Origin of the sequence: Sphingomonas sp. AX6 (assembly GCF_902506605.1) — a bacterium.
In the GTDB taxonomy this organism is placed as follows: Bacteria; Pseudomonadota; Alphaproteobacteria; order Sphingomonadales; family Sphingomonadaceae; genus Sphingomonas.
Genome location: NZ_LR733979.1, coordinates 508,658 through 565,293 on the forward strand (window position 1 = coordinate 508,658; position 56,636 = coordinate 565,293).

The 56,636-nt window shown below is 65.0% G+C and carries 54 protein-coding genes, 1 tRNA gene and 2 pseudogenes (2 of these 57 running past the window's edge); 36 read left to right on the forward strand and 21 right to left on the reverse strand.

Translation table 11 applies throughout. The annotated features are described in order from the left end of the window. The 16 genes and pseudogenes from ENHY17A_RS02510 to ENHY17A_RS02585 all read left to right on the forward strand — a co-directional run. Positions 1–39 carry the 3' end of a SulP family inorganic anion transporter gene (locus ENHY17A_RS02510; protein WP_159709767.1) on the forward strand. Its footprint begins 1,458 nt before the window's first position, so 39 of the gene's 1,497 nt are visible here — the last part of the coding sequence; its start codon lies off the left edge, out of view; its stop codon occupies positions 37–39. Between the two features lie 197 nt (positions 40–236). Then, positions 237–755, forward strand: a complete 519-nt coding sequence (locus ENHY17A_RS02515) for a hypothetical protein (RefSeq protein ID WP_159709769.1) — start codon at positions 237–239, stop codon at positions 753–755. 52 nt (positions 756–807) lie between these two features. Next, positions 808–2,139 (forward strand): DNA-packaging protein, encoded by a 1,332-nt coding sequence (locus ENHY17A_RS02520; protein WP_201296422.1) that lies wholly within the window; start codon positions 808–810, stop codon positions 2,137–2,139. Continuing rightward, positions 2,136–2,393 (forward strand): ribbon-helix-helix domain-containing protein, encoded by a 258-nt coding sequence (locus tag ENHY17A_RS02525; RefSeq protein ID WP_328799124.1) that lies wholly within the window; start codon positions 2,136–2,138, stop codon positions 2,391–2,393. Before ENHY17A_RS02520 ends, ENHY17A_RS02525 begins: the two co-directional genes overlap by 4 nt. Continuing rightward, on the forward strand, positions 2,380–2,685 hold the full coding sequence (locus ENHY17A_RS02530; RefSeq protein WP_236547705.1) for a type II toxin-antitoxin system RelE/ParE family toxin: 306 nt from the start codon (positions 2,380–2,382) through the stop codon (positions 2,683–2,685). The genes ENHY17A_RS02525 and ENHY17A_RS02530 overlap by 14 nt, the downstream gene beginning before the upstream one ends. Positions 2,686–2,742: 57 nt before the next feature. Then, complete coding sequence (locus tag ENHY17A_RS02535) at positions 2,743–3,855, forward strand: phage portal protein (RefSeq protein WP_159709773.1); 1,113 nt, start codon at positions 2,743–2,745, stop codon at positions 3,853–3,855. An 88-nt stretch (positions 3,856–3,943) separates the two neighbouring features. Then, positions 3,944–4,252 (forward strand): DUF6127 family protein, encoded by a 309-nt coding sequence (locus ENHY17A_RS02540; RefSeq protein ID WP_159709775.1) that lies wholly within the window; start codon positions 3,944–3,946, stop codon positions 4,250–4,252. A 29-nt stretch (positions 4,253–4,281) separates the two neighbouring features. Further along, positions 4,282–4,692 carry an HK97 family phage prohead protease gene (locus tag ENHY17A_RS02545; protein ID WP_159714055.1) on the forward strand — a complete coding sequence of 137 codons (411 nt, stop codon included), beginning with the start codon at positions 4,282–4,284 and terminating at the stop codon, positions 4,690–4,692. Positions 4,693–4,853: 161 nt separating this feature from the next. Continuing rightward, positions 4,854–5,912 (forward strand): phage major capsid protein, encoded by a 1,059-nt coding sequence (locus ENHY17A_RS02550; protein WP_159709777.1) that lies wholly within the window; start codon positions 4,854–4,856, stop codon positions 5,910–5,912. Between the two features lie 74 nt (positions 5,913–5,986). Further along, on the forward strand, positions 5,987–6,532 hold the full coding sequence (locus ENHY17A_RS02555) for a head-tail connector protein (RefSeq protein ID WP_159709779.1): 546 nt from the start codon (positions 5,987–5,989) through the stop codon (positions 6,530–6,532). Beyond that, positions 6,529–6,930, forward strand: a complete 402-nt coding sequence (locus ENHY17A_RS02560) for a DUF3168 domain-containing protein (protein ID WP_159709781.1) — start codon at positions 6,529–6,531, stop codon at positions 6,928–6,930. Before ENHY17A_RS02555 ends, ENHY17A_RS02560 begins: the two co-directional genes overlap by 4 nt. Positions 6,931–7,170: 240 nt before the next feature. Further along, positions 7,171–7,578, forward strand: a complete 408-nt coding sequence (locus ENHY17A_RS02565; protein WP_159709783.1) for a phage major tail protein, TP901-1 family — start codon at positions 7,171–7,173, stop codon at positions 7,576–7,578. After that, positions 7,575–7,886, forward strand: coding sequence for a gene transfer agent family protein (locus ENHY17A_RS02570; RefSeq protein WP_159709785.1), 312 nt, complete (start codon positions 7,575–7,577; stop codon positions 7,884–7,886). The genes ENHY17A_RS02565 and ENHY17A_RS02570 overlap by 4 nt, the downstream gene beginning before the upstream one ends. A 137-nt stretch (positions 7,887–8,023) precedes the next feature. Then, a complete protein-coding gene (locus tag ENHY17A_RS14670) occupies positions 8,024–8,152 on the forward strand; it encodes a phage tail assembly chaperone (protein ID WP_328799125.1) in 129 nt (42 codons plus the stop codon). Next, positions 8,145–8,405, forward strand: a pseudogene (locus ENHY17A_RS02580) (tail tape measure protein); the annotation flags it as partial. The gene ENHY17A_RS14670 and the pseudogene ENHY17A_RS02580, both read left to right, overlap by 8 nt. Before the next feature lies 1 nt (position 8,406). Next, positions 8,407–8,640 (forward strand): annotated as a pseudogene (locus ENHY17A_RS02585) (TRAM domain-containing protein); the annotation flags it as partial. A gap of 127 nt (positions 8,641–8,767) precedes the next feature. On the opposite strand, the gene fsa reads toward ENHY17A_RS02585, so the two are convergent. Further along, a complete protein-coding gene (fsa, locus tag ENHY17A_RS02590; protein WP_159709792.1) occupies positions 8,768–9,421 on the reverse strand; it encodes a fructose-6-phosphate aldolase in 654 nt (217 codons plus the stop codon). Between the two features lie 124 nt (positions 9,422–9,545). On the opposite strand from fsa, the gene ENHY17A_RS02595 reads away from it, so the two are divergent. The 3 genes from ENHY17A_RS02595 to ENHY17A_RS02605 all read left to right on the forward strand — a co-directional run bounded on the left by ENHY17A_RS02595 (position 9,546) and on the right by ENHY17A_RS02605 (position 14,145). After that, positions 9,546–10,214, forward strand: coding sequence for a DUF2490 domain-containing protein (locus ENHY17A_RS02595; RefSeq protein ID WP_159709794.1), 669 nt, complete (start codon positions 9,546–9,548; stop codon positions 10,212–10,214). Between the two features lie 188 nt (positions 10,215–10,402). Then, a complete protein-coding gene (locus tag ENHY17A_RS02600; RefSeq protein WP_159709796.1) occupies positions 10,403–12,568 on the forward strand; it encodes a primosomal protein N' in 2,166 nt (721 codons plus the stop codon). Positions 12,569–12,639: 71 nt separating this feature from the next. Next, positions 12,640–14,145, forward strand: coding sequence for a S1 family peptidase (locus tag ENHY17A_RS02605; RefSeq protein WP_159709798.1), 1,506 nt, complete (start codon positions 12,640–12,642; stop codon positions 14,143–14,145). Here the strand turns inward: ENHY17A_RS02605 and ada are convergent, their stop codons facing one another. The 3 genes from ada to ENHY17A_RS02620 form a co-directional block, all read right to left on the reverse strand. Then, positions 14,146–15,180 (reverse strand): bifunctional DNA-binding transcriptional regulator/O6-methylguanine-DNA methyltransferase Ada, encoded by a 1,035-nt coding sequence (ada, locus tag ENHY17A_RS02610; protein WP_159709800.1) that lies wholly within the window; start codon positions 15,178–15,180, stop codon positions 14,146–14,148. Between the two features lie 61 nt (positions 15,181–15,241). Next, positions 15,242–15,943, reverse strand: coding sequence for a dienelactone hydrolase family protein (locus ENHY17A_RS02615; RefSeq protein WP_236547707.1), 702 nt, complete (start codon positions 15,941–15,943; stop codon positions 15,242–15,244). A gap of 94 nt (positions 15,944–16,037) precedes the next feature. Then, positions 16,038–16,454 carry a MarR family winged helix-turn-helix transcriptional regulator gene (locus ENHY17A_RS02620; protein ID WP_159709804.1) on the reverse strand — a complete coding sequence of 139 codons (417 nt, stop codon included), beginning with the start codon at positions 16,452–16,454 and terminating at the stop codon, positions 16,038–16,040. Positions 16,455–16,619: 165 nt separating this feature from the next. Between ENHY17A_RS02620 and ENHY17A_RS02625 the strand changes: the two genes are divergently transcribed. The 6 genes from ENHY17A_RS02625 (at position 16,620) to ENHY17A_RS02650 (ending at position 23,298) form a co-directional block, all read left to right on the forward strand. After that, positions 16,620–17,174 (forward strand): F0F1 ATP synthase subunit delta, encoded by a 555-nt coding sequence (locus tag ENHY17A_RS02625; RefSeq protein WP_159709806.1) that lies wholly within the window; start codon positions 16,620–16,622, stop codon positions 17,172–17,174. Between the two features lie 9 nt (positions 17,175–17,183). After that, the gene (gene atpA / locus ENHY17A_RS02630) at positions 17,184–18,713 is read left to right on the forward strand and encodes a F0F1 ATP synthase subunit alpha (RefSeq protein WP_159709808.1); all 1,530 of its coding nucleotides are present in this window, start codon (positions 17,184–17,186) and stop codon (positions 18,711–18,713) included. A 101-nt stretch (positions 18,714–18,814) separates the two neighbouring features. Beyond that, complete coding sequence (locus tag ENHY17A_RS02635) at positions 18,815–19,705, forward strand: F0F1 ATP synthase subunit gamma (protein ID WP_159709810.1); 891 nt, start codon at positions 18,815–18,817, stop codon at positions 19,703–19,705. Between the two features lie 112 nt (positions 19,706–19,817). Then, the gene (gene atpD / locus ENHY17A_RS02640; protein WP_159709812.1) at positions 19,818–21,293 is read left to right on the forward strand and encodes a F0F1 ATP synthase subunit beta; all 1,476 of its coding nucleotides are present in this window, start codon (positions 19,818–19,820) and stop codon (positions 21,291–21,293) included. A gap of 122 nt (positions 21,294–21,415) precedes the next feature. Further along, positions 21,416–21,667 carry an ATP synthase F1 subunit epsilon gene (locus ENHY17A_RS02645; protein WP_159714059.1) on the forward strand — a complete coding sequence of 84 codons (252 nt, stop codon included), beginning with the start codon at positions 21,416–21,418 and terminating at the stop codon, positions 21,665–21,667. 98 nt (positions 21,668–21,765) lie between these two features. Beyond that, on the forward strand, positions 21,766–23,298 hold the full coding sequence (locus tag ENHY17A_RS02650) for a CpaF family protein (protein ID WP_159709814.1): 1,533 nt from the start codon (positions 21,766–21,768) through the stop codon (positions 23,296–23,298). Between the two features lie 90 nt (positions 23,299–23,388). On the opposite strand, the gene ENHY17A_RS02655 is transcribed toward ENHY17A_RS02650, so the two are convergent. Next, entirely contained in the window at positions 23,389–23,583 is a 195-nt protein-coding gene (locus ENHY17A_RS02655) for a hypothetical protein (RefSeq protein ID WP_159709816.1), read from the reverse strand. 68 nt (positions 23,584–23,651) lie between these two features. On the opposite strand from ENHY17A_RS02655, the gene ENHY17A_RS02660 reads away from it, so the two are divergent. Continuing rightward, complete coding sequence (locus ENHY17A_RS02660) at positions 23,652–24,446, forward strand: class I SAM-dependent methyltransferase (RefSeq protein WP_159709818.1); 795 nt, start codon at positions 23,652–23,654, stop codon at positions 24,444–24,446. Between the two features lie 62 nt (positions 24,447–24,508). Here ENHY17A_RS02660 and ENHY17A_RS02665 read toward each other — a convergent pair whose 3' ends face one another. The 6 genes from ENHY17A_RS02665 to ENHY17A_RS02690 form a co-directional block, all read right to left on the reverse strand. Next, positions 24,509–26,620, reverse strand: coding sequence for a M3 family metallopeptidase (locus tag ENHY17A_RS02665; protein ID WP_236547708.1), 2,112 nt, complete (start codon positions 26,618–26,620; stop codon positions 24,509–24,511). Positions 26,621–27,016: 396 nt separating this feature from the next. Continuing rightward, the gene (locus ENHY17A_RS02670) at positions 27,017–27,367 is read right to left on the reverse strand and encodes a hypothetical protein (protein ID WP_159709822.1); all 351 of its coding nucleotides are present in this window, start codon (positions 27,365–27,367) and stop codon (positions 27,017–27,019) included. Positions 27,368–27,459: 92 nt separating this feature from the next. Next, a complete protein-coding gene (locus ENHY17A_RS02675) occupies positions 27,460–28,479 on the reverse strand; it encodes an ABC transporter ATP-binding protein (RefSeq protein WP_159709824.1) in 1,020 nt (339 codons plus the stop codon). 198 nt (positions 28,480–28,677) lie between these two features. Next, positions 28,678–30,249 (reverse strand): ABC transporter permease, encoded by a 1,572-nt coding sequence (locus ENHY17A_RS02680; RefSeq protein WP_159709826.1) that lies wholly within the window; start codon positions 30,247–30,249, stop codon positions 28,678–28,680. Between the two features lie 209 nt (positions 30,250–30,458). Then, positions 30,459–31,523 carry an extracellular solute-binding protein gene (locus tag ENHY17A_RS02685; RefSeq protein ID WP_159709828.1) on the reverse strand — a complete coding sequence of 355 codons (1,065 nt, stop codon included), beginning with the start codon at positions 31,521–31,523 and terminating at the stop codon, positions 30,459–30,461. A gap of 73 nt (positions 31,524–31,596) precedes the next feature. Next, a complete protein-coding gene (locus tag ENHY17A_RS02690; protein WP_159709830.1) occupies positions 31,597–32,475 on the reverse strand; it encodes an MBL fold metallo-hydrolase in 879 nt (292 codons plus the stop codon). Between the two features lie 74 nt (positions 32,476–32,549). On the opposite strand from ENHY17A_RS02690, the gene ENHY17A_RS02695 reads away from it, so the two are divergent. From ENHY17A_RS02695 to ENHY17A_RS02705, 3 genes are all read left to right on the forward strand, one after another. Then, the gene (locus ENHY17A_RS02695) at positions 32,550–32,876 is read left to right on the forward strand and encodes an ArsR/SmtB family transcription factor (RefSeq protein ID WP_159709832.1); all 327 of its coding nucleotides are present in this window, start codon (positions 32,550–32,552) and stop codon (positions 32,874–32,876) included. Next, positions 32,873–33,388: a rhodanese family protein gene (locus tag ENHY17A_RS02700; protein ID WP_159709834.1), complete on the forward strand. Its 516-nt coding sequence runs from the start codon at positions 32,873–32,875 to the stop codon at positions 33,386–33,388. Before ENHY17A_RS02695 ends, ENHY17A_RS02700 begins: the two co-directional genes overlap by 4 nt. A 168-nt stretch (positions 33,389–33,556) precedes the next feature. Continuing rightward, positions 33,557–34,339: a sulfite exporter TauE/SafE family protein gene (locus ENHY17A_RS02705; RefSeq protein ID WP_159709836.1), complete on the forward strand. Its 783-nt coding sequence runs from the start codon at positions 33,557–33,559 to the stop codon at positions 34,337–34,339. A gap of 27 nt (positions 34,340–34,366) precedes the next feature. Here the strand turns inward: ENHY17A_RS02705 and ENHY17A_RS02710 are convergent, their stop codons facing one another. Together ENHY17A_RS02710 and lepA are read right to left on the reverse strand one after the other, a co-directional pair. Next, positions 34,367–34,723, reverse strand: coding sequence for an iron chaperone (locus ENHY17A_RS02710; RefSeq protein WP_159709838.1), 357 nt, complete (start codon positions 34,721–34,723; stop codon positions 34,367–34,369). Positions 34,724–34,907: 184 nt separating this feature from the next. Continuing rightward, the gene (gene lepA / locus ENHY17A_RS02715; RefSeq protein ID WP_159709840.1) at positions 34,908–36,704 is read right to left on the reverse strand and encodes a translation elongation factor 4; all 1,797 of its coding nucleotides are present in this window, start codon (positions 36,702–36,704) and stop codon (positions 34,908–34,910) included. 68 nt (positions 36,705–36,772) lie between these two features. Here lepA and ENHY17A_RS02720 point away from each other — a divergent pair, with 68 nt between their 5' ends. The 6 genes from ENHY17A_RS02720 (at position 36,773) to ENHY17A_RS02745 (ending at position 42,580) form a co-directional block, all read left to right on the forward strand. Beyond that, entirely contained in the window at positions 36,773–37,252 is a 480-nt protein-coding gene (locus ENHY17A_RS02720) for a SixA phosphatase family protein (protein ID WP_159709842.1), read from the forward strand. A gap of 202 nt (positions 37,253–37,454) precedes the next feature. Then, entirely contained in the window at positions 37,455–38,438 is a 984-nt protein-coding gene (locus ENHY17A_RS02725) for a YncE family protein (RefSeq protein WP_159709844.1), read from the forward strand. Positions 38,439–38,653: 215 nt separating this feature from the next. Then, on the forward strand, positions 38,654–39,967 hold the full coding sequence (locus tag ENHY17A_RS02730) for an FAD-dependent oxidoreductase (RefSeq protein ID WP_159709846.1): 1,314 nt from the start codon (positions 38,654–38,656) through the stop codon (positions 39,965–39,967). Between the two features lie 100 nt (positions 39,968–40,067). Then, positions 40,068–40,144, forward strand: a tRNA-Pro gene (locus tag ENHY17A_RS02735). 160 nt (positions 40,145–40,304) lie between these two features. After that, entirely contained in the window at positions 40,305–42,125 is a 1,821-nt protein-coding gene (locus ENHY17A_RS02740) for a DEAD/DEAH box helicase (RefSeq protein WP_236547709.1), read from the forward strand. After that, positions 42,122–42,580, forward strand: coding sequence for a YaiI/YqxD family protein (locus ENHY17A_RS02745; RefSeq protein ID WP_159709850.1), 459 nt, complete (start codon positions 42,122–42,124; stop codon positions 42,578–42,580). The genes ENHY17A_RS02740 and ENHY17A_RS02745 overlap by 4 nt, the downstream gene beginning before the upstream one ends. 196 nt (positions 42,581–42,776) lie before the next feature. Here ENHY17A_RS02745 and ENHY17A_RS02750 read toward each other — a convergent pair whose 3' ends face one another. The 6 genes from ENHY17A_RS02750 to ENHY17A_RS02775 form a co-directional block, all read right to left on the reverse strand. Continuing rightward, positions 42,777–44,702 carry a PhoX family protein gene (locus ENHY17A_RS02750; RefSeq protein WP_159709852.1) on the reverse strand — a complete coding sequence of 642 codons (1,926 nt, stop codon included), beginning with the start codon at positions 44,700–44,702 and terminating at the stop codon, positions 42,777–42,779. Positions 44,703–44,769: 67 nt separating this feature from the next. Continuing rightward, positions 44,770–45,450: a Fe2+-dependent dioxygenase gene (locus tag ENHY17A_RS02755; protein WP_159709854.1), complete on the reverse strand. Its 681-nt coding sequence runs from the start codon at positions 45,448–45,450 to the stop codon at positions 44,770–44,772. Positions 45,451–45,469: 19 nt separating this feature from the next. Continuing rightward, on the reverse strand, positions 45,470–47,656 hold the full coding sequence (locus ENHY17A_RS02760; protein WP_236547710.1) for a TonB-dependent receptor: 2,187 nt from the start codon (positions 47,654–47,656) through the stop codon (positions 45,470–45,472). A gap of 74 nt (positions 47,657–47,730) precedes the next feature. Then, the gene (locus ENHY17A_RS02765; RefSeq protein ID WP_159709858.1) at positions 47,731–48,969 is read right to left on the reverse strand and encodes a class V aminotransferase; all 1,239 of its coding nucleotides are present in this window, start codon (positions 48,967–48,969) and stop codon (positions 47,731–47,733) included. Positions 48,970–48,979: 10 nt separating this feature from the next. Beyond that, the gene (locus ENHY17A_RS02770) at positions 48,980–49,732 is read right to left on the reverse strand and encodes a tryptophan 2,3-dioxygenase (RefSeq protein ID WP_443018302.1); all 753 of its coding nucleotides are present in this window, start codon (positions 49,730–49,732) and stop codon (positions 48,980–48,982) included. A 16-nt stretch (positions 49,733–49,748) separates the two neighbouring features. Continuing rightward, positions 49,749–50,084, reverse strand: coding sequence for a hypothetical protein (locus tag ENHY17A_RS02775; RefSeq protein WP_159709862.1), 336 nt, complete (start codon positions 50,082–50,084; stop codon positions 49,749–49,751). Between the two features lie 127 nt (positions 50,085–50,211). Here ENHY17A_RS02775 and ENHY17A_RS02780 point away from each other — a divergent pair, with 127 nt between their 5' ends. Beyond that, on the forward strand, positions 50,212–52,797 hold the full coding sequence (locus ENHY17A_RS02780; RefSeq protein WP_236547711.1) for a glycoside hydrolase family 2 protein: 2,586 nt from the start codon (positions 50,212–50,214) through the stop codon (positions 52,795–52,797). 28 nt (positions 52,798–52,825) lie between these two features. Here ENHY17A_RS02780 and ENHY17A_RS02785 read toward each other — a convergent pair whose 3' ends face one another. Then, complete coding sequence (locus ENHY17A_RS02785) at positions 52,826–54,334, reverse strand: glucoamylase family protein (RefSeq protein WP_159709864.1); 1,509 nt, start codon at positions 54,332–54,334, stop codon at positions 52,826–52,828. Positions 54,335–54,412: 78 nt separating this feature from the next. Further along, positions 54,413–56,636: the 3' portion of a TonB-dependent receptor domain-containing protein gene (locus tag ENHY17A_RS02790; protein ID WP_159709866.1), read on the reverse strand. Its footprint extends 932 nt past the window's final position; the window shows 2,224 of its 3,156 coding nt (coding positions 933–3,156); its start codon lies off the right edge, out of view; it ends in the stop codon at positions 54,413–54,415.

A 56,636-nucleotide genomic window follows, 5' to 3' on the forward strand; every position in this document is an offset into this window, starting at 1 on the left:
GACAAGACCGGGGTGGAGATGGGGCTTGTGCCGAACTAATCAGAATATAACCCATCTGGAACATCAAACTTGACATCGTCACGCTGATATGGCACATGACGTGAACGATGAGGAATTGCGGGCGGTGACGAACGGGTCGGCCGCCGCAGGGTGATCCGACATCAAGCGATAGACAGTTCGACCGGGCCGGAGCGGAGACGCTTTCCGGCCCGAATCGTGTTCGGAAGGGGCGATGCATGGGTGGGACCGTGATCAGCGTGAAGGGGAAGCCGAAGGCACAAACGGCCAAGGCGAGCAGTTTCGGGGTCACCAAGCGAACCAGGTTCCTGGATGCGCTGGCATTGACGTGCAACGTCACGCGGGCCGCAGCCCATGCAGGGGTATCGGCCTCTACCGTCTGGCGCGCGCGGCACCGCGACCCGGTGTTCCAGGAGGAATGGCGCGAGGCGCTGGCGATCGGATATGATCGGTTGGAGGCTCTGGTGCTGGAACATGGCGGGGCGGGCGAGCGGATCGTGCCCGACCCGACGCGGGTTGGCGAAGACGGCGCGGACGCCGCTTCGGTCGCCGAGCCGTTCGATTTCGATCGCGCGATGAAAGTCCTGATCTATCGCCGGGGCGAGCGCAACGGCGAGCCGAACCGGCGCACCGGTCGCCCGCGGGGCCAGGCGACGCGCGAAGAAACCAACGCCGCATTGCTGAAAGCGTTGAACGCGGCGAAGCGGCGCGTCGAGAAGCAGCGTGAGCAGGAATAGGCGCGAAGGGGCAGGCGAGCCGATCGATGATCGGGCGATCGACGAGGTGGCAATGATCGCAGCCATACGGTCGCTGCCCGAGGACGAGTTGCGCCGCGTGCTGAATATGCTGACCGATCGGCAAGCGCGCGAATTGCATAAAAGATGGCCGCTATGGGCACATGCCGGGCAACTCGCGCCGCCGGGGGACTGGCGGGTGTGGTTGATCCGTGCCGGACGCGGGTTCGGGAAAACGCGCGCGGGGGCGGAATGGGTGAGCGAATGGGCGCGGGTCGACAAGAACGCACGCATCGCGCTGGTCGGGGCGACCGCGGACGATGTCGCCAAGGTGATGATCGAAGGGCCGAGCGGGGTGATCGCGGTGGCGCGCGTCGGCGAGACGGTGACATGGCGGGCGAGCGCCGGCGAGGTGACGTTCCATTCGGGGGCGAAGGGCTTCGTCTATTCGGCCGAGGCACCCGAGAAACTGCGCGGGCCGGAACATCATGCGGCGTGGTGCGACGAGCTGGCCAAATGGCGGCGCGGGGACGCGACCTGGGATAATCTGACGATGGGGATGCGGCTGGGCGAGCGGCCGCGTGTGGTGGTGACGACGACGCCGCGCCCGGTGAAGCTGATGAAGCGAGTGATGGGCTTGGCCGATTGCGTCGAGACGCTTGGGCGGACGCGGGACAATCCGCATTTGCCCGACAGTTTCGTGGGCGCGATGACCGGCGAATATGGCGCGACGTTGCTGGGGCGGCAGGAGCTGGACGGCGAGCTGGTCGAGGATGTCGCGGGGGCGCTGTGGACGCGTCGGCTGATCGAGCGGGTGCGGGTGCGGGGGCTGCCCGAAGTGACGCGCGTGGTGGTGGGGGTGGACCCTCCGGCAAGCATAGGCGGCGATGCCTGCGGGATCGTCGCGGTGGCGCTGGGGGCGGATGGGTTCGGCTATGTGCTCGAGGATGCGAGCGTGGTGGGGGCGAGCCCGCGCGGTTGGGCGGATGCGGTGGCTGCCTGTGCGGAGCATTGGGAGGCAGACAAGGTGATCGCGGAGGCCAACCAAGGCGGCGAAATGGTGCGCACCACGCTCCATGCGTCCAGTGTGACGATGCCGGTGGCGCTGGTTCATGCGAGCCGGGGAAAGGTCGCGCGGGCCGAACCGGTGGCGGCGCTGTACGAGCGCGGGCGGGTGTTTCATGTTGGCGCATTCGCCGCTTTGGAAGACGAGATGTGCGGGCTGGTCACGGGGGGCGGATACGAAGGGCCGGGACGGTCGCCCGACCGGGCGGACGCGCTGGTATGGGCGCTGACCGCGCTGATGCTGGGCGGCGGGGGTGAGCGTGCGGGGGTTGTGAGGGGTCGCCCGCACTACTATGATAAAATCATAGGAGACTGGCCGTGAATAAACCTGTGACGGTGACGTTGGGCGCGATGGGGGATCGAGCGCGGGCGCATGTGGAGTCCGGGCGCTATGCTTCGCTGAGCGAAGTGATGCGCGCGGGATTGCGGGCACTGGATCGCGAGGAGGCGGCGCTTGATGCGTTGTTGAAAGCGAAGGTCGAGGCGGCGCTGGCGGATGATCGGCCGCTGGTGCCAGCAGCCGAGGTATTCGCGTCGATCCGGGAAGCGGCCAAGGCGCGGCGTGGAGCGGGCTGAACTATCCTTCCATCCGCAGGCCGAGGCCGACCTTGCGGAGTTGTTTCGCCGGATCGAGGCTGAGGCGGGCGCTGACGTTGCCGACCGCTATCTGGCGCGGATCGAAGCGAAATGTGCGATGCTGACGGCCTATCCCAATCGCGGAAGTCCGCGTGACGATTTGGGCGCAGGCATTCGGACGCAGAGTTTCGAGCGGCGGCTGGTGATCGCTTACCGGGTCGAAGGGGATCAGGTGGTTATTCTGGCTGTAGCGCACGGAGCGCGTGAACAGGTGCTGATGCCCGAAGCGTAGTCGTTCGCCGCGCGTCGGCGGCCGCGGACGGACCATCAAAGTCCATTGGAGAAACACATGAAATGGTTCGGCAGGAAGGCTGCCGGGCGCGAATTGTCGCGTCCGGCGTTGGCGCGGTCCACGAGTGGCGTGCCGCTGATCGGGGAGTGGCCGCGCGGCTATGAGGCGCAGGTGCGCGAGGGCTATGCGGGCAATCCGGTGGCGCAGCGTGCGGTGCGGCTGGTGGTCGAGGGGGTGGGGGCGGCACCGTTGACCGCGTCGGAGCCGGGGATCGAGGCGCTGGTGCGGGCGCGGTCGGGGGGGCAGCAATTGGTGGAGACGGTGGCGGCTCAGTTGCTGCTCCACGGCAATGCCTATGTCCAGATCCTGTGCGGGTGCGATGGCGGGGCGGCGGAGTTGTATGCGCTGAGGCCCGAGCGGGTCGCGATCGAGGGGGACGCGAGCGGCTGGCCGATGGCGTATCGATACCGGGTGGGCGAGCGGGTGACGCGGATCGCTTCGGAGGACGAAGCGGGTCGTCCGGCGATCGTGCACCTCAAAGGCTTTCATCCGCTCGACGATCATTATGGGCTGGGGTGCCTGGGCGCGGCGGCGGGGGCGGTCGCGATCCACAATGCGGCGACCAAGTGGAACAAGGCGCTGCTCGACAATGCGGCGCGGCCTTCGGGGGCGTTGGTCTATGAAACGCGCGACGGGGCGGCGCTGTCGGCTTCGCAGTTCGAGCGGTTGCAGGAGGAAATGCGCGCGGCGTTCCAGGGGGCGGCGAATGCGGGGCGGCCAATGCTGCTCGATGGCGGATTGAAATGGCAGGCGATGAGCCTGTCGCCCGCGGACATGGATTTCGTCGCGCTGAAGGCGGCGGCGGCGCGGGAGATCGCGCTGGCGTTCGGGGTGCCGCCGATGCTGATCGGGCTGCCCGGCGACAACAGCTATGCCAATTACCGCGAGGCCAACAAGGCGCTGTGGCGGCTGTCGATCCTGCCGCTGGCGGACAAGATTTACGGGGCGCTGGGACAGGCGTTGGCGAGCTGGTTTCCGGGGGCGTCGGTGGCGATCGATTTGAACCGGGTGCCGGCGCTGGCGGAGGACCGTGCGGCGATCTGGGAACAGGTGAAGGGCGCGGATTTTCTGCACGCGGATGAGAAGCGGAAGCTGTTGGGGCTGGCGTGAGTCGGCACCTCGATACGAGACCTCGATACGCCGCTGACGCGGCTACTCGGCCTCTACTCGGCACGAACGGGAATTGGGGAGCGGTGGGATGAGCGATGGGGCGGTGCTCGCTCAGTTGATCGGGCAGGCGGAGGGGCGCGGGGCGGATTTGGCGACGTTGCGCGCGATTGCGGAGGAAGCGGGCGAGCAGGGGGCAGCGCGGGCGTTGAAGCGGCTGGGGCTCGATGATCCAGCGGCGGCAAAGGATATGGCGGAGTTGCGCGAGCTGCTGGGGGCGTGGCGGGATGCCAAGCGCTCGGCGTTGCGCGCGGCGATCGGGTGGGTGGCTCGGTTGATGCTGGCGCTGGTGCTGGTGGGGCTGGCCGTTCGACTGGGGTTCGACGGGTGGGTGAAGTGAGTTTCGCTCAAAGTGGTACTTTGAGCGAGTTGGCGCACGAGGAGGCCGCGACAGGCAGTCGCGCAGTCCGGTTTGCGGGCTATGCGGCGGTGTTCGATGCGGTGGATCGCGGGGGCGATGTCGTGCGTCGGGGGGCGTTTGCCGATGTGCCTGGGACGGTGCCGTTGCTGTGGCAGCATGGCGGGCGGGCGGTTGGCGAGGTTCGGGTGCTGGGGGAGGATGCCCGAGGGCTTCGGGTGATCGGATCGGTTGCGGAGCCTCGGTTGGCGGCGTTGGTCGCGAAGGGCGCGGTGACGGGGTTGAGTTTTGGGTATCGGGCGCGCGGGGTTCGGCGCGGGGCGGTGCGGGAATTGACCGAGGTCGAGTTGGTCGAGGTTAGTCTGGTGGCGCAACCGATGCAGAGGTTGGCCCGGGTTCATGCGGTGGAGTCTGGCGGATAGGCGCTGTCTGCTGTCCAAGAAGAAGGACAGTGCCCTTCGACTGCCTGCCAAGGCAGGCGCTCAGGAGAGCCTTCGACAAGCTCAGCACGAACGGAAAAGAAGGAATGACGGGTGGGCGTGGCCGCATTGGCTGCGCCCTTTTTCATGTGTGGAGATGATGAATGAGCGACGGTGTGATGGATGTGCTGGGCGAGAGCTTTGCAGGGGTGGATCAGCGCGGCGTGGTGGCGCGGCCGATGCTGGCGGGGAGCGACGCGCACGTTGGCGGCGGTGCGTTCGACGGGTTCCTGCGTTCGGGCGGCGGGGTGCTCGAGCTAAAGGCGATGTCGGGGGTTACCGGGGCCGAGGGCGGCTATGCGGTGCCGCGCGAGATCGATGCGATGATCGATGCGACGCTGGCCGCTGTGTCTCCGATCCGCAGCGTCGCCAATGTGGTGCAGGTCGGTTCGGCGGGCTATCGCAAGCTGGTGGCGTCGGGGGGTACGCCGTCGGGCTGGGCGGCGGAGACCGAAGCCCGCGGACAGACCGATACGCCGGTGTTCAACGAGATCGCGCCGCCGATGGGCGACCTGTTCGCCAATCCGGCGGCGAGCCAGGCGATGCTGGACGATGCCGGGTTCGACGTTGAGGGCTGGCTGGCCGAGGAAGTGGCGCGGGAGTTTGCGCGGGCCGAAGGGGCGGCGTTCGTCAGCGGTTCGGGCGTCAATCGGCCGCGCGGGTTCCTGACATCGCCAACCGCGACGACGGGCGACGGGACACGTGCGTTCGGGACGCTTCAGCATATCGTGTCGGGGGCGGCGGGGGGCTTTGCGGCCAACCCGGAAGAGAAGCTGATCGACCTGATGCAGGCGCTCCGTTCGCCCTATCGCCAGGGGGCGGTGTGGGTGATGAATTCGGCGACGCTGGCGCGGTTGCGCAAGTTCAAGACCAGCGATGGCGCATTCCTGTGGCAGCCGGGTCTGACCGAGGGACAGCCCGCGACCTTGCTCGGTCACGGCGTGGTCGAGGCGGAGGACATGCCCGACATCGCGGCGGGTTCGCTTTCGATCGCGTTCGGCAATTTCAAGGCGGGGTATCTGATCGCCGAACGGTCGGAGACGCAGGTGCTGCGTGATCCCTATTCGAACAAACCGTTCGTGCATTTCTACGCCACCAAGCGTGTCGGCGGATGTGTGAGCAATTCGGAAGCGATCAAGCTGATGAAGTTCGCCGCGAGCTGATCGCGGCGGGGGCGGCGCGTTGCGGGGCGAGCCGCCCCATTCATTCGGGACAATCGGATTCAAGGGAGATGTCGATGGAGCGGGATCCGATTCCCGAGGCGGTCGTCGCGGCCGCCGCGGAAGGCGTGCGCGCCTATCTGCGTGGGGGGCTGAGCGAGGCGGACGGTCTGGTCGAGCGGATGGCGGCGAGCGCGATCGCGTTGTTTGAGGCCTTTGCCGGGCGGGTGCTGATCGACCGCGGGTTTCGCGAGACGGTAGCAAGCGGCATTCGCTGGCAGCGGCTGGAGGCGACGCCGGTGCGGTCGATCGACCTGGTCGAGGGATTGCCCGCCGAAGGACCGGCGTTTGCAATGCCGATGGGAAGCTATGCGATCGATCTGGACGCGAGCGGCGACGGCTGGGTTCGGGTCAGTCTGGCTGGCATTGCCGGACGTATCCGCGTGACGGTGAGCGCGGGCGACTGTGCCGATTGGGAAGCGGTGCCGGGGCCGGTCGCGCAAGGGATCGTGCTGCTGGCGGCGCACATGATCGAGGGGCGCAGCGAAGGCGCGCCGCCCGCCGCGGTGAGCGCGCTGTGGCGACCCTATCGCCGGATGCGGATTTCGGGAGCGATGCGATGACGCCGGGCGAGCGGCTGGTTACTGCGGTGGTGGCTGCGCTGGAGGCGGCGGACGGGATTGCGGGTGTGGTGCCGGTATTCGACGCGCCGCCCAGCCGGGCTGCGCGGCCGCATCTCGTGATCGACGAGCCGGTGCAGGGCGACTGGGGCGCGAAGGGGGTCGAGGCGCGCGAGTATCGGGTGACGGTGCGCGGGCACGACAGCGGCGAGCGACCGGTTCGGCTGCGGGGCGTTGGCGAGGCGGTGGACGGCGCGATGCGCGGGCTGCCGCGCGATCTGGGTGACGGCTGGGGATTGGCCAGCGTGGCGCTGCTGCGTCGCCGGATCTTACGTGAGGGTGGCGATCGGTGGGTTGCGAGCAGCGAGTGGCGCGTGCGGATGGTTCGGGGGCCAGGCTGACCCTGCCCTGAATCGTCACCCCGGCTGAAGTGCCGGGGTCCACCGGGCGGCACCATCATCGTTCAATGTTCTAGCGACGCGCAAGCGGCTTGGTGGACCCCGGCACTTCGGCCGGGGTGACGGGCATTATCGGAGGGCTGCGCGCTGGTTCAGCAGCCTTCGTTGGAAACAATTGGTTGGGGTCGTGTGGCCTGGGCTCCCGCTTTCGCGGGAGCACGGCGTGGATTGAGGAGAGGGTTGATGGCTGCAGAGAAGGGAAGCGCGTTTTTGTTGAAGGTGGGCGATGGCGGCTCGCCGGTCGGCTTTGCGACGGTGGCGGGGCTGAGGACGACGCAGCTTTCGATCAACGGCGAGATGGTGGCGATCACGTCGAAGGATTCGGGCGGCTGGCGCGAATTGCTGTCGGGGGCGGGGGTGCGGTCGGTCAGCGTGTCGGGGGCGGGAATCTTTACCGGGTCGGCGGCCGAGACGCGGTTGAAGGGCAATGCCTTGTCTGGGGCGATCGACGATTATCGGCTGTCGTTCGAAGGGGGCGAGACGTTGACCGGGCGGTTCCTGGTGACGCGGCTGGACTATGCCGGGGACTATAATGGCGAGCGCAATTACACGTTGAGCCTGGAGAGTTCGGGCGTGGTGGTGTCGGCGTGACGGTTGCCAATCCGGTTCGGGGGGAGGCTTCGTTGCGAGTCTGCGGCGAGATGCTGATTTTGCGGCCCAGCTTTGCGGCGCTGGTGGCGGCGGAGGGCGAGGTTGGGCCGTTGTTCGCGCTGGTCGAGCGGGCGGCGGAAGGGCGTTTGTCGCTGGGCGAGCTGGTGGCGCTGTTCTGGCATTGCCGGTTCGATGCGCCCGAGGGGGTGACGCGCGAGCGGTTGGGCGAGGCGGTGGTGGCGGCCGGGTTGGCGCAGGTCACGCCGGTTTTGCGGGTGTTGTTGCAGCAGATTTTGGCGGGACGGTGAGCGCGAGGGGTGGGGCGTCGCCCCTCCACCATGCTTCGCATGGTCCCCCTCCCCGAGACGAACTCGGGGAGGATTTTGGGGGGTGTGCGCGGCGGCTGGCTGGGCTGGCTGGGCTGGCATTCGGGTGGGCGCCGGACGTGTTCTGGGGAGCTACGCCTGCCGAGCTGGGCGCGCTGGTCGAGGCGGCTTGCGGGGGTGAGGCGCGGGTCGATCCGCCGGACCGGGGGTTGGTCGCGCGGATGATGGAGGCGTTTCCGGATGGATGAGCTGGACGAGATGATCGTGTCGGTGCGGGCCGACACGCGGGGGTTTGCGCGCGACGTGGCGGAGATGCGCGGGGCGCTGGACGGGCCGCTGGTGGCGGGCGCGGACCGGGCGGGGCGGGCGATCGAGACGACGCTGCTGCGCGCGGTGCGAACCGGGAAATTGGGGTTCGAGGATCTGCGGCGCGTCGCGGTCGGCGTGATGGGCGAGATTGCCCAGGCGGCGATCGGCGGGGGGATCGCGTCGTTGCTGGGTNGCGCGCATCTCCGCTGAAAAGCTCGGCGCCAAGGTGGGTCGCACGCTCGACGTCATCATCGACGCGGTGGACGCGGAGAGCGGCGGCGCGACCGGTCGATCGAAAGCCGACGCGCCAGAGATCGACGGCGAAGTCCATCTGCGCGACGCGGGGCATCTGGCACAGGGCGACATCGTCCGCGTCGAAATCGAGGACGCCGACGAGCATGACCTGTTCGGGGTGCCCGTCGCCTGACACCACCGTCACCCCGGCCGTTGTGCCGGGGTCCACCGGGCGGCAAGTGCAATCGCCAGAAACTCCAGCCGAGCGCAAGCGGCTTAGTGGACCCCGGCACAACGGCCGGGGTGACGGAGTGGGCGTATCAGCCGATTGTCTGCCCGGTCTTCGCCCAATCGGCCATGAATCCTTCGATCCCCTTGTCGGTCAGCGGGTGCTTGACCAGCTGGCGGATCACCGCGGGGGGTGCGGTCATGACGTCCGCGCCGATCTTGGCGGCTTCCAGAATGTGGATGGGATGACGCACGCTTGCGACCAAAATCTCGGTCCGGAAGTCGTAATTGTCATAGATGATGCGGATATCGGAGATGAGCTGCATCCCGTCAAACCCGACATCGTCGTGGCGACCGACGAACGGCGAGATGAAGGTCGCCCCGGCCTTCGCCGCCAGCAGCGCCTGATTGGCGGAGAAGCAGAGCGTGACATTGACCATCGTCCCGTCGTCGCTCAGCGCCTTGCAGGTCTTCAGCCCGTCGATGGTCAGCGGCACTTTGACGGCGATATTGTCGGCGATTTTCCGCACGATTTCGGCCTCGCGCATCATGCCTTCATGGTCGATCGCGACGACCTCTGCGGAAACCGGTCCCTTCACGATTCCGGCGATCTCGCGCACCACTTCCAGGAAGTCGCGGCCCGATTTGTGGATCAGCGACGGGTTGGTGGTGACGCCATCGACCAAACCGCTGTCGGCAAGGTCGCGGATTTCAGCGGTGTCGGCGGTATCGACGAAGAACTTCATGACGGTTTCCTTGCAGATGTGTGACGCTTTGCGGGCGACTATGTTACAGGCCCCGCGCGCCGATTCGTGGCGCCTTATACCCGCGCGAACGATGCGCGACACCGGCCAAGGGAGTTCGATCCACTTGCGTACGCCATTTTTCGCAAGCCTGCTGCTCGCCAGCATCGCCAGTCCCGCATTCGCGCAGGACCAGGACCAGCAATTATGGGTCAAGCTGGCGGCGGGGACCGACCTTAGCGATACCACCGATCTGGGCTTTGAGATGAACCAGCGCTTCGGCAACGACGAAGGCGGCGTTATCGAAAGCCAGTATCTGGCCAAGATCGGCGTCGATATCGGCGGCGGTTTCAAGCTGACCGGCGGGATCAACCGCGTCGTGGGCGTATCGGACGGGCGGGTCGACAATACCGAATGGCGTCCGCGCCAGGAGATCGGCTTTCCGATCGCAGCGCTGGGGCGCGGTGCGATCGCGGGGCGCGTGCGGCTGGAACAGCGATTTCGCAGCGACGGCGACGATGTCGGTCACCGTGTCCGCCCCGAAATCACCTATGCATTGCCGCTGACAGAGACGCTCGAGCTCGAAATCGGGCACGAAAGCTATTTCAACCTGAACACCACCGATTTCGGCCAGCGGTCGGGCCATGAGCGGATGCGCAATTTCGCCGCGCTGGGCTTTCCCGTCGCGACGAATGTCAGTGCCTCGGTCGGGTATCTGAACCAGTATCGCTTCAATCGCGACGCGCGCGATCGGATGGAACACGCGCTGACGACGGGGCTGTCGGTCAAGTTTTAGGCGCCTCGCTAGGGCACATTCCAGACCGTCACCCCGGACTTGTTCCGGGGTCCACTAAGCCGCTTGCGTCTTGCTGGCACCACTGACCGATGCGGATGCCGCCTGGTGGACCCCGGAACAAGTCCGGGGTGACGATATCTAGGCGGCGAGGTTTACCCCAGCCGCCCCGCCGCCTATCTCCCCCCTCCATGTCCCGCGCGCGCGTCATCGTCCTCAATTCGGCCCTGGGCCCGCTCGATTACCGCGTTCCGCACGGGATGAGTGTCGAGCCGGGCAGCATCGTCGTCGCCCCGCTCGGACCGCGCCAGTTGATCGGCGTCGTGTGGGAACCGGAACGCCTACCGACCGAAGAGATCGGCGACAACCGCCTGCGCAACCTGCTCGGCGTGCTGGACGCGCCCCCGATTCCGGAGCCCCTTCGGCGGCTGGTCGAATGGACCGCGGACTATTACCTTGCGCCGCTGGCCAGCGTGTTGCGGATGACGCTCGCGTCCACTTCGGCATTGGAGGGCGCGCGCACCGCGACCGAATATCGAGCGACCGGGGTAACGCCGCCCCGCATGACGCCGCAACGCGAACAGGCGCTGGAGCGGATCGGCGATCGCCAGGGACTGGTGCGCGAATTGGCTGCCATCGCCGAAGTCTCCGACGCGGTGATCCGCGGCCTCGTCAAATCGGGCGCGCTGGAGGCGGTCGAGGTCGATATCGACGCGCCGTTCGCGATTCCCGAACCCGCGCACGCCCCGCCCGCGCTCAACCCCGAACAGGAAGCCGCCGCATCGACGCTGCGCCGCGCGGTCGCCGATCATGTCTTCCAGCCCTTCCTGCTCGACGGCGTGACAGGATCGGGCAAGACCGAAACCTATTTCGAAGGCGTGGCGCAAGCGATCGAAGCGGGGCGACAGACGCTGGTGCTGCTCCCCGAAATCGCTCTGACCCAGCCATTCCTCAAACGCTTCGCTGCGCGCTTCGGCGTGACGCCGGTCGCATGGCACAGCGACTTGCGCTCGTCGCAGCGCCGCCGCGCATGGCGCGAGATCGCCAGCGGACAAGCGCTGGTGACCGTCGGTGCGCGATCGGCTTTGTTCCTGCCTTACGCCAATCTCGGGCTGATCGTCGTCGACGAGGCGCATGAGACGAGCTTCAAGCAGGAGGACGGTGTCCATTACCACGCGCGCGACGTCGCGGTCATGCGGGGCAAGTTCGAACATTGCCCGGTAGTCCTGGCGTCCGCGACCCCCGCGATCGAAACCCGGCAACAGGTCGCGCTCGGGCGCTATGCCGAACTCAAGCTCCCCGGACGCTACGGCGCGGCGGAGATGCCCGCAATCGAAGCGATCGACCTGATCGCCGAGCCGCCCGAGCGCGGTCGCTGGATCGCGCCCACATTGGTCCGCGCGATCGACGAAACGCTCGCGCGCGGCGAACAGGTGCTGCTGTTCCTCAACCGTCGCGGCTATGCGCCGCTGACGCTCTGCCGGACGTGCGGGCACCGTTATCAATGCCCCAATTGCACCGCGTGGATGGTCGAGCACCGGCTGACGCGGCGGCTGGCTTGCCATCATTGCGGTCACCAGATCCCCACTCCCCGCGCGTGCGGCGAATGCGGCGCGGAGGAAGCGCTGGTCGCCTGCGGTCCCGGCGTCGAGCGTATCGCCGACGAGGTCGCAGCGCTTTATCCCGAGGCCCGCACTGCCGTCGTCACCTCAGACACGCTCTGGTCCCCGGCCCGCGCCGCCGAATTCGTCGAACGCATGGAAAGCGGCGCGATCGACATCGTCGTGGGAACACAGTTGGTGACCAAGGGCTATCACTTCCCCAATCTGACCCTGGTCGGGGTGATCGACGCCGACCTCGGCCTCGATGGCGGCGACCTGCGCGCGGCGGAACGCACCTTTCAACAGATCATGCAGGTGTCGGGGCGCGCAGGCCGCGGCGAAAAACCAGGCCGCGTCTTCATCCAGACCCACGCCCCCAACGCCCGCGTCATGCGCGCGCTCGTCACGGGTGACGACGCGACCTTCTACGCCGCCGAGACGGAAGCGCGCGAGGATGCAGGCGCCCCCCCCTTTGGCCGCTACGCCGCGATCATCATCTCATCCGAGGATCAGGATGCCGCGCGCGACACCGCCACCCGCATCGGTCGCGCCGCGCCGCAGGTGGAGGGAATGCACGTCTATGGCCCCGCCCCCGCCCCGTTGGCGATGCTGCGCGGCCGCCACCGTTTTCGGTTATTGGTCCACGCCCGCCGCGCGCTCGACGTGCAGGATGTGATCCGCGACTGGCTCGGCGCAGTGGACTGGCCGGGCAAGGTGCGCGTGGCAGTGGATGTTGACCCGTATAATTTCCTGTAATGCTTCCCCTTGAACGAGGCCGCGCTTTCGCCAAAGACGGGCGCGGAACTCCGGGGGCCACCACCACGACCATGATTCGTCTGATCGCCTTTCTCGCGCTCATATTGACGCTCGCCGTCCCGGCGCGCGCCGACGATATTTCGGCGTCGGGGCGGGGCGTCGTGCGGATCGTGGTGATCGCGGTGGTCGATGACGAAGTGGTGGGATTCGGCCACGGCAGCGGATTTGCGGTCGGCCCGAACCGGGTCGTCACCAACGCGCATGTCGTGGCACTCGTCCAGCGCTATCCGGGCAATGTCGTGATCGGCATCGTTCCGTCGGAGGGTAGCCAGGCGTTTCAGGGCCAGTTGGTCGCGCAGGACATCGACAAGGATCTGGCACTGATCGAATTTCGCGGCGAGCGCCTGCCCCCGCTGGCGCTCTATACCGGCTCGCTTGGCGAAGGCGAAAGCGTCTATGCACTCGGCTATCCCGGCAATGTCGATCTGGCGACCGCGCAGTCGGCCAACGACTATATCACCCCGCTAACCCCGGTTCGGACGCAGGGACTCTATTCGGGTCGCCGCTCGCTGATGGGGACGGAAGTCATGCTCCACACCGCATCGATCGCGCGGGGTAATTCGGGCGGGCCGCTGCTCGACCGGTGCGGGCGTGTGATCGGGATAAATTCGGCCTTCACGCGTGCCGACGAAGGCGACGCGGCGTTCGCCTTCGCGATTTCGGGCGCGGAGCTGCAATCCTTCCTGCGCGCTGCGGGTCAGGGCATGAACGCGGTCGGCGGACGCTGCACCAGCATCGAGGATAGCCTGGCCCAGGACCGCGCCGCCGGAGAACGCGCCGCCGCCGACGCCGCAGCCCGCACCGCCGCCGATGCCGAACGCGCACGACAGGCACACGAAACCGCGATCGATGCAGAGCGCGAACGTATCGATCTTGCGCGCGAAAATTACATGGCGATTGCCGCCTTCCTGCTGGTGCTCGGCGGGCTCAGTCTGGCGGGTGCGGCAATGCTCGCGACCAAGGGTCAGCGGCGCAACGCAATCGTCGCGGGGGTCGCGGGCGGCGTGCTGATGCTCGCGGCGCTCATCGTCTTCCTGCTGCGCCCGACATTCGACGCGCAGGCCGTTACCCTGCCCGCCGATACCACCGCGTCCGAGCCGCACATCGCGGCGACCGGCCCACTGGTCTGCACCCTGATCGCCGAACGGAGCCGGGTGACGGTGTCAAAGACCGATGACGTCCCGCTCGACTGGCAAGCCGAAGGCTGCATGAACGCCCGCACGCAATATGCCCAAACCCAATCCGGGTGGCAGCGCATTCTGGTGCCCGCGGACGAAGCGACCGTATCGGTGCTCGATTTCGATCCGCAGAGCGGCATCTATGTCAACAGCCGCTACCTGCTGACCGCACCGCAAATGGCCGAAGCACGCCGCCTGCGCAGCGAAGTCGAGCTGAAACAATGTTCGCGCAACCCCGACGCCGTGGGTCAATTGGGTGCCAAACAATCCGCGATCCGCAATAGCCTTCCCGCACTCCCGAACGAGCGGCTGGTCTATCGGTGCACCGGTGCCGAATAGCTACTCGCCCTCACGCTTCAACAACGCCCGCTTGCGCTCGACGCCGTAAGCATAGCCGCCGATTGATCCATCGGCGCGCTGGACGCGGTGGCAGGGGATGACGACCGCGACATTGTTCGCGCCGCACGCGGTGCCGGCTGCGCGCACCGCGCCGGGTTTGCCGATCGCGGCGGCGAGTTCGCCGTAGCTTCGGGTTTCGCCCGGCGGGATACGGCGCAGCGCCTGCCAGATCGCTTCCTGGAATGCCGTGCCTTGCACATCGAGCGGCAGGTCGCGGTCGCGGCCGGGGGTTTCGACCTCGGCAACGACACGCGCGGCCAATTGCGCTAGCGCCGCGCCGCCCTCGACGATCTCCGCGGCCGGAAAACGTTCTGCGAGTTCCAGCGGCCCTTCGTCGAAAGACACGCGGCACAACCCTTTTTTGGTGGCTGCGACGAGCAGTTTGCCCAGACTCGTGTCGGCGACGGTCCAGCGGATCGTCACCCCTGCTCCGCCGCGTTGCCATGCGCTGGGGGTCATCCCCAACCGCTTGCCCGCATGGTCGTAGAAACGGCTGGGCGCGGAATAGCCCGCGTCGTAGATCGCGTCTGCCACGCGATCCTCGCGGGTCAGGGCATCGCCTGCGCGCGTGGATTTCAGGCTGCGGGCATAGGCGGCGGGGGTGATGCCGGTGGCGCGTTTGAACAGTCGGTGGAAATGATGCGGGGCATAGCCGACGGCGCTCGCGACCGCGTCTAGCGAGGGCGCGTCCTCGGCCTGCTCGATCAGCGCAATGGCTTTGGCGACGGCAATCCGGTCACGCCCGACTTCATCGGGCTTGCAGCGCAGGCAGGCGCGATACCCCGCCGCACGTGCCGCTGCGCCATCGGAATAGAAGGACATGTTTTCGCGCAACGGACGGCGCGCCGGGCAGCTCGGCTTGCAATAGATGCCGGTGGTCTTCACCGCGCCGACGAAATGCCCGTCCAGCGATCGATTGCGCGCGACGAAGGCGGCCCATGCGGTGTCGGGGTCGATGGTGGTTTGCTGGGTCATGTTGCCGGTTTACGCGCTCGGGCGTTAGAGCGCATCCCGTGACTTGCGTCCAAAGCTTCCTTCAGCCGCCATTGGCACGGAACAGCGCCAGCGTACGCTCGCGCGCCAGATCGGCCGACGACTCGTGATAATCCTTGCGGCGATCCGAATTAAACCCGTGCCCGGCATCATAGACGAAGATTTCGGCATTGGCGGGCGCTTTGGCGATCATGGCCTCGACATCATCGACCGGGATGCCGCGATCATAGCGTCCGAAATGGGCCATGGTCGGCAAGCGGGGTTCTTCGGTCGTCTTGGGGATCAGGCTGCCATAATAGGCCGAAGCTGCCGCCACCCCCTTCAGCCGACACGCCGCGAACCAGGCGACCGAACCGCCATAGCAATAGCCGGCGACGAAAACGTGGCCGCGATCGGACAGCGCGTCGATGCAGGTCTGAACGTCGGACAGCGACTGGTCGAACGGGTGGAGCTTGCGCGCCAATTCGACCGCGCGGTCGAAATCGGGGCCGGTATAATCGGCCTCGAACCCCGGATGCTCGCGGTCGAACAACGCGGGGGCGAGCACTTCATAGCCCTCGCTGGCATAATCGTCGCATTGTTCGCGAATATGGTCGGTGACGCCAAAGATTTCCTGGACCAGGACGAGGCCGCCGCGGCGCTCTCCCGTGGACTTGGCGTGATAGACGGCGATGTCGGCACCATCGGCCATCTTCATGTGGATCGTCTCGCCGGTCATTTTCCACCCCTGCAAAAATTTCGTCATTCCAGCGAAAGCTGGAATCTCATGCGGCCTGAGACCCCAGCTTTCGCTGGGGTGACGCAATTGTGCGGATTAAGGGGGAGGCGGCGTGCCGCTGTCAATCATCGACGACCCGCTTCAGCCCTTTCGCAAGCCCCGCCCTGCCCGCCGCGTCCAGCTTCCCGAACACCGCACCCTCCACCCGCACCGCTACCGCATCCAGTTCCGGCACCAGCCGCGCGCCCGAGCCGGTCAGCGCGATCGTCTGCATCCGTCCGTCCCCGCGGCCCTTTGCACGCACCAGCAATTGCTTGGCCTTCAACCGATCGACCAGCTTGGTGACCGCGCCGCGCGTCATCCCCATCCGGTCGGCAAGCACGCTCGGTGCAACCGCGCCCGCCGCGTGCAGTTCGCGCAAGAGCGTCGCTTCCGCGGCGGTGACACCCTGCGCGCGCAGCGCCGCGGCTTCGGCCACCGCCAGCTTTCCCGCTGCGACCCGGAGCAGGGCACCAATCGATCGTTCAGGTTTTCCCATTCCGTCAAACTCGATCAAACCGGTTTCCTAGTCAACCAACATCAGACTCCATCTTGCATCCCCGCACCCCCGATGCTAACCGCGCCGCGAACCCATTGGGGGCCGCCCAGTCCGGCCCTCTTTTCGCATGGGGCCATCTTACTCGTCACACGGGGACCGTTACGCGTGGATCAATCCGCCGGTATTCAGGCAAGCCTTAGCGGGCGTTACGCCACTGCGCTGTTCGAATTGGCCAGCAACGCCAAGACGATCGACGCGGTCGAAGCGAGCCTGATCAAGGTCCGCCAGGCACTCAGCGAATCGGCCGAGTTCGCGAAGCTTGCAGCCAGCCCGCTGGTCGGTCGCGCTGCGGCGTCGAGCGCGGTGACCGCTGCCGCCGACGTGATGGCGCTCGACCCGACCACGAAGAATTTCCTGGGCGTGCTGGCGCAGAACCGCCGCTTGTCGAGCCTGTCGGCCATCATCCGCGATTTCCGCGCGTTGGCCGCACGCCATCGCGGCGAAGTGACCGCAGAGGTCGCCTCCGCCCACCCGCTCACCGACGATCAGGTCAAGGAACTGAAACAGGCGCTGCGCAGCCGCGTCGGCCGTGACGTCACCCTCGACCTTCGCGTCGATCCCTCGCTTCTTGGCGGCCTGATCGTGAAGGTCGGCAGCCAGATGATCGATTCGTCGATCAAGACCCGCATCAACACCCTCGCGCACGCGATGAAAGGCTAAGGCACGACAATGGATATCCGCGCCGCAGAAATCTCGAAGGTCATCAAGGACCAGATCGCCAGCTTCGGCACCGAAGCGCAAGTCAGCGAAACCGGCCAGGTGCTGTCGGTCGGCGACGGCATCGCGCGCATCCACGGCCTGGACAATGTCCAGGCGGGCGAAATGGTCGAGTTCGCCAATGGCGTGCAGGGCATGGCGCTGAACCTTGAGGCCGACAATGTCGGTGTCGTGATCTTCGGCTCGGACAGCGAGATCAAGGAAGGCGACGTCGTCAAGCGGACCGGCACCATCGTCGACGTTCCCGTCGGTCGTGGCCTGCTCGGTCGCGTGGTCGATGGTCTGGGCAACCCGATCGACGGCAAGGGCCCGATCGAGTTCACCGAGCGCAAGCGCGTCGAAGTGAAGGCACCCGGCATCATCCCGCGCAAATCGGTGAACGAGCCGATGCAGACCGGCCTGAAGGCGATCGACGCGCTCGTCCCCGTCGGCCGCGGTCAGCGCGAGCTGATCATCGGCGATCGCCAGACCGGCAAGACCGCCGTCGCGATCGACGCCTTCATCAATCAGAAGACCGCCAATGCGGGCACCGACGAATCGAAGAAGCTGTACTGCATCTACGTCGCGATCGGGCAGAAGCGCTCGACCGTCGCGCAGATCGTCCGTCAGCTCGAGGAATCGGGCGCGATGGAATATTCGATCGTCGTCGCCGCGACCGCGTCGGAGCCTGCACCGCTCCAGTTCCTCGCACCGTACACCGGCTGCACCATGGGCGAATTTTTCCGCGACAACGGCATGCACGCTGTCATCGTCTATGACGATCTGTCGAAGCAGGCGGTCGCCTATCGCCAGATGTCGCTGCTGCTGCGTCGTCCTCCGGGTCGCGAAGCCTATCCCGGCGACGTTTTCTATCTCCACTCGCGCCTGCTCGAGCGCGCGGCGAAGATGAACGATGCAAACGGCAACGGTTCGCTGACCGCACTGCCGATCATCGAAACCCAGGCAGGCGACGTGTCGGCCTATATTCCGACCAACGTGATTTCGATCACCGACGGCCAGATCTTCCTCGAAACCGACCTGTTCTTCGCGGGCATCCGCCCTGCGATCAACGTCGGCCTGTCGGTCAGCCGCGTCGGTTCCGCCGCGCAGACCAAGGCAATGAAGAAGGTTTCGGGCTCGATCAAGCTGGAGCTGGCGCAGTACCGCGAAATGGCGGCATTCGCGCAGTTCGGCTCCGATCTCGATGCATCGACGCAAAAGCTGCTCAACCGCGGCGCGCGCCTGACCGAATTGCTGAAGCAGGCGCAGTTCTCGCCGATGCCTTTCGAAGAACAGACGGTGTCGATCTTCGCCGGCACCAACGGCTATATCGACGCCGTGCCGGTGACCGACGTGGTCCGCTACGAACAGGCGCTGCTTGCCGACATGCGGGCGAACCATGCCGACATCCTGACCACGATCCGCGACACCAAGGATCTGGGCGACGAGGTCAAGGGCAAGCTCAAGGCGGCACTCGACCAGTTCGCAAAGACGTTTGCGTAATTGAAACCGTCACCCCAGCGAAAGCTGGGGTCTCGGGCCGCCAGCGCGCGGTTTGTTACACGAGATCCCAGCTTTCGCTGGGATGACGAGGTAGGAAGAACATGGCCTCTCTCAAGGCGCTGAAAATCCGGATCGGGTCGGTCAAATCGACCCAGAAGATCACCAAGGCGATGAAGATGGTCGCCGCGGCGAAGCTGCGTCGTGCGCAGGACGCAGCCGAAGCCGGTCGTCCCTATGCCGAACGGCTGGAAGCCGTCGTCGCCAGCCTGGCGTCGAAGGTTACCGTCAATGAAAGCTCGTCGCCCCTGCTCGCGGGCACCGGTCGCGACCAGAAATATCTGTTCGTGGTCGCCACGTCGGACAAGGGACTGGCGGGCGCGTTCAATTCCAACATCGCACGCCTCGCCCGTCGCGAAGCCGACAAGCTGATCGCGCAAGGCAAAGACGTCCACTTCTACACGATCGGTAAAAAGGGCCGCGCCGCGCTCAACCGTCTTTATCGCGAGCGGATGAAGCACGGGATCGAACCCGGCGATCTGGGCAAACTGAACTTTGCGGATGCACGCGGCTATGCCGACGACCTGATCGCCCGCTTCGAAGCCAGCGAGTTCGACGTCGCTTACCTCTTCTATTCGACCTTCAAATCGGTTCTGACCCAGGAACCGACGATGCAGCAGATCCTGCCGATTGCGCTGCCCAAGGTCGCGGCCAACGCTGCGCCCGAACTCGATGGCGGTGCAGTCGTCACGTACGAACCCGATGAGGAAGCGATCCTCGCCGATCTGCTCCCGCGCGGTGTCGCGATCCAGATCTTCCGCGCGATGCGGGAGAATGCCGCGTCCGAACAGGGGTCGAAAATGACCGCGATGGACAATGCGACGCGCAACGCCGGCGACCTGATCAAGCGCCTGAACATCGAATATAACCGCCAGCGTCAGGCCGCGATCACGACCGAACTGGTAGAAATCATCTCGGGCGCAGAAGCCCTTTAATCATACCGTCACCCCAGCGAAAGCTGGGGTCTCGGGCCACAAGGACGCCCTCTCGTGGAGGGATATCCCAGCCTTCGCTGGGATGACGAAAAAGAAGGCAAGGAACGAAGCCATGGCAACCGCCGCAGATACCCTCGCCCCAAAGGCGACCACCAATAACGTAGGCCGCATTTCGCAGGTCATCGGCGCAGTCGTCGACGTGACTTTCGAACAGGACAAGCTGCCCGCGATTCTGGCCGCGCTGGAAACCGATAACAACGGCAACCGCCTGGTCCTCGAAGTCGCGCAGCATCTGGGCGAGAACACCGTCCGCACGATCGCGATGGACGCGACCGACGGCCTGACCCGCGGCCAAAGCGTGACCGACACCGGCTCGCAGATTCGCGTCCCCGTCGGTCCCAAGACGCTCGGCCGCATCCTGAACGTCGTCGGCGAGCCGATCGACGAGCGTGGCCCCGTCGGCCACACCGACACGATGCCGATCCACGCATCGGCGCCGTTGTTCGTCGATCAGTCGACCGAAAGCGCGATTCTCGTCACGGGCATCAAGGTCATCGACTTGCTCGCGCCTTATGCAAAGGGCGGCAAGATCGGGCTTTTCGGGGGCGCAGGCGTCGGCAAGACGGTTCTGATCCAGGAACTGATCAACAACATCGCCAAGGGTCATGGCGGCACCTCGGTATTCGCAGGCGTCGGTGAGCGCACCCGCGAAGGCAACGATCTCTACCACGAATTCCTCGACGCAGGCGTTATCGCCAAAGATGCCGATGGCAATCCGCAATCGGAGGGATCGAAGGTTGCGCTGGTATACGGCCAGATGAACGAGCCCCCCGGCGCACGCGCACGCGTCGCGCTGTCGGGCCTGACCATCGCCGAATATTTCCGCGACGTCGAAGGCCAGGACGTGTTGTTCTTCGTCGACAACATCTTCCGCTTCACCCAGGCCGGTTCGGAAGTGTCGGCGCTGTTGGGCCGTATTCCATCGGCCGTGGGGTACCAACCCACACTATCGACCGACATGGGCGCACTTCAGGAGCGGATCACCTCGACCAACAAGGGCTCAATCACCTCGGTTCAGGCTATCTACGTCCCCGCCGACGATTTGACCGATCCGGCCCCTGCAACCTCGTTCGCTCACTTGGACGCGACCACGGTTCTCAACCGTGCGATCTCCGAACTGGGCATCTATCCTGCGGTCGATCCGCTCGATTCGACCAGCCGCGTGCTGGAACCGCGCGTCGTCGGCCAGGAGCATTACGAGACCGCACGTGCGGTCCAGTCTACCCTGCAAAAGTACAAGTCGCTTCAGGACATCATCGCCATCCTCGGCATGGACGAGCTGAGCGAAGAGGATAAGCTGATCGTGACGCGCGCGCGCAAGATCCAGCGCTTCCTGTCGCAGCCCTTCCACGTCGCCGAAGTCTTCACCGGTATTTCGGGCAAGTTCGTCCAGCTCGAAGACACGATCAAATCGTTCAAGGCGGTGGTTGAAGGTGAATATGACCATCTGCCGGAGTCGGCATTCTACATGGTCGGCGGCATCGAAGACGTGAAGGCCAAAGCCCAGAAAATGGCCGACGAGGCTTAAACTAATTCCCCTCCCGCTTGCGGGAGGGGCTAGGGGAGGGCTTGTTCCCGGTGGACTAGAGCTCTCCCACATTCCCTCCCCCGACCCCTCCCGCAAGCGGGAGGGGAGTGAGAAGCGAAAAAATGCTGCACTTCGAACTCGTCACTCCTGAAAAGCTCGTCCGGTCCGAGGATGTGTACATGGTCGTCGTCCCCGGCACCGAGGGCGATTTCGGCGTGCTCGAAGGCCATGCCCCGCTGATGTCCACCATCCGCGACGGTGACCTCGCGATCTATCGCACCGAAAAGGGCGAGCCCGAGACGATCCGCATCCAGGGCGGCTTTGCCGAGGTGGGGACCAAGGGGCTGACGGTGCTGGCCGAACAGGTCGGCTGAGCGGCGCAATAACATGCCTTCCCGAATTGGTTAGGCAATTGTAAAACCTTCGCCCGTAATCCTGTCGTCCAAGCATAGTGGGGCGATGAGGACGTAGAATGAGTGCATTCGGACGACGCAGTGGACCCGGCGGGACGGGTGGTCGGCCCGCATTCGGTGTCGCACGACCGATGCAGGGCGGAGGCGCGCGACCTGCCGAACCCGATCACGGAACGCAATTCCCGCCGATCGAGCCCGCTGCGCTGGGTGCGGCTGAACCGTCCTTCGGTTCGGAACCCGCTATCGCCGGTCCGAATGACGCCGCGCTGCAACGACTCGCCGACCGTCAGGCAACGTCGGGCGAAGCGGGCAACAGCCGGGTCGAAGGATTCGAAAGCTCGATCCACCGTATCAAGGAACAGGTGTTGCCCCGCCTGCTCGAACGCGTCGATCCAGAAGCCGCGGCAACGCTCAGCAAGGACGAACTGGCCGAAGAATTCCGCCCGATCATCGGCGAGGTGCTGGCCGAGCTGAAACTGACGCTCAACCGCCGCGAACAGTTCGCGCTGGAAAAGGTGCTGGTCGATGAATTGCTGGGTCTCGGCCCGCTTGAGGAATTGCTCGCCGACGCCAATATTTCCGACATCATGGTCAACGGACCAGAGCAGACCTATGTCGAGCGCAAGGGCAAGCTTGAACTCGCCAATATCCAGTTTCGCGACGAGGAACATCTGTTCCAAATCGCGCAGCGCATCTGTAACTCGGTCGGTCGCCGTGTCGATCAGACCACGCCGCTGGCCGACGCCCGTCTTAAGGACGGTTCCCGCGTCAACGTGATCGTGCCGCCGCTGTCGCTTCGAGGCACCGCGATCTCGATCCGTAAATTCTCGGCCAAACCGATCACGCTCGATATGATGGCGGGCTTCGGCTCGATGTCGTCGCAAATGGCGACTGCTTTGAAGATAGCGGGCGCGTGCCGGTTCAACGTTGTCATCTCCGGCGGTACGGGTTCGGGCAAGACGACGATGCTCAACGCGTTGTCGAAAATGATCGACCCCGGTGAGCGCGTGCTGACGATCGAGGATGCCGCCGAACTCCGCCTGCAACAGCCGCACTGGCTGCCGCTGGAAACCCGCCCGCCCAATCTGGAGGGTCAAGGCGAAATCACCATCCGCGATCTCGTCAAGAACGCGCTGCGTATGCGTCCCGATCGCATCATCCTGGGCGAAATTCGTGGCTCCGAATGTTTCGACCTGCTTGCCGCGATGAACACGGGTCACGATGGATCGATGGCGACGCTCCACTCCAACTCCCCACGCGAATGCCTGGCGCGTATGGAGAACATGGTGATGATGTCGGACATCAAGGTGCCCAAGGAAGCGATTTCGCGCCAGATCGCCGATTCGGTCGACCTGATTGTCCAGGTGAAGCGCCTGCGCGACGGCTCGCGCCGCGTGACGAACATCACGGAAGTCATCGGCATGGAAGGCCCGGTGATCGTCACGCAGGAATTGTTCAAATTCGAATATCTCGACGAAAGCGCCGACGGCAAGATCGTCGGCGAATATCGATCGATGGGCCTGCGCCCCTATACTTTGGAAAAGGCCAAAATGTTCGGCTTCGACCAGGCGATGCTCGAGGCGTGTTTGTAAACGTAAATCCTCCCCATCGTGGAGCGGGGGGATACCCCTCGGTCAGTCGCTGCGCGACTGCCACTTCCCCTGCCGGGAAGGAATTAGGCGCTACCAACCGCCCATTTTGAAGCCGTACAGCGCCATCATCGCGGCGCCGATTACTGCAATCACCTGAACCGTGGTCCAGGGCATGATCCCGACCCGGTCGATGTTGCGGCGGTTCTTGCGGCGGTACTCGGCGACGCCGCTGCCGACCGCGACCGCGACCAGGCTGCCGATCCCTGCCAATAATGCGTGTTGCATCACGTCCATCCGTGCTCCAGTTTCGCCCGCGATATAGGGTGATCAAACCCGATTGCGAGGAGCCCGAAATGCGTCACCTGACTTTATTTGCCGCCGCCACATTGGGAGTCGCGACCGTCGCGATCGCCGCCCAGGATACCAACCGCGTCGCGCTCGACACCGCGGTCACCGCGGGCACCCGCACCCCCGCCAATTCCGCGCGCGACCGGTATCGCAATCCCGCCGAAACCCTGGCATTTTTCCAAGTGAAGCCGACCGATACCGTCATCGAACTGTGGCCCGGCGGCGGCTGGTACACCGAAATTCTTGCGCCCTATCTGAAGGCAGGCCGTCTGATCGGCGTCGCGCCCGCCAACGGCCTGCGCGGGATTGAGGGGCTGCGGACCAAGGATGCCTCCACCTATGGCCGCGTCGAGACCGCGCCTTATGATCCCGCCACCGGGATGACCGCGATCGACGCGAGCTCGGCGGACGTCGTGCTCACCTTCCGCAACGTCCACAACTGGCGGATGGGCGGGGTCGAGAACGCGGAGAAGGTCTTTGCCGAAGCATATCGTGTGCTGAAACCCGGCGGGGTGCTGGGCGTCGTCGAACACCGGCTGCCCGAAGCGCGCGATGCCGGGGCCGAGGAAAAGAGCGGCTATATGAAGGTCAGCTCGGTCGTCGCGCTTGCCACGAAAGCAGGCTTCACCGTCGATGCGCAGTCCGAGGTGAATGCCAACCCCAAGGACACCGCCGACTGGCCGCAAGGCGTTTGGACGCTGCCGCCTTCGCTGCGGCTGAAGGATGTCGATCGCGCCAAATATCAGGCGATCGGCGAAAGCGACCGCATGACCATCCGGTTCCGTAAACCCGCCGCCTGAACTCAAATCCCAGCCAAAAAAGGCCGGCCCCGCGAGGGACCGGCCTTGTTCTCTTGTCCGGATCAATTGACCGGGAAGCCGCGCTTCTTGAGCAGCGCATTCACTTCCGGGTCACGGCCGCGGAATTCGCGGTAGGCGTCCACCCGGTCGATTTCGTTGCCGGTGGATAGAATCCACTTGGCGTAGCTATCGGCCGTCGCCTTGTCGAAGACGCCGCGTTCCTCGAACAACGCCCAGGTGTCGGCGTCCATCGTTTCCGACCAGAGATAGCTGTAATATCCCGCCGAATAGGCGTCGGACGAGAAGAGGTGATTGAACTGCGGCAGGCGGTGCCGCATCACGATCTCCTTCGGCATGCCGATCTTCGCCAGCGTTTCCTTTTCGAACGCATCGGGGTCCGCGACGCCCGTGGTCCGGGTGTGCATTTCCATGTCGACGATCGCCGAAGAGAGATATTCGACCGTCGCGAAGCCCTGGTTGAAGGTCGACGCTTTTTCGATCTTCTGGATCAGCGACGCGGGCATCACTTCACCGGTCTGGTAATGCTTGGCGAAGCGGCTGAGCACCGGCTGGGTCAGCAGCCAATTCTCGTTCACCTGGCTCGGATATTCCACAAAGTCGCGCGGCGTGCCGTTGAAGCTCGGATATTCGACATTCGAGATGAAGTAATGCAGCGCGTGGCCGAATTCATGGAACAGCGTTTCCGCGTCGTCCAGGCTGATCAACGCGGGCTGACCGGCAGGCGGCTTCACGAAATTATTGTTGTTCGAACCCAGCACGATGTTCTTGTCGGTGAGCCCGGCGCGGCTGCGATAGGTGGTTGCCCATGCGCCCGACCGCTTGCCGGTGCGCGCATAATCGTCGCGGTAGAACACGCCGACCTGATCGCCCGACCCGCGCTTCGTCACCGAATAGACGCGGATATCGGGATGCCAGGTGGGAACGGTGCCGGTGATTTCCTTGAAGTCGAGCCCGAACAATTCACCCGCCGCCCAATAGGACGCCTCGATGATGTTGTTCAGTTCGAAATAGGGCTTCACCTCATCCGCCGACAGGTCGTAGCGATCCTTGCGAACCTTTTCCTGATAGAAGCGGTAGTCCCAGGGTTCGATCGTGATGTTCTGGCCGGACGACTTGGCCATCGCCTGCTGGTCGGCAACTTCCTGTTTCACGCGCGCGACCGCGGCGGGCCAAACGCGCATCATCAGTTCGTTGGCAGCCGCCGGCGTTTTCGCCATCGTGTCCTGCATCCGCCATTCGGCGTGGTTCTTGTAACCGAGCAGCTTGGCGCGATCGGCGCGGATCTGGGTGATCTTGGCGATGGTCGCATTGGTGTCGTTCGCGCCGCCATTGTCGCCGCGTCTGACGAAGGCGCGCCAAACCTTTTCACGCAGCGCACGGTCCTCGGCAAAGGTCAGCACGGGATCGACTGCGGAACGCGTGTTGACGATCGCATAGCTGCCCGCGGGGAGGTTGCGTTCCTTGGCAGCACCGGCGGCTGCGCCCTTGATGTCGGCGGGGACGCCCTTCATCTGCGCTTCGGTTGCGGTGATGTAGGTGCTTTCGTCTGCCAGCACCTTTTCGGAGAAGCCCGAAAATTCGGTCGAGAGCGCGGCGTTGTAGGCCGACAATTGCTGCTTCTGTTCGGCGTTGAGGTTCGCACCGCGACGGACGAAGCTGTCATAATAGCGCTCGACCAGACGGATCTGCTGCGCATTCAGACCGGCGCTGTTGCGGTTGTCGTACACTGCCTTGATCCGCTGAAAGAGGATCGGATCGAGCGTGATTTCGTCCGACGCGGCGGACAGCTTCGGCCCCCATTCGCGCGACAATGCCTGATACTGGGAGTTGGTCATGTTGCTGGTCATGACGCTGAACACCGACAGCACGCGGCCAAGGCGTTCGCCCGCCTTTTCCATCGGCACGATGATGTTTTCGAACGTCGGCGCGGCGCGGTGGCGGGTGATCGCCTGATATTCGCGGCGTTGTTCGTCGATGCCGTACTGGATCGCCTCGGGGAACATGGCGGGGGTCACCTTGTCGAACGGCGGCGTGCCGTCATAGGCGCCGGACCAGTCGGCGAGCAGAATGTTGTCAGGCATTGCCTGATCGCCAGCCGCCGCAACCGGGGCTTCGCTGCCCGCCGAAGCGGTGGTGCCGTCGGTCGTCGCCATGCTGCTGCATCCTCCAAGCGCGAACGCAGCCGCGCTCGCCAATAAAATCGCCTTCATGAAACTCTCCGGATTGAAACTCGGGACATCGGAGCGAGCCGCGAAGGCCCGCCATCGGGGTCTGCTAATACAGAAACGCGGCTGAACCTAGGGTGAGGGGAGATATTATATCGGCGGGCGGTGGCGGCTCGAACCTGAACAAGTTGACAAGGTTTACACGATTGCGTGGTTTTGAGGGGTGAGGCGACGGCGACGCGGCGGGGAGGCCACGGCGACGCGACACTGGGTTGGTTCGTGGTTTCAGCAGGGGTGGTCTGGCGCGCCATCGCTCAGGGTAGAGCAGACGAAATCCTACATTTCCAGTTGAATGAACGGCGGGAATTGGGTGGGAAGCTGCCGTTACCAGAGAAGTAAGAACACCGCAGCGCATAAACCTACCGCGACGACGATCCACCATTGCGAGATATGCGAACCAATATGCTTCCCCCGCTCGATTTCCTTGGGCAGATAGCCATCTAGCGCCGCTATGTGGTTCATCATCCGCTCCCGTCGGGAAGCAGTGTATTTCGGATCCTTCTTTCGAATGTCTTTATCGTCCGCCCAATGGCTTAACTCCTGCCACGCATCCTTCTCTGCTCGATTAAGTAAGCGCGGATCGGCAACGGCGGCATCCAATTGATCTGCGGCGATGTCGCCGCCGCTGGCCACCCTTTCAAGAGCAGACCGAAGATAGGCGCGGGCTTTAGACATTGCGGTAGTATGACACCGGTCAAAATGTCCGCAATGGGGTCGTTTGCAGACATTCAGCTTTGCCCGCAAATGTCAGCAAAACGTAGCGGGGCCTAAACGATCCGAACATCCTCTGATGACACAGAGAGCCGCACGGTGCCGCGACCCAAAATCGGGCGCGTCGCCAGATGCGCCAGGATCGGGGTATCACCGACCATTCCCGACACCTCGTACCGGTCGCCGAGATAGGCGATTTCGCTGACCGTCAGATCAAAGCCCGCGCCGTCCCCCGCCACCCCGAATGCCTCCGGGCGGGCGAGCAGGGTGGCGGGGCCGTCGGGGTGGTTGGGGGCTGGTATCGTGCCCAGCGCCGTTTCAATCCGGCCGTCCTTCACCATCCCGGGCAACGCGTTGACCGGGCCGAGCAGGCGGGCGGCGGCGGCGCTGGTGGGCTGGGCGTAACATTCCTCCGGCGTGCCGGTTTGCAGCACGCGCCCCTCGGCCATCAACACGATGCGGTCGCCTACGCGCATCGCTTCCTCTGCGTCATGGGTGACGATGAGTACCGCCGCGCCGCTCGCGCGCAACTGGCCCAGGATGGCGAGCTGGATGTCGCGACGCAGCGCGCCGTCTAGGCCCGAAAAGGGCTCGTCCATCAGCACCACGGCGGGCTCGCGCGCGAGTGCACGGGCGATGGCGACGCGTTGCTGCTCGCCGCCCGACAGGCTGTGGGGATAGGCGTGCGCAAGGTGTGCGATCTGGAAGCGGTCGAGCAGGGCGGCAACGCGGGTCGCGCGGTCGGCCTTGTTCAGATGCGCGAGGCCGAAGCCGACATTCTTCGTGACATCGAGGTGCGGGAACAGGGCATAGTCCTGGAACACCAGGCCGATGCCGCGCTTCTCGGGCGGTAGGTGCGTTGTAGAGTCCGCGAACAGCGTGTCGCCCGCGATCGTTCCCCGATCGGCGCATTCCAGCCCGGCAATCAGGCGCAGCAAGGTGGACTTGCCGCAGCCCGACCGGCCGAGCAGGCACGTCACCTGCCCTGCCGCGAGATCGAAGCTGGCGCCGTCCACGGCCTGCACCGATCCATAGGATTTGGCGACATCGGCGACGGACAGAGCGGGAGCGGTCATGGTGAGCATGCCGGTCTGGGAAAGTATGACCCCACCCCGTTTGTTTCGAGCGAAGTCGAGAAACGCTCGCGAGCGCCTCGGTCACGTTTCTCGACTTCGAGCCAAAGGCTCGAAGCCTGTCCTGAGCGCCTGCCTTGGCAGACAGTCGAAGGGCTCGAAACAAACGGATGGGGGTGGGTTGGTGTCACTGCACCCGACCTAGCTTGCCGGGCGCACCGCGGCAATCCGCCGCGACAGCCAGATCACCGGGCCAAGCGCGAGCGCGACGACGATCAGCGACGGCAACCCCGCCTGCCCCAGCCGCTCGTCCAGCGCATAATTATTGGCGATCACCGCCAGCGTGTCGAAATTGAACGGCCGCAGGATCAGCGTCGCGGGCAATTCCTTGACGATGTCGATGAAGACGAGCAGCGCCGCCGTCAGCACCGCACCGCGCGCCAGCGGCAGGTCGACCGCAATCGCGCCGCCAACCGGCCCCTTGCCCAGCATCCGCGCGGCATGGCGGGTGGAAGGCGCAATCCTCTCCAGTCCGGCCTCGATCGGCTCCAGCGCCGCCGCCATCAGCCGCGCCGCATAGGCGAGGAGGAGCAGCGCGACGCCGATGACGATGCCCGACGACATGATCCCCGCGTTCCACAGGAGCGAGGCGGGGACCAACAGCCCGATCGCCATCACCGCGCCGGGCGTCGCATAACCAAGGCTGGCGAGGCGGAGCAATGTGGGGCGGCCCCTGCCCCCCATCGCCAGCAGCGTCGCGAGCAGCACGGTGAGCGCGGCGCCACTCAGGCCCAGCGCAAGGCTGCGAGTGGCGGCGGCGGTCAGGCGCGGCAAGTCGGGGGTCTGCTCCAGCGCAAGATGCCCAAGCCACGCGGCGGGGAGGAGGAGGCCAAGGATCACGGGAAGCGCGCAAGCCGTGGTGGCAAGCGCGGCACGGATGCCGGTCAGGCGCGTCACGGCGAGCGGGCGCAGGCGCCCCTTGCCCCCCTCATGCACCTTGCCACGCCGCGCCGATCGCTCGACCCACAACAGGAAGAACGCCGCCCCCATCAGCGGCAGCGCCAGCGTCGCCGCGCTCGCGGTCGATCCGAACACCGACCAGGCGCGGACCACGCCCGTGGTCAGCGTCTGAACGCTAAGATACCGCACCGCCCCGTAATCGGCGAGCGTCTCCATCACCGCCAGCGCCACCCCCGCCGCCAGCGCGGGCCGCGCGACCGGGATCGCGACAGCAGCGAGCCCACGCCACCGCGATGCGCCAAGCGTGCGGCTGGCATCCATCAAATCCGCCGACTGCATCAAAAACGCCGCGCGCATCGCGAGATAGACATAAGGGTAAAAGGCGAGGCCAAGGACGAACGCCGCACCGGGAATCGACCGGATCGACCACATCGGATTGATGCCGAAATCCTCGCGCAACCACATGCGCAACCCGCCGCCCACGTCGAGCAAATCGGCATAGGCATAGGCGAGCGCGAAGCCCGGCACCGCGAGCGGCAGGACCAGTGCCCAGGTCAGAACGCGTCTGCCCGGAAAGGCGTACATCACCGTCAGCCACGCAGTCGCGGTGCCGATCACCGCGACCAGCACGCCGACAACGACTGCAAGAAACGCCGAAGTCGCGGCATAGCGCCACAACTCGCTCGCCGCGATGTCCGCGCGCTCGGCGCCGAGGGCGGCGTAGAGGACGCCAATCAGCGGTGCGGCGGCGAGCAACGCGGCGACCAGCGCTGCCCAGCCGAGCGGGTTGGGAAGGCGAATTTCCCGGAACATCAAACCAAACCCGTTCGCATTGAGCTTGCCGAAATGCTGTCCCTTCTTCGAGCCGAGAAGGACAGTGGTTGAGACTTCGTCCCGCCCCTCGGGTCGATAAGCTCAGCACGAACGGGGATAGGGAAACCCAGATTGATTATCGACTGCACCCAGTTCGCTCCGCCGCCCGCAATTCCTATCCGGAACACAGGCAGCGGTAGCAACCCAAATCACCGCCAGCCCGCCGCGCTCATGATCTTTTGCGCCTCTGCCTGACGCCGCGCGAAGTTCGCGACCGGCATCGGGTGCGGCTGGAACCCGGTATAGCTTGCGACCGGCGGCGGCGCGGTCACGGTCGGGCTGGCGGGATATTCGTTGTTGTTGGCCGAGATATATTCCTGCGTCGAAGGCTCGGTGAAGAATTCGAGCAGACGCACCGCATTGTCGCGATTGGGTGCATTGGCCGCGACCCCGCCGCCCGAGATGTTTACATGGCTGCCCTGCCCGTCGAGCGACGGGAAGCCGAGCTGAACCTTCTCGGTCATCGCGCGGTCGGCGGCATCCTCGCCGCTCGCCATGCGGATGTAATAATAGCTGTTGGTCAGCGCGATTTCGCAGACGCCCGCGTTCACAGCGCGGATCTGGTCGCGGTCGCCGCCTTCGGGTGGGCGCGCCATGTTGGCGACGATACCTTCTGCCCATTGTTGCGTCTTCTCCGGCCCCCACGCCTCGATCAGGGCACCGACCAGCGACAGATTGTAGATATTGTCGGCGGACCGCACGCACAGGCGATTGCGGAAGCGGGGCGATGCGAGCTGTTCGTAGGTTTCGACCTCGTCCTCGCGAACGCGGTTGCTGTCATAGGCGACGACGCGCGCGCGGCGCATGAAGCCTGCCCACAGCCCAGACGGCTCGCGCAGGTTAGCCGGGATGCGTTGCTCGATCGTTTCCGAGCGCACCGGCTGGAACAGCCCGGCCTGTTCGGCACGGTGGAGCGCGCCTGCGTCGGCGGTGATGAACAGATCGGCCGGGCTCTGTGCGCCCTCGCTGCGCATCCGCGCGATCAGCTCGTCTGCATTGCCCTCGATCAGGTTGATGCGGATGCCGGTTTCCTGGGTGAACCGCTCGTACAGCGCATTGTCGCTGTCATAGTGCCGCGCGCTGTAGAGGTTGACGACCTGCTCGCCCGCCGCGGCGTTGCTGCCGTTCGCCGCCTCGTCGCCGGAGGAACAGGCGGCGAGCGCGACGCTGGACGCGAGGGCGAGCAGAAGCGTGCGGGATACGGCGAAGGTCATGAGGGGGGGGGCTCCGATGTGATCGTTCGTTGCGAGCGTCCTACTGGTGTTGCGAGTAATTCGCAACAGTCCTTCATTCGAAAACCGCCTGCTTCGCCTTTACCGGAATCTTCAGATAGCGAACGCCGTTTGCCTCCGCGAACGGAAAGCGACCCGCGCGGATGTTCACCTGGATCGACGGGAGCAGCAATTTCGGCGCGGACAGTGTCGCATCGCGCGCCTCGCGCATCGCGACGAAGTCGTCCTCGCTCACCCCGTCACGGACATGGACGCTTGCATCGCGCTGGGCGCCGACTGTGGTTTCCCACGCATAGTCTTCGCGGCCCGCTGCCTTGTAATCATGACACAGGAAAATGCGGGTCTCGCGCGGCAGTTCGAGCAATTTGCGGATCGAACGATAGAGCTGGCGCGCATCGCCACCGGGGAAATCGGCGCGCGCGGTGCCGTAGTCGGGCATGAACAATGTGTCGCCGACGAACAGCGCGTCGCCGATCCGGTAACTGACATCGGCGGGCGTGTGGCCGGGGGTATGGATCACCTCCACCTCCAGGCTGCCGATGGAGAAGCGTTCGCCATCCGCGAACAGCCGGTCGAAATCGCTGCCGTCGGTTTTCAGATCGTCGGCGGCGAAGACCGGGCGGAAGATTTTCTGCACGTCGCGAATATGCTCGCCGATGCCGATCGCAGCCCCGGTCTTCGCCTTGATATAGGACGCTGCGGACAGATGATCGGCATGGGCGTGCGTTTCCAGCACCAGTGTCACGCGAAGCCCGCGCGCCTCGACCGCGGCCAGCATCCCGTCGGCGGAGGCGGTATCCACCTCCCCGCTCGCGGCATCGTAGTCGAGGACCGGATCGATCATGGCGGCGTCGCGAGTATCGGGATCGAAGACCAGATAGCTGACCGTGTTGGTCGCCTCATCGAAAAATGCGGTGATGTCGGGGGGCGTCATGATTTTCTCCATCGTGTCGCTTGACAATATATTAGCATTCTCTAAATTAGCAATAGCTGATGTAGAGGAAACCAATGCCCAGCCTGCCCGACATGAAAGCATTCGAAGCCAAGGCCGGTGAAGTCGCCGAGGTGCTGAAACTGCTCGGCAACCAGCGACGACTGATGCTGCTGTGCAAGCTGGTGGAACTGCGCCGTGCGCGGGTCGGCGATCTGGCGGAGGCCGTCGGCCTGTCGCAATCGGCGCTGTCGCAGCATCTGGCGAAGATGCGCGAAGAGGGCCTGGTGGCGTTCGACCGCGAGGCCCAGACTTTGTGGTATCGCATCGCCGATCCGCGCATCGCGGACCTGCTCGACACCCTCTACGCCCTTTATTGTTTGCCCGAAGGACAAGAGTCATGAAGACGATTTCCCCCCGCGATGCCCAGCGCCTGATCGCCAGCGGAGCGGCGCGGCTGGTCGATATTCGCGGTGCCGACGAATATGCCCGCGCACATATTGCAGGCGCGAACCATGTGCCGCTGGATGCGATGACCAAAGTCGATCGCGGCGGCGCGCAGGTCGTGATCTTTCATTGCAAGTCGGGGATGCGCACCGCCGCCAATGCCGATCGGCTGAGCGACGCCGCGAACTGCGAAGCGTTCGTGCTGGAAGGCGGCATCGACGGCTGGCGCGCGGCCGGGCTGCCGGTAGCGGAGGATAAGTCGCAGCCGATTGAGATCATGCGCCAGGTTCAAATCACCGCGGGAATGCTGGTGCTGGTGGGCGTGCTGCTCGGCTGGCTCGTCGCGCCCGCCTTCTTCGCGCTGTCGGCATTCGTCGGTGCAGGGCTGACCTTTGCCGGGATCAGCGGCTGGTGCGGGATGGCGAAGCTGCTGGGGGCAATGCCCTGGAACCGGCGCGCGGCGGCCTAAACGAAACGGCTGCGCAGCGGGGTAACGGCTCGATAAGCCCCTGCCCCCGTTCGTTTCGAGCGAAGTCGAGAAACGTTATCCAAGCGTTCGTGTCACGTTTCTCGACGTTGCTCGAAACGAACGGGTCGGGCGGGATGAACACTTCAAATCCGAAAAGGATCGATCGTCATGGGCGGCGAAACGCTGTTGCTCGCATTGATGTCCGGCGCGCTGATCGGCCTGGTTCTGGGGCTGGTCGGCGGGGGCGGATCGATTCTCGCGGTGCCACTGATCGTGCACGTCGTCGGCACCGGATCGCCGCATCTGGCGATCGGAACGGCGGCGATCGCGGTGGCGCTCAACGCATCCGCATCGCTTGTCGGCCATTGGCGCGCGGGCACCGTCAAATGGCGATGCGCGGGCGTGTTCGCGCTGGCGGGGGTCATCGGCGCGGCGATCGGCGCGGAAATCGGCAAGGCGATCGGCGGGCAAGCCTTGCTCGGACTGTTCGGACTGCTGATGATCGGGGTCGGACTGTCGATGCTGCGCAGGCGGCGCGGCGAGCCCAAACCCGATGTGCGCCTGACACGCGACAGCGCGCGCCAATTGTTGCCGCGCCTGATCCCGATCGGTGGCGGCGTCGGGCTGATGGCCGGGTTCTTCGGTATCGGCGGCGGCTTTCTGATCGTGCCGGGGCTAATGCTGGCGACCGCGATGCCGCTGGCCAACGCGATCGGCACCTCGCTGGTCGCGGTCACCGCGCTGGGCGCGACGACGGCGACGTCCTATGCGTTGTCGGGACTGGTCGATTGGACGCTCGCCGGGGTGCTGGTGGCGGGTGGCATCGTCGGCGCGGGTCTGGGGATCGCGCTCGGCAAGCGGCTCACGGCGCACAAGCGCGCGATGGAGGTCGGCTTTGCGGCGGTGGTGGTGCTGGTCGGGGTTTATGTGGTTTGGGGTGCGGTGTGGTGAGCGAAGGCTGGGCTAAGGCCGCTCCGCTTAAAGTCCCTTTTCGCGCCGCGAACGGATCGCCAATTTATGGATAAGCGCATCGGGAATTGGATTGTTGACCGTGAACGTCACGCCGGTCTTGGTTGATTTGAGCTTCAATGCGGCGATTTCGTCGGCATGGGCGGCGATCGCCTCGGGATCGACATAGAGGCCACATTGCTTGCTGAAGGCTGCATAGCCCGCGACGATCGCCTCTCCGATCTGGAAGCCGGGCAGGTCGTATTTGATGACTTCTGCGGCATCCGGCAGGGCGTGCGATAGCTGTGCGCGCATTCGGCTCAAGATGGCGCGAAACTGCTCCGGGACTGCGGCGATGTAGGTGTCGTGGGTTGGGTTCGTTGCCATGCGAACAAGGTGCCATTTTTGCGTGCGAGCAGGCAACCGTGCAGGTTGTCGGGTGAACTGCGGCAGCGCCGACACGGGGCGAGCCCGTGACGTCGGTCGGTTCGGCTGACTGCGTAGGTCAGCCGACCGCCGGCCGGCTCGCGCTGATCCTCGGCTAACGCGCTGCGCGCCTTAGCCTTGGGCGCTACGCGTCGTCGCCCATCCTCAGCGCCGCAATAAACGCCTCCTGCGGAATGCTCACGCTCCCATATTCCCGCATTTTCGCCTTACCCTTTTTCTGCTTGTCGAGCAGCTTGCGTTTGCGGCTGGCGTCGCCGCCATAGCATTTGGCGGTCACGTCCTTGCGCATCGCGCTGATCGTTTCGCGCGCGACCACACGGCCGCCGATCGCGGCCTGGATCGGGATTTTGAACAGGTGGCGGGGGATCAGTTCCTTCAGCCGCTCGCACATGCCGCGACCGCGCGTTTCCGCTGTCGCGCGGTGGACGATCATCGACAGCGCATCGACCGGTTCCTCGTTGACGAGGATGCTCATCTTGACGAGGTCGCCCTCGCGGTGGCCGATCTGTTCGTAATCGAAGCTGGCATAGCCGCGGCTGATACTCTTCAGCCGGTCGTAAAAATCGAACACGACTTCGTTGAGCGGCAGTTCGTAGGTCACCTGCGCGCGGCCCGCGACATAGGTCAGGTTCTTCTGGATGCCGCGACGGTCCTGACACAGCTTCAGGATGGGGCCGAGATATTCGTCGGGGACGTAGATGACGGCGTTGATCCACGGCTCGCTGATCATTGCGATCTTCGTCGGATCGGGCATGTCGGCGGGGTTGTGGAGTTCGATGTGACCGCCGCCGTGCGTCAGTTCGATTTCGTACACCACGCTGGGCGCGGTGGTGATGAGGTCGAGGTCGTATTCGCGCGTCAGCCGTTCCTGGATAATCTCCAGGTGCAGCAGCCCGAGGAAGCCGCAGCGGAAGCCGAAGCCCAGTGCCGCCGAGGTTTCCATTTCGAACGAGAAACTGGCGTCGTTCAGCCGCAGCCTGGAAATGCTTTCGCGCAGTTTTTCGAAATCCGCGGCATCGACCGGGAACAGGCCGCAGAACACCACCGGCTGGACTTCCATGAAGCCCGGCAGCGCCTCTGCCGCGGGGCGTTTGGCGTCGGTGATGGTGTCGCCGACCATCGTCTGGGCGACTTCCTTGATCTGCGCGGTCATGAACCCGATTTCGCCGGGGCCGAGGTCGGTCAGTTGTTCGATCTTGGGCCGGAAACAGCCGACCCGATCGATCAGGTGAGTCGTGCCCGCCTGCATGAATTTGACCTGTTGGCCCTTTTTCAGCGTGCCGTCGATGACGCGGACGAGGATGACGACGCCCAGATACGGGTCGTACCAGCTATCGACCAGCATCGCCTTTAGCGGCGCATCTGGATCGCCCTTTGGCGGCGGGATGCGCTCGACCACCGCGTCGAGGATTTCCTCGATGCCGATGCCCGATTTGGCGCTGGCGAGGACCGCGTTCGACGCGTCGATGCCGATCACGTCCTCGATTTCCGCGCGGACCTTTTCGGGTTCGGCGGCGGGAAGGTCGATCTTGTTGATGACCGGAATGATCTCATGGTCATGCTCGATCGACTGATAGACATTGGCGAGCGTCTGCGCCTCGACGCCCTGCGCCGCGTCCACCACCAGCAGCGCGCCTTCGCACGCGGCCAGGCTGCGCGAGACTTCATAGGCGAAGTCGACATGGCCCGGCGTGTCCATCAGATTGAGGACATGGCCCTTCCATTCCAGGCGCACGGTCTGCGCCTTGATGGTGATGCCGCGTTCCTTTTCGATGTCCATATTGTCGAGCACCTGCGCCGACATCTCGCGCTCGGTCAGCCCGCCGGTGCGCTGGATCAGCCGGTCGGCGAGCGTGGATTTGCCGTGGTCGATATGCGCAATGATCGAAAAATTGCGGATCTTGGATTGTTCGGTGGCCATATGCGCCGCGCGTTAGCACCGTGCGGGGGACTTGCGAAGGGGGGCCGACACGGGCAGCGTCGCGGGCGATGAAGATGCTGACGATGATCGCCGCGCTTGCCGCGATGCTGGTGCCCCTGCCTAGCGCGGCGCAGGAGGCCGCACCGCGCTATGTGATGCGCCATCTGGACACGCCGAAGGGCGAGCGCGATCCCGATTTGCTGCCCGCGGGCGCAGCAAAGGCAAAGGCGCTGGTGACGTGGTTCGAGGGGAAGCCACTCGCCGCGATCTTCGCCACCCCCTATCGCCGGACTCAGCAGACCGCCGCCCCGATCGCAGCCGCGCGCGGGCTGACGGTGCAAACTTATGATCCCGCGGAAGAAGCTGCGCTGATTGCCCGGGTAAAGACGGTGCCGGGGCCGGTGCTGATCGTCGGGCACAGCAATACCGTGCCCAACATCGTCGCGGCGCTGGGCGGCGAGCGGCCCGGGGAGTTGGTGCATGAGGATTTCGGCGATGTGTGGACGGTGACGGCGACCGCGACGATCCGGGAGCGGTTGGGAGAGTAGCCTCTGCCCCATACACTCCGTCACCCGGACTGGTTCCGGGGTCCACCAAGAGGCACCCGATACGGCAAGAGGCTCGAGCGCAGGCGCCCGCGGCTTGGTGGACCCCGGCACTTCGGCCGGGGTGACGACGTGGGTGGGGCAATGCAATCATTGCCCCGTGCTGACATCCCGATAGGGTGCGGAAAATTCCTCGGAGAACCCCATGCGCGCTCTATTGCTAACCGCCGCCCTGACCCTCGCCTTGCCCGCCAGCGCACAGACCCTCGTCATCGGCAACAAGGGCGAAGACACGGTCAGCTTCGTCGACCTGAAATCGGGGCGCGAAGTACGCCGGGTGGAAACCGCGAAGGCACCGCATGAAGTCGCGATCTCGCCCGATGGCGCGCACGCCGCGGTGGTCGCCTATGGCGGGCAGACGATCGACATTTTCGACGTCGCATCGGCCAGCCTGGTCGAACGCATCGACATCGCGCCCAATCTGCGCCCGCATGGCCTGGTCTGGCTGAAGGACGGGCGTCTGGTCGCCTCGGCAGAGGGTAGCGATTCGATCGCGGTGGTGCGTGCGGCCAAGGACGGCGCAGGCGAGCGGGTGCGCCAAGTCGCGACCGGTCAAAAGGGATCGCACATGGTCGCCGTCTCCCCCGACGGACGCCGCGCCTGGGTCGCGAACATGGGGTCCAAATCGATCACCGCGATCGACCTGTCGGCCATGCGCAAGATCGGCGACACCCCGGTGGGCAAGGAGCCCGAGGGGCTGGCGCTGTCGCCAGACGGACGCCGCCTTTGGGTCGCGGATCGCGGCGGCAACCGCGCGCACGAATTCGACGCGATGACGATGAAGGAACTGGGCAGCGTCGCGGTCGGGCAATTCCCGATCCGCATCTTGGTATCGCCGGACGGAAGACACGCGGTGACGTCGAACTTGGAGAGCGGCGACCTGACGGTGATCGACACTGCAACGCGGGCAGTGACGCGGACGATCCCGGTCGGACGCAACAAGGCATTCGGGCAAGTGACGATCCTGTTTTCGGACGATGGCACGCGGCTTTACGTGGCGGAGACAGGAATCGACCGGATTGCAGAGGTCGATTTCGCGAGTGGTCGCGTGCTGGGGCGGCTGCCTGCGGGGAAACAGGGCGACGGCATCGCGATCGCGCCGGTGAGCGTCCGGCAGGCGTTGCCCTGAGATGGTTCGAAGATTTACCGCAACCAACATCCGTTGGTCCTGAGTAGGGACTGAGCGAAGCCGAAGGCCCGTATCGAAGGATCGCCCCAAGCGGCCGCCCTTCGATACGCCATTTCGACTTCGCTCAACGGCTACTCAGGACAAACGGGGGATTGGCACCCTTGCCACCCCCGCCCCATCCTCTAGCATCGCCGAGATAACGGGAGAGCGCGTCCATGCGACATATCGCGGTGATCGGATCGGGACCGGCGGGCTATTACACCGCCGAAGCCGCGCAAAAGGCGTTCGGAGACGATGTGCGCGTCGATATCATCGACCGGATGCCGGTGCCGTTCGGGCTGATCCGCACCGGCGTCGCGCCCGACCACCAGTCGATCAAGGGTGTGTCGCGCCGGTATGAAGCGACCGCGCTGACCGAGACAGTGCGCTTTGTCGGCAATGTCACCGTCGGCCAGGACGTGACCATCGCCGAATTGCGCGAGCTGTACGACGCGGTGGTGCTGGCGACCGGGGCACCCGCCGACCGGCCGCTCGACATTCCGGGTAGCGATTTGCCAGGCGTCGTGGGATCGGCGGCGTTCGTCGGCTGGTATAACGGACATCCCGATTTCGCCGGGCTCGCACCGCCGCTGGTCGGGCCGGGCGCGGTGGTGATCGGCAATGGCAATGTCGCGCTCGACGTCGCGCGCATCCTCGCCAAGAGCCAGGACGAACTCGCCGCATCCGACATCGTCAACCATGCGTTTCGGGCACTGGAGCGCGCAGGCATCGACACGGTGACATTGCTGGGCCGCCGCGGGCCGCACCAGATTGCGATGACGCCCAAGGAACTGGGCGAACTGGGCCATCTGGCCCGCGCGACGCCGGTGGTCGAACCCGGCGACCTGCCGCCGACGGACGAGGACGCGGCGTTGGAACCCGGCCAGCGCAAATCCGTCACTCATTTGCGCGATTATGCCGCCACGGGACCGGACACGGCCAAGCCGGTTCGGGTCGTCTTCGATTTCTTTGCCATGCCCGTTGCCATCAAAGGCGAAGGCCGCGCCGAACGAGTCATCGTCGAACGCACCGCGCTCGACGCCGAAGGCCGCGCGACCGGCACGGGAGAGACCTACGCGATCCCCGCGCACCTGGTCGTCAGTTGCATCGGATACCGCACGCCGCCGATCGACGGCGTTCCCTATGACGCGCGCGCCGGGCGGTTCGCCAATGACGAAGGGCGCATCCTCCCCGGTCTCTACGCCGTCGGCTGGGCACGGCGCGGACCATCCGGCACGATCGGCACCAACCGCCCCGACGGCTTCGCCATCGTCGAAAAGATCGCCGAGGACATCGGCGAGGGCAGCGGCAAGCTGGGACGACCTGCGCTCGATGCGCTGCTGGCGGCGCGCACCGTCGATGTCGTCACGTTCCGCGACTGGCAGAATATCGATTCGGCGGAAGTCGCCGCCGCGCGCGACGGTGCGCCGCGTGAGAAGTTCGTGGCCGTCGATGCCATGTTGGGGGCAGCGCGCACGCCCACGACTTGATCGGCAACCCCGCGACCCCACTTGCACGGGGCGGGCACGCTTTGTATAGGCGCGCCTTCCAAGCACCGGTCGCACCGCACACGCAACGATCGGACTCCGTCGGGGAGTAGCTCAGCCTGGTAGAGCACTGCCTTCGGGAGGCAGGGGCCGGAGGTTCGAATCCTCTCTTCCCGACCACCGCTTATCAGTATCGGCGCATCGGCGATCCGTAGAGATCGTGACGCGCAGTGGCCCGGCGAACATCATAGGGGATCGCCATATATCACCGGTGTCGTGCGTCGGGTTTCGCGCGGTCCACGCCGGTGATTTGGCCGTTCCTTATTTTTTCGCCGCCCCCATGCGGCATCGTTGGATTATTGCCGTCATGTCATTTGCCGAACTCCCCCCCCTGCTCGCCGAAGCGCTCGAAGCGCGTGGCTATGCCGCCCCCACCCCGGTCCAGGCCGCGGTGCTGGAACCCGAAGCGGCGGGCCGCGACCTGATCGTCTCCGCTCAGACCGGCTCGGGCAAGACCGTCGCCTTCGGTCTGGCGATGGCCACCGACCTGCTGGGCGATGAAGGCCGCATGGCCGCGCCCGGCGCGCCGGTCGCCCTCATCATCGCACCGACGCGCGAACTGGCGCTTCAGGTCAGCCGGGAATTCATGTGGCTCTATGGCAAGGCAGGGGCGCGGATCGCCACCTGTGTCGGGGGCATGGACGCGTCGAAGGAGCGTCGCGCGCTGAGCCACGGAACGCATGTCGTCGTCGGTACGCCGGGACGTTTGCGTGATCACCTGGAACGCGGCGCGCTCGACCTCTCGGCATTGAAGGCGGTCGTCCTCGACGAGGCCGACGAGATGCTCGACATGGGATTCCGCGAGGATCTGGAACAGATTCTCGACGGTGCGCCCGACACGCGCCGTACCTTGCTGTTCTCGGCGACGATGCCGCGTCCGATCGTGGCGCTGGCCAAACGCTATCAGCGCGACGCGCTGCGCATCTCGACCGTCGGCGACGATCGCGGGCATGGTGACATCGCCTATCAGGCAGTGACCGTCTCCCCGTCGGAGATCGAGCACGCCGTCATCAACCTGCTGCGCTTCCATGAAGCGGAAACCGCGATGCTGTTCTGCGCGACACGAGACAATGTCCGGCATCTGCACGCGACGTTGCAGGAACGCGGCTTCGCGGCCGTCGCACTGTCGGGCGAGCATTCGCAGAACGAGCGCAATCATGCGCTGCAATCGCTGCGCGACCGCCGCGCGCGCGTCTGCGTCGCCACCGATGTCGCCGCGCGCGGCATCGATCTGCCGACGCTCAGCCTTGTCGTGCATGTCGAAATTCCGCGGGATGCAGAGGCGTTGCAGCATCGCTCGGGCCGGACGGGTCGCGCGGGCAAGAAGGGAACGGCAGTGCTGATCGTCCCCTATCCGCGCCGTCGCCGGGTCGAATCGATGCTGCGCGGCGCGCGGATCGAGGCGGAATGGATTTCCGCGCCGACGCCGGAGGAAATCCGCGTGCAGGACCGCGAGCGGTTGATCGCCGCATTGCTCGCCCCGCAAGAATATGACGAGGAGGATCGCGCGCTCGCGGAACGGCTGATGGCGGAACGTCCGGCAGAGGATATCGCCGCCGCACTCGTCCGCTCGCACCGCGCGTCGATGCCGCAGCCCGAAGAACTCATCCCCAATTCGCCCGAAGCGCGGCAGGCGGCTCAACAGGAACGCCATCGTCCGGGCTTCGACGATACGATCTGGTTCCGCATGGACATCGGTCGCCGACAAAATGCCGACCCGCGCTGGTTGCTGCCATTGCTGTGTCGTCGCGGGCACATCACCCGCAACGAAGTTGGCGCGATCCGCATCGGACCGAACGAGACGCATTTCCAGATTCCGCGCGCCATCGCGGGCAAGTTCAGTGCCGCACTTGCGCGCACTGCAGGGCAGGACGGCGAGGAAGGCGATGTCCGCATCGAACCCGCGCCCGATGCACCCGAACCCGGCGCACGCGGCGGGGGCGGCCCGCGCGAGCGGCTGGCCCCTGCCCCTCACCGCAAGGGTCCGCGGCGCGGTAACGCCGGTGCAGGCGCACCGCGCCACAGCCCCACGCCCTATAAGGGTGGCGGCAACAAGCCCGGCGGCAATCGTCGTCCCGGCGGGCCGCCCCGCGCCCGGTGAGCGGCACGCCGCATATCCTGGTCGATGCCGATGCCTGCCCGGTAAAGGATGAGATCTACAAAGTCGCCTGGCGCCACGCGGTGCCGGTGACCTTGGTCAGCAACCAGTATCTGCGCATCCCCGATCACCCGTTGATCGACCGGGTGGTGGTGAGCGACGGCTTCGATGCCGCCGACGACTGGATCGCAGAACGCTCGGACGCGACCAAGCTGGTGGTGACGGCGGATATTCTGCTTGCGGATCGCTGCCTGAAGGCGGGCGCGACGGTGCTCAAGCCCAATGGCACGCCGTTCACGACGAGTTCGATCGGCGCCGCGATCGCGACCCGCGCGATCATGGCCGATCTGCGCGCAGGCGGCGACCAGATCGGCGGGCCTGCGCCCTTTTCGGGCAAGGACCGGTCGGCGTTCTTGCAAGCGCTGGACACCGCGCTGGTGCGGATGAAGCGCGGCTAACTTACACTCTATCCGTTTGTCCTGAGTAGGGACTGAGCGCAGTCGAAGGCCCGTATCGAAGGATCATTACAAGCGACCGTCCTTCGATACGCCATTTCGGCTTCGCTTAATGCCTGTCCTGAGCGCCTGCCTTGGTAGGCAGTCGAAGGGGCTACTCAAGACAAACGGTGTGGAGTGTGTCCCGGCTTGTTTCGCCTCAAACCCCGATCACCCCGCCATCGTCCTTTCGCACCACCACGACCGAAGGCCGCGGCGGCATGTCGGGTTTGAAATCCGGCCAGCGATGCGCCGGGTCTACCGCGGTCGAACGACGTCCGAATTCGGGCCACTCCACCATGCCGTCGGAGGCAGGATGCTGGATCGCCAGAAACAAATGCCGCCCGTCGCGGGTGAAACGGGGGCCGCACATTTCCGCGCCGGCTGGAACGCGGAAGAACATGTGTCCCGTGCCCCTGCCCGCCCCGTCGGTTTCCATCGCCCAAAGTCCATCCGCCGTGCCGCTGTTCGGCCAGTTCGACCCCTGATCGGTCGCGATCCACAGGCGGCCTGCCGGGTCGAACGCGCAATTGTCGGGGCACGAAAACCAGCCACTGTCCGAGATTTCCGCATTCCAGCGCGCGCCAACCTTCGGATCGTTCGGGCGTCCGCACAGCACCAGGATTTCCCAATCGAACCGGTCTGCGGCATGGTCGCCGCCCGGTGCGATCAACTCGACGATCTGGCCATCGCGGTTGGCGATGCGCGGGTTGGCGACATTTGCCTGATCGCGGTCGCTATTGTTGGTCAGCATCACATAGACGCGGCCATTGGTCGGATGCGCCTCGACATCCTCGGGCCGGTCCATCGGGGTCGCGCCGAGCAGGTCGCCCGCGCGCCGCGCCTCGATCACGACATCCGCCTGGCTATTGAAGCCGTTTTCCGCCGTCAGCGGCCCGGTGCCATGCACCAGTGGCACCCAGCGCATCCCGCCTTCGTCGAAGATCGCGACCGACAGCACACCATGGTCGAGCAGGTCGGCATTGGCCGCGCGATCATCGCTCACACGATCGCGGCTGACGAAACGGTAGAGATATTCATGCCGCGCATCGTCGCCCATATAGACGACCAGCCGCCCATCGCGGTTGACGATCGTCTCCGCCCCTTCATGCGCGAACCGGCCCAGCGCGGTGCGCTTCTTCGGCAGCGCTTGAGGATTTAGCGCGTCGATTTCGACGATCCAGCCGAAGCGGTTGGCCTCATGCGGATCCTTGCCGACGTCGAAGCGCGGGTCGAATGCGGCCCAGCTCAGCTTGCCCTGCCCCGGCTGGGTCGGCTTGCCATCCTCTCGCACGACGCCGAAGCGGCGATGGTTGACGGTTTCGGCATGACCCGCGGCCAGCCCGCCTGAAAAGGCAAAGTCGAAATTTTCCTCGGCGGTCAGATACGTACCCCACGGGGTCAGTCCGCCCGCGCAATTGCCGTAAGTGCCGATCACGGTGCGTCCCGCCGGGTCGGCGACCGTCCGCATCCGTGCATGGCCCGCCGCGGGGCCGGAGACGCCCACGCGGGTGGACAGCATATCGACCTTGCGGTTCATCGCGCCGGCCACCGGCACCCAACGTGCGCCGTCGCGGCGAAGCTCGGTCATCGAAATGCCGACGGCGGCGCGCTCCACCTCCGAATGGCGCTGCGTGTACCGGCTGCGGTCGAACTTGCCGTCCGCGCCGTACAGGTCGGGGAACATCAGTTCGGGCAGCACATATTCATGATTGACGCCCAGCATCATCCGGTCGCGCGACACCGGGATCAGGCCGACGAAATCGCAATTATAGCCGAACTGCTTCGACTGCGCCTCGCCGGTCTGGTTCATCGGATCGAACGCAGGCGCACCGGGCATCACCGGATCGCCCCAGCGCAACAGGATGTCGGCGGTATAGCCGGGCGCGACATGATGGCGATCGTCAATGCCGTGCGAAATCGGGGTGAAGGCGAAGGCGGGGGCTGCACCGCCCGCACTCCCCAGTCCCGCGCCGCTATAACCGCAGCTCGACAGCATCACCGTCGCGCCGACCCCGCCCAACCCGGTCAGGATCGACCGCCGCGACAAACGGGCTTCGACGATCTTCTCGAACGGACGCGACATGGAATTCTCCGGCAGGATGGGAAATCCCGTCCCGCCTAGGGATGCAATGTGGCAGTTCCGTGAACGCTCAGCGCGCCCAGCTTCTCAGCAGATTGTGATAGCAGCCCGTCAGCGCGATCAGCGCGGGGTCGCGGTCGCCGACGCGGGGGCGAAGCGACTGGATGGCGATGTCCATGTCGAACAGGGTCGCGCGCTGTGCGGCGTCTGGCACCAGGCTTTCGATCCAGAAGAAGCTCGCGACCCGCGCGCCGCGCGTGACGGGGGCGACGCTGTGGAGCGTGGTGGCGGGGTATAGGATCATGTGCCCGGCGGGCAGCTTGATCGCCTTGCCATCATGCCCGTCCTCGATGATGAGTTCGCCGCCGTCATAGTCGGCTGGGTCGGACAGGAACAACGTCGCCGATAGGTCCGTGCGCAGCCGCCCCTGCCCGTCCGGCATCGGGCGAAACGCATTGTCGACATGCGTCCCGAACGCCTGTCCCCCGGCGTAGCGGTTGAACAGCGGCGGATAGACGGCGCGCGGCAGCGCGGCGGACTGGAACAGCAGGTTCGCCGCCAGCGCCGCCGCGACCTCTGCCCCCAGTTCGCGCGCTTCGACGCAATCCTGCGGCAACTGCGCATTGTCCTTGGCGAGCGCCGACTGATAGCCCGCGGTCGCCCGTCCATCGGCCCAGGGCGCGTCCGCCAGCCGGTCGCGGAACCGGCGCACCGTTTCCGCATCCAGTAGCTGCTCGATCTCGATCATCATCGGGCACGAGCCTTCAGGCTTAGAACCCCATCGTCAAGGTCAGCGTTGCCGATCGCGACGCCGCCGGGATCGACTGCCCGCTGGCGAAAGAATAGAAATAGTCGCGGTCGCCGATATTATAAACATTGGCGCGCAGGCCGAATTGCTCGTTGATCTTATACTCGGCGAAGGCGTCGAACACCGTATAGGCGGGCGCAGTGATGGTGATGTTGGCGGTCGCCGACTGGCGCACGTCGCTGGTGCGGCTCGACACATGCTGCACCCCGCCGCCGATGGTCAGCGCGTCGGTTGCGGCATAGCTGGTCCACAGATTGGCCGAGTGTTCGGGCGTGTGGTCCAGCCGCTGGCCAACCTCGAACGCCCGGTTCGATTTGGTCACTTCGCCATCGAGATAGGTATAGCCCGCAAAGATGTTCCAGCGAGGGGTGATGCGGCCCACTGCCTGAAGCTCGAGTCCCCGCACCCGCTGTTCGCCGTCGAGTACCACCGGCGGGTCGCCCGCGTTGACGCCCGGCGTACGGGCGTTGTCGCGGGTGATCTGAAACACCGCCGCCGACAGGTTGAGCGCGCCGTCCATCACGTCGATCTTGCCGCCCGCTTCCCAGGCGCGGCTGGTTTCGGGATCGACGTTGAAATTGGCGGCAGTGGTCGGGGGGTTGTTGTTGCCGCCAGCAAGTTGGACGATTTCCGCACCGCTGCCAGGTTCGAATGCGGTGCCGTACGCGACGTACAGGCTGGACGCGGGCGTCGGTTTGAACACGATCGCCGCGTTGCCGCTCAACTTGTTGTCGGTGCGCAAGAGGTCGGTGACGAAGCCGGGCGCGATGCCGATGTCGTCGAAGCCGCGCGCGCGGGTCTTTACCCGGTCGTGGCGCAGGCCGCCGACGAATTTCCATTGCTCGCCCAGCTCGACCGTGTCGAACAGATAGACGGCCAACGTCTCGACATCGGTGCGCGCACGGGTGCCGTTGTACGCGATCGGCGCGGCGAACAGGAAGGCGGGGTCAAACAGGTTCATGTTCGGGCCGTTGGCGTCCAGGCGGCGACGGTTCTCGTTGCTCTCATCGACATATTCGACACCCGCGACCACGGTATGCCGCAGCGCGCCGGTCGCGAACTCGGCCGTCAGGTTGGTTTGGTTGATGAACAACTGGTCGGTCTGGTCGCGGGGTTTGCGGTTGCCGACGGCAAGCGTGGCCGGGGTCAGCGTGGTGACGTTGCCGACGAAGCGCGGGGCGGAGGCGACCTGTTCGTTATCGACGCGGGCATAACGGGTGACGTTGCTGATCGACAGCGTCTCACCGAACTGGTGCTCGAACCGACCGGTCACCGTGTCGGTGCGAACATCGCGGTAATCGGTCGAATAGCCGTAGAAATTGTCGCGATCGACCGGCGCGACGACACCGCCGAAGGGCGAGCCCGCAAGGCTGAGGTTACGACCGTTGGGCAGGCCGAAATCGGGACGGTCATCCTGTTCGAGATGCAGGTAATTGACGATGAAGCTGGTATCGCCGCCGATGCCGAAGCCGATCGATGGCGCCACCGCCCAGCGGCGGCTGAACACCTGATCCCGGCCGGGTTCGTCGGCCGAATGCGCCATCGCGGTCAGGCGAACGGCAATGCCGCTATCGGTGTCCACAACGTAATTATAGTCGGCAGTCGCGCGGTAGAAATTGTCCGTGCCGACGCCGATTTCACCGCCGACGCGGTTGGACAAGATCGGCTGGCGCGTGACGATGTTGACCGTCCCGCCGACATTGCCGCGGCCCGCAAAGGCGGAGGCCGGCCCCTTGGTCACCTCGATCCGCTCGGCATAAAAGGGATCGCGGAAATAATTGCCGGGGTCGCGAATGCCATCGACGAAGATGTCGTCGCGCGCGGAAAATCCGCGCACGTTGAACGCATCGCCGCCGCCGGGGGGATTGCCCTCGCCCGCCTGGAAACTGACCCCGGTGATGTTGCGCATCGCGTCGCGCAGCGTCCGGCGGCCCTGTTCGGACATCAGGTCGTCTTCGACCACCGTCACCGATTGCGGCGTGTCGAGCGGGGACAGCACCTGTTGCGGCAGCGACAGGTCGTCGGTCAGATACTCGCCGGTGACCACCACCTCCTGCGGATCACCCTCGGTCACGGGCTGGGCATAGGCAGGCGCGGCGGACAAGGCGGCACCGGTGCCGAGCGCTGCGATCAACTGACGACGAAACATGCGAAACAAGCCCCCGATTATCTTTCTGGGAGGCGCGTTACTGCTTTTGATACTCGCTCGCAATAGCGTTTCGACTATGCCTTGAGATTGCTCGCGATTTCCACGAAGCGGTCGATGTCGCGCGCGTCATGATACAGGCCCAGCCCGATTCTGAGCACGTCGCCGCGCACATCGACGGTCACATTCTCGACCGCCAATTGCGCTTGCCACGTCGCCGCGTCAGGCGAGCGCAACGCGATGAACCGCGCCACCGGGTGGGTCGCGGCATTGACGTGCTTGGCGCGCGCAAGCGGCGTATCGGCCAGTCCCGCAACCAGCCGCGTGCGCAGATCATCGACATGCGTAGAGGTCACCGCCGTCGTCAGTTCCTCGCGCGCCAACATGTCGCGCACCGCGACGAAACGGTAGAGCCCGCTAGGGTCGAAGGTCGCGCCCATGAAACGCATCGCGTCGGGGGCATAGCCGACCATGCCGGGCGGCAGCGACAGGTCATCGAATTCGGCATACCAGCCGGTGATTTGGGGACGCGGTCCGAAGCCAGGCGGGCAATGCAGGAACGCGCAGCCTTCGCCTGCCATCGCGTATTTATAGCCGCCAGCGGTGTAGAAGACGCGGTCGGAAACGGCCGACAGATCGGTCTCCACTGCCATGAAGCCATGATAGCCGTCGATCACGACCCACGGCCCGTCCGGGCGCGCGAGATCGGCGAGCGCTTCGAGCGCGGCGAAAGGCGTGCCGGTGCCGAACATCATCTGGCTGACGAAGATCAGGTCGTGGTCGCCGGTGCGCGCGGCGGCGAGAAATCTAGTTTCAAAACTCCGTTCGCATTGAGCTTGTCGAAATGCTGCACTTTCTTCCTCGGAAGAAACGGACAGGGCTTCGACAAGCTCAGCCCGAACGGTTGAGGGGTTTTCGACCGCAACCCGCGTCACCTCGACCACGCCAGCCTCTTCCCAGCGCGCGACTTGCCTCCGAAAGCTGTGAAACTCGCCATCGCTTGTCAGGATACGCAGCGGTCGTCGCGGCATCGCCGATGCGACCCGCACGAGCAGGTCGTGGGTGTTGCCCGCGAACACCACGCTCGACGGATCGGGCAACCGCAATTCATCCGCGACATGCTTTTGAGCCGCAGGCCAGATGTCGCCCATCACCCGGTCCCATTTGCGATCCGCCAGCCGCGCGGCATCTTCCCATGCGGCCTGCTGACCCAGCCAACTGGCGTCGGGCCACAGGTGATGGCTGTGCGCCGCCATGTGCAGCCGATCGGGTGCCGCCGCCAAAGCGCGCGCAAACAGATGCTTGTAGCTGGTCACAGCCAGCCGCTCACAACAATGTCCTGAGCGACCATAGTTCCGGGAAGGCGCGTTTCGAAAGCGTCGATTCCAGATAGGGCACGCCCGCCGTGCCGCCGGTGCCGCGCTTGCCGCCGATGATGCGGCTGACGGTCAGGACGTGCTTGTGCCGCCACGTCGCCATGGCATCGTCGATATCGACCAGCTTTTCGGCAAGCTGGTACATCTCCCACCAGCGTGTGGTGTCGCGATACACATCGGCCCATGCCGCCTCGACCTGGGGATCGGACCGATAGGGTTGCGGCCAATCGCGGTCCAAAGCAGAAGCCGGGACGGCAAAGCCAGCGCGAGCGAGCGCCGCGTTCGCCTCGTCCCACAGGCTGGGCCGGGTTGCCGCTTCCGCCGTCATCGGCCCGTGCCGCGCGCTGTCGCGCACCCCCAACATGACCTCCACCGTGCGGAACTGGTCCGATTGAAAGCCCGACGAGGTACCGAGCACGTCGCGGAACTGGGTGTAATCGGACGGCGTCATCGTCGCCAGCACGTCCCAGCTAAGCGTCATTACCGCCTGAATCCGCGATACCCGAGCCAACGACTTATACGCCTCGACCAGCCGGTTCTCGCGCACCAGATCGATCGCGAGTGTGATCTCGGCAATCGCCTGCTTCAGCCACAGCTCTTTCGTCTGGTGGATGACGATGAACAGCAGTTCGTCGTGCCGATCCGAAATCGGATGCTGGGCGGAAAGCAGGTCGTCGAGCGCCAGATAGCGCCCATAGGTCATGTCGGTCACGTCAGCGTTACCGCCCGCTCATCACGGTTGCGTCGCCACTGGCCTGCATCGCGATCAGGTGGTCGGCGCCATTCTCGCACGTCGCGCGCCAGGTCGTGGGCGTCATTTCCGGCTCGATCTCGGCGCTAGTCACTTCCTGGCAGGGCAATCCGGCATCGCGGATCGCGCGGAACATGACGCCGCGGCGCTGCGCTTCGTTGAGTGCCAGGACTTCGGCCACGTAATTCGTGGTGTCCGCCGCTTCGTTCGCGGTCACGTTTTCGGGTTCCGCGGCTTGCTGGCCGCACGCCGTCAGCAGCAGCGCGCCTGCCATCGTTGCGAGCAGTTTGATCGATGCGTTCATTCGTCCCTCCATCGGTTCGCGCCCTTGTTTCGCGCGCGTGACGCCGGGTCAACCGATGAGGAGCCGAAAAGTTGACACGCCCGCACAGGAACGCAAAACCGGCCTTACCAATGAAGAGGGGGCGCGGGTGAACATCGGTCGTTGGATCGTCATGGCATGGGCGCTGATGCTGGCGGGTTGCACCACGCCACACGTCACTCAGGGTGGCGCTGTCCGCGCGGTCACCGATTTGTCGAACGGATGGCGCTTTCACCTGGGTGAACCTGCGACCGATCCCAGCCGCGCCGAGTTCGACGATGCCGGCTGGCAAGCAGTGGATGCCCCGCATACGTGGAACGCGCTGGGGGAATATCGCATCGGGCGCACCGACGCGACGCGCAACGTCCAGGGGATCGGCTGGTATCGAAGGACCATCGATCGCGCTCAACTACCCGACCGCGCGCGCCATTTTCTGCAGTTCGACGGGGTTGGGAACATCGCCGATGTGTGGGTCAACGGGCGGCACCTCACCCAGCACAAGGGCGCGTTCAGCCGGTTCCGGTTCGACGTCACCGACCATCTGACACCGGGGCGCAACGTCATCGCGGTGCGCGCCGACAATAGCGAGCGCAAGCCAGGCTCCTCGACCCAGCATGTCATCCCCCTGCTCGGCGATTTCTTCATGCACGGTGGTCTCTATCGCGGCGTATCGATGGTGAGTGCGGGCGACGCGCATATCGCGCTCGACGACCATGGCGGCACCGGGGTGTATGCGCGCACTACGCGGATCGGCACGGAGGCGGCAGACGTGTCCGTGCTGACGCGCCTGACCCATTCGGGCGGCGGGGCGGAGGGACTGGTCACCACCCGGCTGATCGACGCCGACGGTCGGACCGCGGCGACCGCGACGCAGCCGGTGGCGTTAGGTGCAGGACGCAGCGAAGCACGCCAGACGCTTTCGGTGGCCGCGCCGCGCCTGTGGGACGGTCAGCGCGACCCGCATCTCTATCGGCTCATCGCTGAACTCGCGATCGACGGACGCCTCGTCGACCGGGTCGAGGACCGGTTCGGCATCCGCGCATTCCGCGTCGATCCGAACAAGGGGTTCTTCCTCAACGGCCGTCACCTGCCGCTGAAGGGCGTGTCGCGACATCAGGATTATCTGGGCAAGGGCTGGGCGCTGACTCCAGAGGATCACGTCCGCGACATGGATTTGATCGAGGAGATGGGCGCGAACTCGGTTCGGTTCGCGCATTACCAGCACGCGCCCGAATGGTTCGCGCTGAACGACGAGCGCGGCATGATCGTCTGGGCCGAACTCGCCTTCGTCAACAAGGTCGCGTTTGATAACAGCGAAGCACATCCCGAGCTGGTCGAGAATGCCCGCACCCAGTTGGTCGAGCAGATCCGCCAGCATTACAACAGCCCGTCGGTCGTCACCTGGGGGATCGGCAACGAGGTCGACATCGATCTCGCCTTCAACCGGCTGGGGCCGAAAGCCGATGCACGGCCGCTGCTGCGCGAACTCCATGCGCTGTCGAAGCGCGAAGACCCCGACCGGCTGACGGTGATCGCCGATTGCTGCGAGGATACGCCGGGCGACAAGGCACCCTATCTGCCCGTGCTGTCGGGTATCGCCGACCTGATGGGGTATAACCGCTATTATGGCTGGTATTATGGGGAGGTCGACGACCTCGGCCCGCATCTCGACGCGCTCCACGCCAAGCATCCCGACTTACCGATTTCGGTCAGCGAATATGGCGCAGGCGCGGCACTGACCCAGCATAGCGACGATCCCGAAGGTGGGCCGATCGCGTTCAGCGGACGACCGCATCCGGAAGCCTTCCAGAGCTGGTATCACGAACAGCATTGGCCGCAGATCGCCGAGCGCCGCTATCTCTGGGGATCGTGGATTTGGAACATGTTCGATTTCTCGTCGACCGTCCGGCAGGAAGGCGATGCGACCGACATCAATGACAAGGGGCTGGTGAGTTTCGACCGCAAGACGCGCAAGGATGCGTTCTTCTATTACAAGGCGAACTGGTCAGACGCGCCCGTGCTGCACATCACCGGGCGGCGTTATGTGGACCGCGCCTATCCGGTCAGCGACATCCGGCTTTATTCGAACGCGGCAAGCGTGCGCGTCAGTGTCAATGGCCGCGCGCTGGGCACGCGGCCGTGTCCGGGGCGAATTTGCGTGTTCGAGGCGGTCAGGTTGGACACGGGTGCGAACCGGATCGAGGCGCGTGCCGAGGTAGGTGGCAAGACACTGAGCGACGCGATCGAATGGACCGCGCCCGATGCGCGCGGCGGACTGGCGATCAATGTCGGCGATCTGGCGGGATTCACCGCCGCCAATGGCACGCGGTACGGGTCCGACGCGTTCTTCACCGGCGGCACGGCGCGGCGGATTGCGGGCAAGGATGCCGAAGCGCTGTCGGGTGCGGGCGAGCGGGCGGCATTGGTCAGCCACCGATCGGGCGATTTCCGCTACACGCTGCCGCTGCCCGCCGGGCATTGGCGCGTGACGATCCTGTCGGTCGCACCCGATCGCACCCCGCGACGCAGCGTGGTGAAGGCCAATGGCCGGACCGTGATCGAGCGGCTTGGCAGCGCCAGACCGCTTACCGGCAGCGAAACGCACTTCGACGTGCGCACCGATGGCAACCCCCTTGACCTCGGGGTCGAAGGCAACGCCGCGGTCGCCGCGATCCGGGTGACGCCGCTGCGCTGAGTACCCTCCGACGCAAACGGCGACCGCCTCAGTCGCGCGGTGCCTGGTCCAGCCAACCGCCCGAAAAGCCCGCGCGACGCAAACCGCGAACGATGTGCGGGTTCTTGCGCATCGTCTTCCAGATCAGATCGCTGCGATAATTCTCCATCATCGCCAGGATCGGGCCTTGGTCGATGCCCAGATGATCGCGCGCGACCCAGCCGATATCGGGATGGACGGTGCCGGTCGTGACCCGTTGATCCTGGAAGGTGAAGCTGGGGTTGATCGCGTCCTTGAAGCCGTACTTCGTGTAGAAGCGATCGCCATATTTGTCCTTCATCGCCATCAGCGCGTCGATGGTGACTTCGGGCGCAAAGGGCACCGATCCACCCGCTGCGGTCGGGACCACCGTGCCGTCGTCGCGGGTAATCGTCGGCGACACCCCGCGCGCCGAATAGGTCATGAAGTTGCGGGGCTTTCCGTTGACGACGAGCCCGTCGACGCCCTTCGGTCCATCGGACGCGGTCCAGCCCCAGATGTCTCCCGAATAATCCTTCCAGTCCTGCGGATTGGCGATGCCGTATGCGCGATGAGCGAGCGTCGCGCGGCGGCTATTTTCGAAGTAATCGATCCCGCGTGACGCGATATAGGGTTCGGTGATGCCGCGGAAATCGACCCAGACATGGCTGTACTGGTGGCCGAACAGCGGCTCGAACGCTTCATATTCCTGGCCCATGAACTGGCCCCAGCGCTTGCCCAGCCCGAGCGCCCAGCCATTGTCCCAGGCGTCTTCCTTGGTCACCGGATGCGTCGGCGATGCAAGCGCGAGGATATAGACCAGCATCCCTTCGTCATAGGCGATCCAGTCGTTCGGCTCGTAGCCCCGTTCGGGCTTCCACCCCATCGCAATCCCGCGCGATTGCGGCATGTTGGCCGCGCGCGGATCGCCGGCCTTGCGCTGCATGAAGGTCCAGTCGACCCGGCTATAGATACGCTCCGCCAGATCGCGGATGCGCGCCTCCGTCGGCGTGTCGCGATCGTAATAGCTTTGGGCGAACAGGATGCCGCCCAGCAGCAAGGTGGTGTCCACGCTCGACAATTCGGTGTTGCGATAGCGATGACCGTTGCCATCCAGGAAGTGGTAGAAAAACCCCTTATGCCCCGAAACTCCGCTTTCGGCGGGGCCCATCTTGGCGTTCCAGTAATATTCGACACAGGCCAGCGTGCGTTCCGCCGCCTGTTCGCGCGTCACGTAACTACGCTCTGCACCGACGCCGTAAGCGGTAATCGCAAAGCCGGTCGCAGCGATGCTGGAAAATGGGTTGGACGGCCAACGATCGGGCGCGAGGCAGGTCTTGGGATCGGTCGTGTCCCAGAAATAGGCGAAGGTGCGCTGCTGCAAATCCTCTGCGAATGCCGCCTGATCGCGCGACATGGTGAAGTCGGCGGGCGATCCCTGCGGTGCAGCAATATCGCTGGGCGCGGACGCATAGGGCGCACAGGCGGCAACGCCTGCTCCAGCAAGCAGTGAGAGGATGAGGGGGCGGATACGCACCATTCGTCTCCTTGTGAGATAGGCAAAGAAAAAGGGGCCGGTCCGCTTGCGAAAGCGGACCGGCCCCTCGATGGGTTGGGCTTAGAAGTTGAAGCCCGCCGACAGCTTGATCGTCCTGGGCGGATTGCCGCCGGTCGCGAAGCCGACGCGTTCACGATAAACCGTATCGACCGGTGTCGTGCGCGTGTTGTCGAGCGCGCTGCTGTTATAGTTGGTGTAATTCCGGTCGTTGAACAGATTGATGATATCGACGCGGAAACGGAGTTGAGCGGTGTCGCGAAGGAAGTTCAGCGGCACATATTTGGTGACGGCGATATCCATCTGGCGGCGACCCCAACGGTCTCCATTGCCGAATGCTTCGTCGTCGAACACCACACGCTCGAACGGAACAGGGAAGCCCTGCAACTGACGAAGATAGGTGGGCGACTGGATCTGGAACTTGCCCGACAGCGCGACTCCGATCGGAAGATCGACGCTGCCCGCCGCAACAATGCGGTGACGCGGCACGCCAACAGCGAAAACGGTCGGGTAATCGTCGATCGACGGGAAATCGAGGCTGAACGCGCCCTGATCGGTCGTGTTACGATTTTCCTTGGCATGGCTGTAGGTATAGGTCGCATCGAAGCTCCACGGCGATGTCGCCGTGTACGCCTTGGTCAGCTTTACATAGCCAGTGTCGGTCGTGGTTTCCGCACCATTGTCGCCGATGATGATGCTGCCAAAGCCCGCAGGCGTGAAGCCGAAGGGCGACGAAGGCGTATCGGTGGCACTAGCCGGATTGTCGAAGAAGAAGGTGCCGTCGGGGCGACGATTGCCGAGCAGGAATACGAAGCCGTCCTTGCTTTCGATCCGGCTGTACCCGACCTCGACGTTCAACGCGTCGAAGCGCGAGCGCAGGCCCAGGCTGAACTGATCCGAATAAGGCGTCTTCAGGTCGTTTTTGATGAAGCGCAGTTCAGCGCCACCGCCGAAGGGCGCATTGGCGAGCAACTGAGCGCGCCCTGCCTCGGTCAGATAAACCGGGTCGAACGGAATACAGGTTGCAGACGGCGCGCAGACATTTTCCGGATCGCCGGTGATGAAGTTGAAGGTGCGGATCGCGTAGGAGCCGACCGAAACTTCCTGCTGGAGGAAGTCGAACTGGTTGCGGTCGTAGGACCGGCCATAGCCGCCGAACACCACGAACCGGCCATCGGCATCAAGGTCATAGCTGAACCCGATCCGCGGCTGGAACGCACCGGTGAACGCCTTACGCTCACTGCCGGTCGAGATGTAGTCGCGGATGTTGTAATCTGCGTTTTGCAGATTCGGATAAAGCGGCTGACCATTCGCGCCGCGCGTCACGCCGGTGACCAGATCGACCACGTCCTGACGATGCGCGAAGTCGAGGAACGAGGGCACTTCCTCATAATCCCAGCGCAGGCCGAGGTTGAGCGTCAGGCGATCGGTAACGTCCCAATCGTCCTGCGCATAGATGCCAAATTGCCAGTTGTTGGTGGTGACGATCGGGTTGCCCGTTCCGGTCGCCGCACCGAATTGCAACTGATAGGGGATGTCGTCATTGAACGTGCCGCCATTCGGGTTGAAGGCGGGATTGTAGACATAGAGCGGATTGAAGCGATTCAGCTGAAGCGAATTCAACTCGATCCACGACGACTTCACGCCGACCTTGATCGTGTGCCCTGCAAAGCCCGTGTAGGTGAAGTCGTCTTGGACGGTCCAACCCTTCTGGCCCTTGTCCTGATAACCACCACCACCACCGATGGTGAACAGGACGCCGCGCTGGTTGACGGTGGGCGCACCAGGCGTTGGGCCGTCATACACGAACTGGCGGCCATCGGCGAACAGCAATGGCGTCGGTGCCCAGCTCGCGTCCTGATATTCCGCCTTGAGTTCGTTCACCCAATTGTCCGCGGTATGCTCCCAACGGCCAACGATACGTAAATCCTGCGTGTTAGTGGTTGATGCGGTCTCACTCGCGCTCGTACCATTGCCCGCCCCAAAACCGCTTTCGTCGCGATACTTGCCGGACAGTTCGATCAAATCGCGCGAGGTAGGCGCGAACGTCAGCTTGCCGAAATACAGGTCCGAGTTGAAGACCGAGTTGGTCTGTCCGAAAACTCCCTGATATTCCGCGGGAAGATCGGTGATCGCGCGACCCAGGCCGGGGAAGATATCGACCGGGCGACGGATGCGCTTGCCTTCGTAAGTGGCAAAGAAGAACAAAGTGTCGGGGATGATCGGGCCGCTAAGCGCGCCACCGAACTGCATGTCCTGTGTTTCGACCTTCTCGGTGCCTGCGCTG

Bases quoted from the DNA above. Each gene is read 5' to 3' on its own strand.
- ENHY17A_RS02515 (WP_159709769.1), top strand. From the start codon at position 237: ATGGGTGGGACCGTGATCAGCGTGAAGGGGAAGCCGAAGGCACAAACG.
- ENHY17A_RS02520 (WP_201296422.1), top strand. From the start codon at position 808: ATGATCGCAGCCATACGGTCGCTGCCCGAGGACGAGTTGCGCCGCGTG.
- ENHY17A_RS02535 (WP_159709773.1), top strand. From the start codon at position 2,743: ATGAAATGGTTCGGCAGGAAGGCTGCCGGGCGCGAATTGTCGCGTCCG.
- ENHY17A_RS02540 (WP_159709775.1), top strand. From the start codon at position 3,944: ATGAGCGATGGGGCGGTGCTCGCTCAGTTGATCGGGCAGGCGGAGGGG.
- ENHY17A_RS02550 (WP_159709777.1), top strand. From the start codon at position 4,854: ATGAGCGACGGTGTGATGGATGTGCTGGGCGAGAGCTTTGCAGGGGTG.
- ENHY17A_RS02555 (WP_159709779.1), top strand. From the start codon at position 5,987: ATGGAGCGGGATCCGATTCCCGAGGCGGTCGTCGCGGCCGCCGCGGAA.
- ENHY17A_RS02560 (WP_159709781.1), top strand. From the start codon at position 6,529: ATGACGCCGGGCGAGCGGCTGGTTACTGCGGTGGTGGCTGCGCTGGAG.
- ENHY17A_RS02565 (WP_159709783.1), top strand. From the start codon at position 7,171: ATGGCTGCAGAGAAGGGAAGCGCGTTTTTGTTGAAGGTGGGCGATGGC.
- fsa (WP_159709792.1), bottom strand. From the start codon at position 9,421: ATGAAGTTCTTCGTCGATACCGCCGACACCGCTGAAATCCGCGACCTT.
- ENHY17A_RS02600 (WP_159709796.1), top strand. From the start codon at position 10,403: ATGTCCCGCGCGCGCGTCATCGTCCTCAATTCGGCCCTGGGCCCGCTC.
- ENHY17A_RS02605 (WP_159709798.1), top strand. From the start codon at position 12,640: ATGATTCGTCTGATCGCCTTTCTCGCGCTCATATTGACGCTCGCCGTC.
- ada (WP_159709800.1), bottom strand. From the start codon at position 15,180: ATGACCCAGCAAACCACCATCGACCCCGACACCGCATGGGCCGCCTTC.
- ENHY17A_RS02615 (WP_236547707.1), bottom strand. From the start codon at position 15,943: ATGACGAAATTTTTGCAGGGGTGGAAAATGACCGGCGAGACGATCCAC.
- ENHY17A_RS02620 (WP_159709804.1), bottom strand. From the start codon at position 16,454: ATGGGAAAACCTGAACGATCGATTGGTGCCCTGCTCCGGGTCGCAGCG.
- atpA (WP_159709808.1), top strand. From the start codon at position 17,184: ATGGATATCCGCGCCGCAGAAATCTCGAAGGTCATCAAGGACCAGATC.
- ENHY17A_RS02635 (WP_159709810.1), top strand. From the start codon at position 18,815: ATGGCCTCTCTCAAGGCGCTGAAAATCCGGATCGGGTCGGTCAAATCG.
- atpD (WP_159709812.1), top strand. From the start codon at position 19,818: ATGGCAACCGCCGCAGATACCCTCGCCCCAAAGGCGACCACCAATAAC.
- ENHY17A_RS02645 (WP_159714059.1), top strand. From the start codon at position 21,416: ATGCTGCACTTCGAACTCGTCACTCCTGAAAAGCTCGTCCGGTCCGAG.
- ENHY17A_RS02650 (WP_159709814.1), top strand. From the start codon at position 21,766: ATGAGTGCATTCGGACGACGCAGTGGACCCGGCGGGACGGGTGGTCGG.
- ENHY17A_RS02655 (WP_159709816.1), bottom strand. From the start codon at position 23,583: ATGCAACACGCATTATTGGCAGGGATCGGCAGCCTGGTCGCGGTCGCG.
- ENHY17A_RS02660 (WP_159709818.1), top strand. From the start codon at position 23,652: ATGCGTCACCTGACTTTATTTGCCGCCGCCACATTGGGAGTCGCGACC.
- ENHY17A_RS02665 (WP_236547708.1), bottom strand. From the start codon at position 26,620: ATGGCGACGACCGACGGCACCACCGCTTCGGCGGGCAGCGAAGCCCCG.
- ENHY17A_RS02670 (WP_159709822.1), bottom strand. From the start codon at position 27,367: ATGTCTAAAGCCCGCGCCTATCTTCGGTCTGCTCTTGAAAGGGTGGCC.
- ENHY17A_RS02675 (WP_159709824.1), bottom strand. From the start codon at position 28,479: ATGACCGCTCCCGCTCTGTCCGTCGCCGATGTCGCCAAATCCTATGGA.
- ENHY17A_RS02680 (WP_159709826.1), bottom strand. From the start codon at position 30,249: ATGTTCCGGGAAATTCGCCTTCCCAACCCGCTCGGCTGGGCAGCGCTG.
- ENHY17A_RS02685 (WP_159709828.1), bottom strand. From the start codon at position 31,523: ATGACCTTCGCCGTATCCCGCACGCTTCTGCTCGCCCTCGCGTCCAGC.
- ENHY17A_RS02690 (WP_159709830.1), bottom strand. From the start codon at position 32,475: ATGACGCCCCCCGACATCACCGCATTTTTCGATGAGGCGACCAACACG.
- ENHY17A_RS02695 (WP_159709832.1), top strand. From the start codon at position 32,550: ATGCCCAGCCTGCCCGACATGAAAGCATTCGAAGCCAAGGCCGGTGAA.
- ENHY17A_RS02700 (WP_159709834.1), top strand. From the start codon at position 32,873: ATGAAGACGATTTCCCCCCGCGATGCCCAGCGCCTGATCGCCAGCGGA.
- ENHY17A_RS02705 (WP_159709836.1), top strand. From the start codon at position 33,557: ATGGGCGGCGAAACGCTGTTGCTCGCATTGATGTCCGGCGCGCTGATC.
- ENHY17A_RS02710 (WP_159709838.1), bottom strand. From the start codon at position 34,723: ATGGCAACGAACCCAACCCACGACACCTACATCGCCGCAGTCCCGGAG.
- lepA (WP_159709840.1), bottom strand. From the start codon at position 36,704: ATGGCCACCGAACAATCCAAGATCCGCAATTTTTCGATCATTGCGCAT.
- ENHY17A_RS02720 (WP_159709842.1), top strand. From the start codon at position 36,773: ATGAAGATGCTGACGATGATCGCCGCGCTTGCCGCGATGCTGGTGCCC.
- ENHY17A_RS02725 (WP_159709844.1), top strand. From the start codon at position 37,455: ATGCGCGCTCTATTGCTAACCGCCGCCCTGACCCTCGCCTTGCCCGCC.
- ENHY17A_RS02730 (WP_159709846.1), top strand. From the start codon at position 38,654: ATGCGACATATCGCGGTGATCGGATCGGGACCGGCGGGCTATTACACC.
- ENHY17A_RS02740 (WP_236547709.1), top strand. From the start codon at position 40,305: ATGCGGCATCGTTGGATTATTGCCGTCATGTCATTTGCCGAACTCCCC.
- ENHY17A_RS02750 (WP_159709852.1), bottom strand. From the start codon at position 44,702: ATGTCGCGTCCGTTCGAGAAGATCGTCGAAGCCCGTTTGTCGCGGCGG.
- ENHY17A_RS02755 (WP_159709854.1), bottom strand. From the start codon at position 45,450: ATGATGATCGAGATCGAGCAGCTACTGGATGCGGAAACGGTGCGCCGG.
- ENHY17A_RS02760 (WP_236547710.1), bottom strand. From the start codon at position 47,656: ATGTTTCGTCGTCAGTTGATCGCAGCGCTCGGCACCGGTGCCGCCTTG.
- ENHY17A_RS02770 (WP_443018302.1), bottom strand. From the start codon at position 49,732: ATGACCTATGGGCGCTATCTGGCGCTCGACGACCTGCTTTCCGCCCAG.
- ENHY17A_RS02775 (WP_159709862.1), bottom strand. From the start codon at position 50,084: ATGAACGCATCGATCAAACTGCTCGCAACGATGGCAGGCGCGCTGCTG.
- ENHY17A_RS02785 (WP_159709864.1), bottom strand. From the start codon at position 54,334: ATGGTGCGTATCCGCCCCCTCATCCTCTCACTGCTTGCTGGAGCAGGC.